The organism is Fibrobacter sp. UWB1, assembly GCF_002210325.1.
Lineage (GTDB): Bacteria > Fibrobacterota > Fibrobacteria > Fibrobacterales > Fibrobacteraceae > Fibrobacter.
In genome coordinates this window covers 1-57,671 of the sequence record NZ_MWQL01000018.1, presented here as the reverse complement: position 1 = coordinate 57,671, position 57,671 = coordinate 1, and the positions used below count along the sequence as shown (strand labels likewise).

The window sequence follows — 57,671 nt, the reverse complement described above, 5'->3', positions numbered from 1 at the left end:
TAAGGCGCCTGCGCATCAAGAGCGCTTCGGCTTCAGCCTTGTCCTTCGCTTCGAGAGTTCCCTCGAAATTGTTACCCTGGCTATTTGTCGCCTTGTAAAGGAATTCTGCCATAAATTACACGCCTTCTTTCACAAACAACTGTTCCAGCTGGTCCGGACTCGGAGAGCGGGCAAGCGCATCGAAACGGTCAACCTTGTGGTTCTTCACCAATTCGCACAAGCACATGTTCATGGTGTTCATGCCGAACTTTTGGCCAATTTCAATCATCGATTCAATCTGGTGAACCTTGTCATCGCGAATCAACGCACGAATACCCGGAGTCACGTTCATAATTTCGTACGCCATCACGCGGCCACCGCCAATGCGCGGGATAAGCGTCTGGCATATCACGCCCTGGAGCACAAACGAAAGCTGCGTACGCACGGTCTGCTGTTCGCCCTTGGGGAAAGCGTCCACCACACGGTTAATCGTCTGCACACAAGAGTTGGTATGGAGCGTTGCAAAAGCCAAGTGACCCGTTTCTGCAATCGTAAGGGCGGCACGGATTGTTTCAAGGTCACGCATTTCGCCGATAAGCACCACATCAGGATCCTGACGAAGCGCCATCTTAAGCGCCTGAGCAAAGCTGTTTGTATCGCTACCGACTTCGCGCTGGTTAATCATACAACCCTGGTGTTTATGCAAGAATTCAATCGGGTCTTCCACCGTCAGAATGTGGTCGTGACGTTCCTTGTTGATCTTGTCGATCATGGCAGCCAAGGTCGTCGACTTACCGGAACCGGTAGCACCCGTCACCAGCACAAGGCCAGACGGACGGGTCGTGAATTCGGCCAGAATTTTCGGAAGGCCGAGATCCTTAAATGTCTTAATTTCAAGCGGAATAATACGCAAGGCCAAAGCCACGCAACCGCGCTGCAAATAGGCGTTCGCACGGAAACGCGCGAGGTTTGCAATACCGAAGGAGAAGTCGCATTCCTTCTGCTGTTCGAAAGTCTTTTTCTGGCCTTCGTTCATCAAGCTATAGGTCATGCGCATGGTTTCGTCCGGTTTCAGCTTATCTTCGCCAATAGGCGTAAGTTTGCCGGAAAGACGAATGAGTGGGGGCGCACCTGCGGTAATGTGCAAGTCAGAAGCGCCACGCTGGACCATTTCAGAAAGAAGATCTTGAATATTGTATGCCATGCTTAAGAATATAACTTAAAAAAGGCCAATTTTTCCATTAAAAACCCACATTTTTCAAAAAAAACGCTATTTTATTATTCTAGAATGGAACTTGGGCGTAAAATAACCTCCTCGCGAGGCGTTTTTTCCGTGGTATGCACGCTGCTTTTGGCACTTGCATTCCTGTTTTCTGCATGCGGGCAGGAACACTTCCAGGCGGCACCCACCAAAATCGAAGACTTTAAGGGAAAACTGCTAGACGGCAGTCTTTCAACTTACCAAGCCGAAAAGGGAACCGTTACCTTAATCGCTCTTACCGCCTCGTGGTGCCCTGGCTGCCGCGCCGAACTTCCGTTACTCAAAAAACTTGACGAAGAATTTGCCGACAAGGGTTTCAAGATTTTAATGGTGAACGAAGACGACTCCCCTAGAATCGGAGCTAAGTACAACAAGGCTGCAGGAATCACCTGGACCACCTTCCACTGGAATTACGACATGATGAACGTGCTCGGAAATCCGGGCGTGATTCCCGTAACCTACCTCGTGAACGCACAAGACAGCATCGTGAAAATCAACGTCGGAGAATTCGACGAGAACAAGATGCGCAAGCTGATCGGGAAGTTAGTTGACGGTCGGAAGTAGACAGTCGGAAGTATTTTGAATATCAAGCGATTGGGCTTGGGAAGAGGATTACGTCCTTGATTTCCTTTTTTCCCATCGCAAGCATAAACAATCGGTCTAGACCTAGTGCCACGCCAGAACAGGCGGGCATTCCCGATTCAAGCGCTTCCAAAAAGTTTTCATCAATCGGCGGCAAGGGTTTGTTCATGCCACGGCGAATTTCTAGGTCAGCAGCAAAGCGCCTGCGCTGTTCGGCTGCATCGGTGAGTTCCGTGTAGCCGTTGCAAAGTTCCACCTGGTCTACAAATAGTTCGAATCGACGCGCCCAAGTGAAGCCGTCTTCGCCCACGTACGTTTGCGCAAGCGCCGCCTGCGACTGCGGGTAATCTAAAATGAACTCGGGACCGTTCTTGGCAAGTGCGGGTTCTACCGCAAAAACCATCAGGTAATCCCACCAGTCTTCGCGGGACATGGCGGTACCATCGGCCGGGAGCGGAATTTCGCGGGCGGTACAGGCCGCGGCAAATTCTTCGCCCGAAGCCGTCAACGGATTCACGCCGGCATAATTCTTGAACGCATCGATCCAGCGCGTGCGGCGAGCGTTAATGGGCTTACCGATGATTTCAGAAACGAGCGCCTCGACCTCGTCCATCAACTTTTCTTGCGGCATGCCGACGCGGTACCATTCCACCATGCTGAATTCATTGTTGTGGTGGGCGCCGAATTCATCTTTGCGGAAAGACTTTGTAATCTGGAAAATGTCACCGAATCCCGCCGAGAGCAAGCGCTTCATGTGGAACTCGGGGCTCGTCATCATAAAATGCCTGCCCTCGACCTCAAAGTAGTCTAGCTGAGGGTCGGTACCGCCCGCATTCGAAAGCGTCGGCGTTTCTACTTCCAACACCCCGCGACCCTCAAAGAAAGCACGCACCTTGTTCATCAAGGCTTGACGCTTTACCCAAGAATCACGACTGCAAGTAGGAGCGAACATAGTGTGAAGTGTGAAGTGTGAAGTGTGAAGTGTGAGGTGTGAGGTGTGAGGTGTGGAGTGTGAAGCGTGAAGTGAGAAATTATCATTTCACATTACACACTATACATTAGTCACCGTTTACCACGCAGCGAACAGAGAGCCAGAATTTCTTATCGACCGGAATGGCAGACACTTCTTTATCGGTATTGAACATGGAACGTGCGATACCGCGACCATCACCCACATCCTTGCTTGTCCAGAAGTAAGCACCTTCGCCCTGAATCACCGAGATGCCGTTCTTGTTGGCATAGCCACCGAACATGGCAGTGAAGGCGTAATCGTCAGAGCCGTTACTACGCAGGCGGACTGCAGCTGTGTTTGCGCCGCCAGCATAAATTTCAAGCATTTTCCAGTCGTCATCCGTTGCAAGATGCGAACCTTCGGGGCAAGCCGTCAAAGCCGCGTCATGCGTATACAGACGACCGTAGGTTGCGCAGTTTTCTTCTTCGCGGTCATAGCACATGGAATTTTCTTCAATCGCAAAGTTCAAGTTCTGCACAAACCAGCGCGTGCCATTGATTTCTTTAACTCTGTAAGTCTGACCATCGCGATTGTCTACGAACGATTCGAACACCGGGCAACGGGTTTCGAATTCCTTTGCCCCCAAGATCGAGTCCACCGCAGGCTGCCATGAGGTGCAGAAACGGAAGAGTTCACCACCCGGGAGCGCCGTAGAATCAGCCTTGTGCTTTTCAGCCCAGCGGTCTACGTAAGCTAGGTTAATGACAGCAGTATCCGGAATCGAAAGCGCCTTGGCAGAGGCCTGCATAATCTTCGAATACTTTTCAGCAGCGCTCTTCGGAGTCTTCCAGTAACCTTCGAGCAAGCCCTTGCGGAGCTTTTCATAAAGCGGAGAAGGAACCTTCACCTTGATAGTCGTATCGACAAAGTGTTCCGGCTTGGTAGCGCAAGCGGCTTCGCGAATGGTATCGCGCAGGCTGCCTGCCTTTTCATAACATTCTTCAATGCACTTGTCACGGGCTTCGCCCTTCTTCTTGGGGCAAGGAACCCAAATGCTCGTGTCGGCATCAACCTTGACCGGCTTGGCATAGCCCTTCGTCTTCAGAGCAACCTTCGCCACCGATTCCAAAGTTTCAAGAGCCTTCGTGTTGCCCGATTCGCCTTCCAGGAGCAAGAACGAAATCACCTCGGTACATGCATCCATGGCCTTGGCGTTGGCGCAGACCTTGGTGCCGTAACCATAAGAGAACTGCGATTGGCAATTCGAGAACGATTCGTAAGGCATGGCCTTGAAGATTTTTTCGTAGACCTTGACGGCATCGGCCGGCGTCATCTTGCCGCAATAAATTTCTTCGGCGGCCCCCTTTTTTACGATTTTCTGGGCCGCGGCAATATCGCCGTTATCAATAGCGTCACGAAGTTCCGGCTGGGCAAAAGCGTTAGAAACGCCCAAGGCAAGAACTCCCAAAAACAATACACCACCAAGAATTTTCATTTTAACCCTCACAAAAAATTCCGGTGTAAATATAGAAAAAATGGCAGTAGGCAGCTGGCAGTAAGCAGAACTTAGTTGGTTGATCCTAGTACGCTATAACAATCAATAAATCCAGGCTATAACGTTAATTACTATATTTGGGCCCATGATTGATGCCGAAAAAATCCGTAGCGAATTTCCGATGCTTGTCGCAGGCGATAAGGACGCAAAGCCGCTCGCCTTCTTGGACAGCACGGCCACCACGCAAAAGCCCGCATGCGTCATCGACGTGATGGACGACTTTTACCGCGAACATTACAGTTCCGTGAAGCGCGGCGTGTACCGCCTGAGCGCCCGCACCACCGAAGCATTCGAAGCCACCCGTAAGAACGTGGCAAAATTTATTAACGCGAAGACCGAAGACGAAATCGTGTTCACCCGCGGCACCACCGAAAGCATCAATCTGGTGGCATGGAGTTACGGTCGCAAGTTCTTCGAAGCAGGCGACGAGATTCTCATCAGCGGACTCGAACATCACGCGAACATCGTGAGCTGGCAGCTGGTTGCCGAAATGAAGGGCGCCAAGATCAAGGTGATTCCCGTTTTGGACAACGGCGATTTGGATTTGGCGACACTACCCGGATTACTCACTCCACGCACCAAGATGGTGACCGTCGCCCACGTAAGCAATTCCGTCGGCACCGTAAATCCGATTGCAGAAATCATCGCGACGGTACGTAAGCTCGCCCCGCAGGCAAAGATCCTGATTGACGCCGCCCAAAGTTCGAGTCACATCAAAATTGACGTGCAAAAGCTGGACTGCGATTTTCTCGCCTTCAGCGGACACAAGATGTACGGCCCCACAGGCGTGGGCGTACTTTACGGCAAGTACGAAGTTCTCGACAGTATGCCTCCCTGGCATGGTGGCGGCGAGATGATCAAGAACGTGACTTTTGAAAAGACGACTTACGCCGACGTTCCCGCACGTTTCGAGGCAGGCACGCCCATGATTGCCGAAGTCATCGGGCTCGGCAAAGCCATCGAATGGATTAATACAGTAGGCATCGAAAACATTCGCAAGCACGAAGAAGAAATCACGAACTACGCGTTGGAACAGCTTGCGCAAATCCCGCAGGTAAAAATCTTCGGGAACCCGAAGGAACGCGGGGCCCTTATCAGCATCACGCTGGACGGCATCGCCGTCAGCGACGCCGCCATGATTCTCGACGAAGAAAACGTGGCAGTTCGCAGCGGACACCACTGCGCCCAACCTGTGATGGACCGCTTCGGCGTCGATGCCACGCTTCGTTTGAGCTTCGGCGCGTACACCCTGAAGCGCGACATCGACCGCTTTGTCGCAGGCATCAAGCGCGTTCTCCGACTCTTCGGCTAACCGGGATTCGTATGGGAATCGAGAAAGGCATTTTCAACCGCACATCGCTCCTTCTCGGAGACGATGTCATGGAAAGCATCTACCAGAAGCGCGTCATCATCTTTGGACTCGGCGGTGTGGGCAGTTGGTGCGCCGAAAGCCTGGTGCGTTCCGGCATCAAGGAACTCGTACTCGTCGATTCTGACCGCGTGTGCGTCACCAACGTGAACCGCCAACTGATGGCCACCACGAAAACCGTGGGGCAAGTCAAGGTGGACGTGCTGAAAAATCGCCTACTCGAAATCAACCCGCACGCCAACATCGTAGCACTCCAAGACATCTACGAAGAAGCGAATACGGACAAATTCCAACTGGACACATTCGACTACATCATCGATGCCATCGACAGCCTCGAAAACAAGATGCAGTTATTGTGGCACGCCACGCGCACCAAGGCCACGGTATTTTCTTCAATGGGGGCAGCCCTCAAGATGGACCCCACGCGAATCAAGGTCGCCGAATTCTGGAAAGTCGCCGGATGCCCGCTCGCCCGCGCCCTGCGCGACAAGTTCAAGAAAAAGAAAATGGCGCTCAAGAAAAAAGTGCTGTGCGTCTACAGCGACGAACTCCTGAAAAACCGCGGCAAGAATTCCTCTTGCGGAACGGACGCCTGCATGTGCCCCAAGGTGCGCCACGAAAGGAGCGAAGCCGAACTCCAGAATGCAAACCTGGTCGATCACGAATGGTGCAGCAGCAAGGCGCAAATCAACGGCACCATGGCACACTCCACCGCCATTTTCGGATTCATGATTGCGGGCCTCGTGATGCAGGACATCTACAAGAAGGCCTTAGCAAGCGCCGAGTAAAAAGCTAAAATTCCGGCATGCTGAAATCGCCGTAAAGTTCACGGCCGTCAAACACCCAGACCACCATCTTTTTGCCATCCAAGAATTCCGAACGGTCCTTGAACAAGGTCGGGCCCAAGTTTCCGCCACCAATACGGCTGCGGGTAAACGTCTTAATCCCTGTCGCCTGCGCAATGTAGGCACCGATATTGGAAGAACTGTTCCAACCAAAATCGGCATTGCTGTCGCCAATCACCACAATGGGAGCGTCCTTGGAGCCGTGATAGCGCTTCCCTTCTGCATCCACGGTCTTTAGCACGCGCACATCGTAATCAGGGTAAGAATCGTATTTCAGGTGATAAAGATTTCCGGTACCGGGAACGACCGTATCGCGCAGGAACCATTCTCCCCTCGGGACATCCAAATCCATCTCGTTGATGGTATCGGCAATCATCTGTGCAAGAACCTGCCGACCCGCGCTGGTATAGTGGCTTTCGTACGCTTCGAACATGGGCGTTTCCTCGCTCTTTTCGAGAAACTCCTCTACCGCATCGACAACGACAACACCTTCGTCTTGCAGAGCGTCCACCCATTCCTCATATTGCGGGGCAACAATCCCTCCCGACAATTCTTCCGAATAATGTTCCGCCTCGATTTGCAATTTATCTGGAACAGGCACCACCACCAACTTGATACCGCGCGCTTCCAAGGAATCATTGAAAGCGACAAAGGGCTTCAAATTGTCTTTCCAATCCGCCACCAGATTGACAAGACTTTCCTGCAGAAAAATCCAGTCGCCTTCGCCACTTACCGCACAGCGGGCCTCTTTCAGCTGTCCGCCACACTTTTCAATATCGGCTTCAATCTGTTCCTGAACGTCCAACGGGATAAGCGGACGAGTAGAAAGGTAGACCATGGCAAGCGCAACAACCGCCACTCCAAATCCAAAAATAAGCCCCAAATGTTTCCTAAAAAACATGACAGAGCCAAATTTAGAATTTTTTAGAAGCCTTGGCAAAGGTCAGGCGGTAATCTTTCCAGACCCAATGCACCATTCCAGAGCATTTTTTATGTGAATGGTCTTGTCTTTCACGACTTCATCCCGACTTTCGTCGAAGCAAACCAAAGTCAATTCATTGCACTTGAGCGCGTCCGAAGCCTGGACCAAGGCCGAGGTTTCGCGATTAAACGCTTTGGTAGAATCAATCTCGTATGCGACTTGCACGAGTTCCTTTGCTTTATCTTGTCTGCAAATAACGAAATCAACTTCTTTAGATTGCGACGACGGCTTATAATAATACACGTCATCGAACTCCTTCGCGGCTCGACGCAACAGTTCGATGTAAACCATGTTTTCAAGTCGCCAGCCTAGATTCTCTTGCGAGAGGACGTTTTCACGATTGGCAATAAATCCCGTATCAATCACATAAGCCTTGTTGTTACGGAGCCGGACTTTGCTCTTGAACGAATGTTTGCTCATAAGCCCAATCAAGAAAGCCTGTTTAAGATAGTCCACGTATTTTATTGCGGTCGTGGTGCTGTTCAGTCCAAAATTCTCAGCCAGAGATTTGTAATTGACCTCTTGGCAAGAATTGTTGATTATGTGATTCGCGATGGTGCGGAGTACCTCGGCATGGCGGATTTTGAATCGACCCGCAATATCCTTTAGTATTATAGAGTCAAATAAACTTTGTATGTAAGCACGTTTGTTGTTAATGTTTTGCAGTTCCGGGAACCCGCCATATTGCAGATATTCCAGGAAGGCCGATTTACGAGCGGCCTCTGCCTTAGTCGTAACATCTTGCAGATTCACCTGATGAAAGGAACAATATTCTGCAAACGAAAGCGGATAGAGGCGAATTTCATTGTAACGTCCGGTCAGGTGCGTAGCAAGTTCGCTGCTCAGTAACTTTGCATTGGAGCCCGTCACAAACACATGCAGGCCCTGACGCAAAAGGCGATTTACAAACAAGTGCCATCCATCGACATTCTGAATTTCGTCGAGGAGGATATACTGTAGGTCCGTACCGTAGAGCTGATAAAGGCAAAGCAGAAGCGTGTTCAAATCTTCAACGGTAAGCGACATCAGGCGATCGTCATCTAGGTTCGCATAAGCGTAGTTGATGCCGTGATCTTGCAGCACCTTGTGGCATATCGTCGATTTTCCACTACGACGAACCCCGATGACCACCTGCGCAAGCGAACTATCCATTTCAAACAGAGCTTCTTCACTACGAGACACCCAGGAATCACGCCTGGTTGTGATTTCTTCTTTCTGTTCCGCAAGAACCTGTAGTAGCTTTTTTTCGTCCATAAGGCACCTCTTAATGGACTAAAATATATATTTTTATTCAACAAAATGGACTAAAATACAGAAAATAGTTTGTCATAATGGACTAAAATATAATTTATTGCCCAATTTTACTTAAAAAGGGCAATTTTATGTCTTCGCAGTTCTTCGCATTTATGCCGCAAGTTTTCGGCGAACCAAATCCGATTTCCGATTTTCACGGTGCGGTAGGTTTCACCGTCTCGCGGGTCTGTAAAGTATGAGTCTTTCATAAAAGCCTCCTACATAATCAAGTTCACTATGAGTTTGGTCATGGTTTCACATTCTTCGGGTTTGCTTTCAGCAATGAGCAGCGTGAGCGCGACCAGGGCGCCATCGCTTACGATTTTGGAGCCATCCACTCGATAAAGGATATCATTGCGCGACATATACCACAAGAAAATGAACGCAGCAATGCGTTTGTTGCCATCGACAAAGGAGTGGTTCTTGACAAGCAGATACAGGAGCGTTGCCGCCTTCATCTGCACGGTCGGATAAAGTTCCTTGCCATCGAAGGTCTGGTAAATTTGTCCGAGAGAACTCTTGAAAGAAGCATCCTTTTCGACACCGAAGATTCCGCTGTCACGAAATTTTTCCTTGAGTACACCAATCGCTTCCATCGCCTGCTCATAGGTGATGGGGCCACTCGTTTCGCTATAGTCTACGCCGGTCTTTGGGAATTCCAGTTGCTGATGGTCGTAGCGGTCCAAAGTTTCAAGGGCCGCGCGAAAGTCACCGATGACATTCGATATTTCAAGTTTTTCCAATCTGTTCATGATGTACTCCTTTTAGGGGATTATCACGAATATAGATTGAGCGTACGACAATTAGCTTCGTTTGCATAATTCCCATAACGAAGCACCACATCCAAGCTTTTACTGTTTTTACAAAAGTTTTACAAGAAATCGGTATTCAATAGACTGAAAAAAGCGTGTTAGGTAAGAAGGAGTGCTTCACAACTTAACATGAAAGGAAAATCCAATGAATATCAAGTCTTTTGATGACCTTGACATCACCGACCCGATTATGTTCGGGCTCGTTTTCAGCAACAAGCACATCGCGCAACCATTCATTGAGCATTTGTTGGACATAAAAATCGACCATTTGGAAACTCCTATTCCGGAAGCGGTTTTGAGCTACGATGCAGAGCACAAGGGCGTCCGCTACGATGTATTTGCGCGTGAAACCAATGAAAATGGCGAAACAATCCGTTCCTTTGATTTAGAGATGCAGATGGTTGATACCAAGGAACTCCCGCAGCGGGCTAGGTATTACCAGAGCGTGGGCGACGGCGTCGCTCTTTCAAAGGGAGGCCATTACACCGGCCTTAAGGAACAATACATCATCTTCCTTTGTCCTATGGATATCTTTGGGCGGGGCTTTCCTGCGTATCATTTCGAAAACAGGGCGTTCGAAGATTTCAACATCACATTGAACGACCTCACTTACAAGAATTATTATATATTTACAAGGTACAAGGATTTTACGGACCCGGTCGTTAAAGCTTACATGAAGTACTTTGCGACTAGGAATGTGGACTCCCGTGAAACCGAAAACATCAACAACCAGGTGTCTTATTACAAGGCCGACACTCTCATAAGGAACAAGTATATGACTTTCGAATATGACCTTCATGAAAGTAAGGAAGAGGGCCGAGCAGAAGGCCGTGTCGAAGAACGTCGCGAAATAGCTGCGGCCATGCTCGCGGACGGCGATTCTGTCGAGAAGGTCGTGCGGATTTCCAAGTTGACCGAGGCCGAGGTTTTGGCAATCAAAGCCAACCTTGCGAATTAACCGACGTTTCGTCAAAATTATGCAAAAAAGGTAGTCCTAGGACTACCTTTTTCAATATATTTTTCAACGCATAATTGGTGCGGTTTAATAAATAAACGGACATTTGGGCTTCCACCTTCGACGGAAGCCCATGCTTTTCATCTTAGTAGATGAAAAGCATCTCACGATACTTCGGCAGAGGCCACATTTCGTCGGGGACGACCTTTTCAAGACCGTCGACGACCTTGCGCAAAGCGGCCATCGCATCGAGAATGCCTTCGTGCAAGCCATTCAGGCTTTCTTCCATCGTAGCGATGGCGGCACTCAGGTTCTTGACGCCTTCACCCAGAGACTTCACGTAGGCATCGACGCCGGGGAAGCCCTGGTTCAGAGCCATTTCGTTGGTCTTCAGTGCGCTGGAGTAAGCTTCGACAACCTTCGGCAAGATGATGTTTTTGGCCATGTCGCGGCAGACTTCGCCTTCGATGTGGATTCTCTTGTGGAAATCTTCGACGTTGATTTCGTAGCGGGATTCCATTTCGCGGCGATTCATGACGCCATACTTTTCGAACAACTGAATATTTTCTTCCTTGGTGAGGGCCTTGAGGGCTTCCACGGAGGTACGAATATTCGGGAGACCACGGCGTTCGGCTTCGGCAACCCATTCATCGGTGTAGCCGTTACCATTAAAGATGACGCGCTTGTGTTCCTTCACGATCTTCTGCAAAATCTTTTGCAGGCCCGTGTGGAAGTTCTTCTCGTCGAGTTTTTCGAGCTGTTCGGCAATCATGTCGAATGCTTCGGCGACAATGGTGTTCAGCACCACGTTCGGTTCGGAGCAGCTCTGGCTGGAACCCGGAGCGCGGAATTCGAACTTGTTGCCGGTGAAGGCGAACGGAGAAGTTCTGTTGCGGTCGGTGGCGTCGCGCGGCAAAGCCGGGAGCATGTCGGCGCCGATGCGGAGTGCACCAGCTTGCTTACTGGACTTCGGTACGCCCTGTTCGATCTGTTCGATGACGTCCATGAGCTGGTCGCCGAGGAACATGGAAACGATTGCCGGAGGAGCTTCGTTTGCACCGAGGCGATGGTCGTTGCCGGCGCCAGCAGTCGTCATGCGGAGCAAGTCAGCATGGGTGTCGACAGCGTAAATGATGGCGCAGAGCGTGGTGAGGAACACGGCGTTCTGGTGCGGGTCCTTACCCGGATTGAGGAGGTTGCCCTTACCATAAGACACAGACCAGTTGTTGTGCTTACCGGAACCGTTCACGCCAGCGAAAGGCTTTTCGTGGAGCAAGCAGACGAGGCCATTCTTGTCGGCCACATTGCGGAGCACTTCCATGATTTGCATGTTGTGGTCGCAAGCGAGGTTCACTTCTTCGAACATCGGGGCCAGTTCGAACTGAGCAGGCGCCACTTCGTTGTGGCGGGTCTTCGCCGGAATGCCGAGCTTCCAAAGTTCGATTTCCACTTCGTTCATGAAGTTCAGAATGCGAGCCGGAATACTACCGAAGTAGTGGTCATCCATCTGTTGGTGCTTTGCCGGAGCGGCACCGAACAGAGTGCGGCCAGCTTGGTACAGGTCCGGGCGTTGCAGGTAAAAGCGCTTGTCGATCAAGAAGTATTCCTGTTCGGCACCGAGCGTGACCGTCGTCTTCTTGGGGCCCGCCTTGAAGCAGGTCATGAGGCGGCGGGTAGATTTAGAAAGAGCTTGCAAACTGCGCAGGAGCGGAGTCTTCTTGTCAAGCGCTTCACCGGTGTAGCTGCAGAATGCAGTCGGGATGCAGAGCGTAGCCCCGTTGCCGTGGCGTTTGAGGAATGCTGGGCTGGTCGGATCCCAGGCGGTATAGCCGCGGGCTTCGAACGTGGAACGGAGGCCGCCGCTCGGGAAAGACGATGCGTCCGGTTCGCCGACAATCAGGTTCTTGCCGCTAAAGGCCATGATGGCGCGGCAACCGTCGGGTTCAAGGAAGGAGTCATGCTTTTCGGCAGTGGAACCGGTGAGCGGCTGGAACCAGTGCGTAAAGTGCGTGGCACCGCGGTCCATGGCCCACTTCTTCATGGCGTGGGCCACATCGCCTGCGATACTCGGATCGAGGGCGGCACCTTCGTTAATGGTTGCAATCAGCTTTTCGCAGACATCCTTGGGCAAGTATTCGCGCATGGCGTCGATGTTGAACACGTCTTCGCCATAGAAATCCACATTCACCGGACCGGCCGGCTTGACGGGCGCGGTAGGGGCCTTCGCGATTTCGTTGATGGTCTTTTTGCGGTAGCTTACGCTCATTTTGAACCTCTTCTAATGTGTCTTTCCTAGATCCTTCGACTCCACTTCGTTGCGCTCAGGATGACACAGGAAAGACATTTTTCAATTTATGGAAGGAAATTAGGAATAAAAATGGGGGTTGGCACCCGAAATTTATGGGTTTTGAAACAAAATGTTTTACAATATTGTAAAATTAGTGTATATTATTACAAAAATGTAAAGCATTATGACCGAATCCGAAGAAATAGAACGGCTGAAAGCCGAAATCAAGGCTCTCCGCGACATCATCGACGAAAAGCCCGGCAAAATGGTCGGCAACAGCGGCGAAATGCGCGAGGTCTACAAGCAAATTAAAAAGTGCGCCAAGAACGACGCACAGGTGCTTATCTACGGCAACGACGGCACGGGCAAGGAACTCACGGCCCACACCATCGCAGAACTTTCTGCCCGCAAAGAAAGCCCGTTCGTCGTAATGGGTTGCACAAACTTAAGTGAAGGATTCGGAAACCCGGCAAACACTTTTGAAAGCGAACTTTTTGGCTACGAGCGCGGCGCATTCATCGGCGCAAACAGCCGCCACCTGGGCAAGGCCGAAATCGCAAACGGCGGCACGCTATTCCTGGACGACGTCTCGGCACTGAGCCCCAAGAACCAGGAAATTCTGCTGCGGTTCATGCAAGACCAGAGCTTTTACCGCCAAGGGGGCAACATCCACCTGCATAGCGACGTGCGCCTGATTGCAGCCTCTAGCCGCGACCTCGAAAGCCTGATGCAGCAAAAACTTTTTCGCGAAGACTTGTTCTACCGCCTGAACATCGTGCAGATTTCGCTGCCCGACTTGGCGCAGCGCAAGAGCGACATTCTACTTCTGGCAGAGCATTTTATTTCGCAAGTGAACCTCAAGTACGGCACGCACGTGGTGCGACTCTCGACGCCCGCAATCGACATGCTCATGAGTTACCATTGGCCAGGCAACGTGCAGGAACTCGAGAACTGCATCGAGCGCGCAGCCCTCGCCACGAGCGACGACTGCATCCATTCGCACAACTTGCCGCCCACCTTGCAGACCGATGAATCGGCCCGCAAGCCCATGCTTCCGAATAAAATCGCACCGCTTTCGACGCTCATGGACACCTACGAAAAAGAAATCCTGAGCGAGGCCTTAAAAAGAAACGGCGGCAACATGTCTGCTGCCGCACGCGATTTAAGTATTTCGCCGAGAGTCATGCACTACAAGGTGCACCGGCTGAACATCAACATTTCGGAGTAACGCACTCCTACAGATCCTTCGACTTCGCCCTTACGGGCTACACTCAGGATGACAAGCTACTTAACGTTCACCTGGACGGCGTCCTTGTTTACACGCACGGTGTAACTGCCCGACTTGGGCACTTCTACACGCTGCGAGCCGTTCGACACCACACCACGCTTTACAACGCGGCCATCCATGTCGAACACGGCGTAACGGGCTCCCATCTGTGCCTCTTCAATGCTGAAGGCTCGAGAATCAAGCACCACATTGAAGCGGACAGAGACTCGCTTAAAGATCGCCACATACACGCCATCCACAAGTTTCCAGCCGTTGAACGTATACTTCACGCCATTCTTGGCGAAGTCCTTCGGCAAAATGCTACGTAGGGCGCGTTCGATTGTCGTGTCGGCACGATCCGTGTAAATAACCACGATTTCGCCCTTCTCGCCATTGGCATTGACTTCCTTTTCACCATAGGTGTCGTAACGAAGCGTCTTTATGAAGTACGGATACAGGCTCTTGTTGCCAAAATCACCTTCGCGCATGGCCTTCACATGGTTGCCGCGGCCCTTGGTCTTTGTATACCAGCCCTTGAACACCCAAGTCGTATCAGACGTCATGACCGCATCCGGGAGCTTCGCGACCTTGCCGTAAACGTAGCCTTCGAATTCTTCAGTAAGCTCTGCGCCTTCGGGCAAGTGGAAATTGATCTTGAAGACCAATTCGTCCTTCGAGAAGATCGGAACATAGTTGCCCGTCTTCGAATCCTGTTTCCAGCCAACGAGCGAGTACGAAGTATCCTTAGGCGTCACCTTGATAGGCGGCAAATGATTCGTAAGGGCGTTACCAATCTTATTGTTAATCTGGGCATTTGTATCCTTCGGGCGAATCATCACATGAATGGTATCGGTCGGAGAATCACCGTATTGCGCGGCAATTTCAACCACAATCAATTCACCCTTGAATTCAGGTTCATACTCTCCGGTAGAATCATCCTTCACCCAAACGAGCACATAGTTCGAATCACCATCGCTCGGCTTGGTCGGCAAATCGAGACCTCTATCATTGAACGTGCTGTCGATTCTCTGTACAATTTCATTGTACGTATCCGTTACGTGAATCACGACATCGATCGTTTCTTTAGGATTCTTCTGGTAAACCACCTGAATCGTGTCGAGCTTGACCGTAGCGTCAAATACCGGTTCATACATGCCCGAGCCCAAGTTCTTTGCCCAGCCGGCAAAGGCATAGGTAGAGTCGTCATCAGCAGCCTTCGTCGGCAGCGGAATCGGCGGCACATGATTTTCGAGGGCATCGTTAATCTTCGCATTCACTTCGGAATCGGAATCCTTTTCGCCGACAACCACGTGGATCGTGTCGCCGGCATCGTTGTACTTGACCGCGATTTCAGGCGGAAGAATAACCAAGCGACCATCCGTTACATCAAAAGTAACGTCGAAGTTCGCATTTTTGTTCGTGAAGTTCTTAACTTCGAGCCCCATCGGGTAATTGCCGCTTCGTGTCTTACGAACGACAGAATCTCCGCTGAACTCGATATCGCTTACAGAATAAAGGCTATTGTCCATCTTCAAGCTGTAACCCGAAATCACCTGTTCCCAACCATTGTAGGCATAGGTATTGGTGTTACCCTTGATTGTCACATTCACAGGAGACTTGGTCACCTGAAGCTTACCGATTACCGGCGCGTCAACGATATAGTTTGCAGCCGTATCCGTATTCGCCTTAAGGACATAGGTAAAGGCATTCTCGCTGCTACCAGCATTCGTCTGCGTGCCGGTTACCGTAAAGATAAAGCCTTCGTCGGGAGCAAAGCCGTCGCCACCAACATTGATTGTGTCATTTGTCAGCGGAGTGCCATCATACACCTTGGTCGCAGAGGCAGACGTCAACGTCACATGGCGTTTTTCAATCGTCAACTTACCCAGAACAACAGTCACATCGTAGTTCGGGTTAGGCGTATAGCTCACCGCAATGGAGTCCACATTTTCGCCAGCATTCTTGACCGACGGATTCAAGCGGTAATACCTGAGTTCGCCCAAATCGCCTTCGGCTCCATCAGCCAAGCCCGACACAGTACCAATCAAAGCAGGATCCGCATCGCCGTAGAGCTTAACGGCATCTTTCATCCGAATCTCGACTTGAGCCTTTGTCACCGTGAGGGCTCCGAGGTCTTCGACAATCTGATAGTTCTTGGGATTTACAGAACCCCAAGTAATCTTATATTCATTTGTAGAAGAGCCGACCATTTTCTGGCTACCCGTCACCTCAATTGTGGGTTTTTCTCCATTCTTAAGTCCAGTAACGATTGGAACATCCTTGACAAGAGGCTTTCCGTCGTAAGACTTCGTGCCAGATTCAGTCTTAATGTTGAGTACCGCTTTCTTCACCGTCAAGAACGCATCGTACGTATTGACTACATATTTAGAAGTCACATCCGTAGAACCGTTCATCACCTTGAAAGACTTCACCCGGGCAATTACGGATCCCACATCCTTAATCGAACCGGACAGTTCAACAACCGGCTCATCACCCGGCTCAAACGCACCATTCGTCTCGTAAGTCGTTGTCAAAGGAGTTCCATCATATTCCTTGGATTTACTCTTCACTTCGACAGTAACAATAATCTTATCGGTAATTACCAGCTTCGCCGTTTTTTCTTGAGTCTTATTGTAATTCGGGTTGGTAGCAATCACTTTAACTGTATGTTCTCCAACTCCCGACGCCACAAGAGAGCTCAAGTCATCCGTCCATTCTCCGGCACCATCCAGCTGGTACTTGAATGTCGTTCCCGGGACATCGCTATAGGCACCACGCGTCATGGAATGCGGATTGCCATCATCCGTCACGTGTTCATCGGCGAAAACAACATCGAAGTCGCCATCGCTCTTCTTAACAACAAATTTCTTGGTCGGCGGAGCAATACTGCCTATGGTATAGTTATCTGTCACGTCGTTGCCGTCGGCATCCAAAATTTTCACCTTAGCAGGATCCGTCATAACCGGGTCATAGCCATCTTCACGCCATTCGAGAGCATCTACAGTGTAGCCCACATTGTGCGAATGGCCCGCGATCAAGCCACTTGTCTTGGAGCTGCCCTTAACATGGATAGAGTCTCCCGTATACGTTTCCGGCGGGATATTATCCGTGGTAAAGTTAACCAGCTTCGGATTCACACTGACAGATCCGCTTTCTTTGAACACGACATTGAACGCACTGGTTACAGTATCGCCCGTCGTCGTATTTACGATGATAAAGCCAACAATCTTTGCATCAATCGGTCCATCCTTCACATTCTTGATAGAATCCGTAATTGCATAGCCCTTGTATCCGCCCGGAACGCCCGTTATAGAGACCTTGGCACCGCAGTTCTTTCCATTGTAATCACAGGATTGTCCTACGACCGTCACCGTCACCGGTTTCACCAGCCACTTGGCATAAAGAGTCTTGTGACCATACGGAGTCTTGGCCTGGAATTTCTTAATTACTGAACCGCTAAAGTCTTCGGTTTCATACCAGCCCTTAAACTCATAACCCAATCTTGTCGGATTCTTCAAGTCAATCCCCGTCGAATCATCCAAGGTGTAGGTCGCCGGATTTTCGGCATCATTTACGCCACCGTTCAACACGTACGTAATTGTATAAGCAACCTTTTTCCAATGCGGGAACAATTGCACGGCCTTGTTGTCCGTATAAAGACCATTCAGTTCATACACCTTGTCACCGTTATCAACTGTAGACCAGCCGTCCTGTTCGTAACCGGGACGTTGATACACGGCCCCCAACAAGTTTATCGCTTCGCCATATTTCTTTACCACGGGAGGAACGTTGTTCACGCCTTCTTCACCGGCTTGATAATTGATGACGAATTCCTTGATTTTCCAGTAAGCATAAAGCGTTATATCGCCGTAAGAACCCTTCGTGACCTGATTAGCAGGATTCGTAAAGGCGCCGTCATAGAACCAACCCTTGAATTCGAGAGTGTCATTGTTGATGGTCGGCGCAGCAAAAGTGAATTCCTTTTCAACCGTATAAGTAGTCGGGTTAGCGACATTATTCAATCCGCCATTCAAATTGTAAGTAATGTCGTAAACCATGGGCGTCCACTTGGCATACAACGTGATTGTCGTATCTACCAACGTCTGGAAATTATACTTGTTCTTGCAAGACGGTTCCTTATACCAGCCTTCAAAAACATATCCGATGGCGGTAGGTTCATCAGGAGCCGTCGTGTGTTCGCCTTCGGCAACAAGTTTGTCGGCAGGCGCAGTTCCGTGACCTTGCACGTCGAAAATCACCTTGTATTGCGGAGCATCTCTCCATCGAGCATAGAACGTAATATCCTTCGTCGCCACGCCTAGGGTATCAATAACCTGACCCATCTTGGCAAGCGACCAGCCGGCAAAATAATACTTGGCATCACCGACCATATAAACAGACGGGAGTGCTCCTTCTGCAAAACCATCCGTCGTAATGGCCTTATTTTCTACCGCCATCTTCGTTAATGTCGCAGAGCTGTCGCCCGTATTGAGATCAAAGGTAATCTTGTAAAGATTCAGATTTTTCCATACGGCATACACTTTTTTTACGCCATAGACAATTCCCAAATCTCCAAATGCCGTAGCCGTCGGATCCAAAGACCAGCCCACAAAAGCCTTGGTGCTGTCGTAAGTCGGAGTCGAGATTTCATCGGCCGTCAACGGGGTATTGAACTTCAGTTCCTTAGTCGTCTTTGCGCCAGGAGCGAACGAGCCACCGTTTGCATCGAAAGTAATCAAGAACACCGTTTCCGCATTCAAGTCGCCTTCTCTTTTAGAAACACCGGTAATGGCGATATTTTCTTGATTCGTCCAAAGGCCCGTAGAATCGGAGCAAGTCTTTGTCGATTCATTCCATGTATGTTTATTCAGCAAGCACGCATTTTCTTCTGTATTGACATCAGAAAATCCCTTGGGGTCGCCAATTACATTCACATATACATCGAGGGAACCAACCCAATTATCGTTGTCTAGGGCATCTTCATCGTAATAGCAATGCGACAGAGTAATATCGATCGTTTGGGCTTTTGAAGTGTCTCTGTTATTTACGACTCGGCCAGCTATAGCCCCCTGCGCTCCGATTTCATCCGGATGAGCCTCCAGAGCATCGCCATCATAGACGCTACTTGAAATAGTCACGCCACCACGGATAACACCCGAAATACCACCGACATAGACATCTCGTCCGGACGCTTCAATCGAAACCGTACTCAAGGCATTGCTTATTTTTTTGCCGTTGGTCATTGCACCCAAAATACCGCCAGCACCAACATCTCGCCCATTCGTGACGATTTTTCCCGAAGTATAGCAGGTATCAATGGTTCCGCCGGTCATCCAACCGACAATGGGACCCACACTCACCTGGTGCGGGTTTGCCCAGTAATCATTTTTACCGGTCGCATAAATAGTCACCCCATCAAGAATCAGATTCCTTACTGTACCGCTACCGATCACGCCGAACAAGCCCACATTCTGACAATAGGAGGGGTAGCCATGCACCACGTCAAAGACCTGTAACGGGAATTCCTTACTATCGACCTTTAAGTTCTTGATGGTAATACCGTTTCCCAAGAACGTTCCTGTATATTTCGCAGTACCATTACCGGCTGCAATCGGAGTAAACGGAATATTGTTCATATCCAGGTATTCCGCCGTTATCGTGGCATTCATTTCTACATCGGTCGTAAAGTCCCACGCCGATCTCAAATACCCTGTATATGGGCCCTTATTCCAGAGAGCTTTTTTGGCGGGATCCTGATAGTAGGATTCCGGATCCTGCCGGATTGCCGTCATCAAGGCAATAGCAGAATCCTTGAACGCACGAGTCCTATATTCGGGTTTAGAGGTGTCGGCCTCAATGAGACTTATCATCCTCTGCCATTTCGCATTAAGCACATACTTGTTGACAGAATCGGAAAACCACGCCAAGTGCGCAGCCTTTTCAATCACGTAATATTCCTTGCCCCCGATAGTCTGCTTTTGGGGAGCCTCGATATTACCTTTCCAAACATCAGCCCATACAGATTGAAAACCCACCACAAAAACAAGCAGGGAGAGTAACTTTCCGAGAGAAATCTTACCTGTATTCATAAACATTCCTCTAATGCTAGCGTTTTGCCCTTCAACAAAAACAAGGAAAACCACTAGGAATCCTTCTTGAGACAAAACTAATTATTTTTTTTTACAAATTCCATTTTTTTTAATATTTTTTTGCACAATGGCTATTTTTTTCTTATTTTTTGTAATTGGAACCCTTTTATGGGAGCAAACGCACGATTATGACCATAATTCGCAAAGTTTTAACGATATGCAGCCTATCCATGGCATTCGGTTTTGCCCAGGAATACGTCATCGTGACCGATTCCGCAGCCGCAGCCCAAGCCAAACAAGATAGCATCGCAACAGTAGCCGCTAACGACTCTACCGCCGTTTCTACGGATTCTACCGCCACAACGGCTACCACAGCCGCAACGGCCGAAGCAGACAGTGCAAAGCCGGCAGAAACTGTAAAGCCTGCCAACACCGCCAAAGTCGCCGCTCCGACCAAGGCCAAGGCAGATACCGCTGCCGCCGACACTGCCGCACCAAAGAAAATGCGCAACAAGATCACTTACGCCGACTACCAGGATAAGGTCCAGCGTTCTGCCAAGAAGCGCTCCAAGACAATGCACCACGGTTTGAGCCTTATGAGCGCCACATACAACGACAAGAACTACTGGCACATGGACCACGACGCCAATTGGGGCATGGGCATGGGCATGTATTACTTCTACAGACACTACTTTGGCAACTATTTTGGAGTCCAAGGTCGACTGGGTGCACTGTACCGCTATTCCCGCTGGACCTTTGATGTAGACGAACAAGAAGGCAAGCTTTCTACAGGCGAAAAGTACACGCTCAGGCACGAACTTGACCGCAAGTACTACAATTTCTCGGCCGACATGCCGCTGACCGGCAAGTTCGGTTACCACATCAAAGGAACGACCACCTTCTTGTACACGAGCTTGACGTTTGGACTGACCAAGCCCATTTACGAATTGACCGACACCGAGAACAGACTCTACATGAGCACAAGCAACAAGAGCCTCAAGGAAGATCTCGCCTTGTTCGAAAGCGCAGGCGTAACACCGTTCCCGGCATACGAAAGCCATCAGACAAACAAGTTCTTCTACATGGACGACTGGGAAACGAACAGCTGGATCGGTCTCGGTATCGAAAGCCGACTCGTATCCTTCGAAGTCCAGATGTTTGCCTTTGGCGGCGCCACCCAGAACGCGAACCACCGATTCTACAACATCGGACAGGGAACCCCGACCTGGCGCATGTTCTTGGACTTTAGCATAAGGTAATGGTATTATTATGAATCAGAAAAGCTTTATGTTGAAACTCGTCTCGATTCCGCTGCTTGCCCTGGCAACGCTTCCGCTTGTTGCATGCGGAGACAACCCCATTGAAGTCGAAGACAAGAAACAAGTCGAATTCTCGATTGAAGTCGGAGCCCAGGACGCCCTGGAGTCCCTTGAAGCCTTGCGCGAAAATATCGACAACTACAATTGCTACGACCAGACCAAGCGCTTTACCGACAATTACAAGAAGCGCTGCGACCTCTTTATCGACAAGTTCAGGGGCAACAGCGCCGACACCGTGCTGAGCCTTGCCACAATCATCAAGATGGTCAAGAACGAAGACGAATACAACGACAAGGGCAACTACACCGGATCAGACGATGGCCCGATGGTCAACTACCTGCGCTACAACAAGATGCTGAGCATTACGCTTATCAACTACAAGCAGACCGTTGAATCCATTAGCAAGAACGAAAAGCTGGGCGATCCCGAAATCAGGTTCCTGGTCAAGTCTTACATTGACTCCGATCCTTCGGAATACGACCCGTTTTCTGCAACGATTCTGGATACTGTCGACGTCGACAGATGGGCTGGCGAAAAGAAGATTGCTATCCAGCTGCCCCGCGGTATCGACGCAATCGAGATTTGCCCGGTTCTCAGGGACAAGAACGAACATGACGACTACTACGATGACGAGGACTTGCTGAAGGATTCCGACTGCGTTCCGGTCAAGAACCTGGGATGGGTCGCAGAAAACAATCCGAAGCTGCACACGACTACGGGCGAAAAGGCAAGAATCATTTGGGAATGGTTCTTGTACTCGATCGAATAGCTTAATTGCCTTGAGCGCGGCGAGCGGCCTCGGCAGCCTCGCGCATGCGCTTGCGGGCATGCGAGCCGGGACGGTTTTTCCCGATGGTGCGGCGCCCCAACTGATCCTGCGGATTCGCTTGTTGAACGCCTTCGCTCTTTGGAGCGGGGCGTTTTTCATTTTGCGGTTTATTCTGCGGACGGTTTTGCTGCGGACGCTCCTTTTTGTTACCGGGCTTAGCCTGATTCTGTTTGCCGCGGCTGTTGTCACGACGCGGGAACCCGCGGCCACGGGCATTGCGCATTTCGCTTTCGGGAGTTTCTTTTTGCTGGGGCGGGAGCTTTTCGTAAATCGCCTTGTCGCCTTCGGGAATGCTGATTCGGGTCAGCTTTTCGATGGCGCGTAAATCTTGCTCTTCGTCAGGAGCGCAGAACGAAATCGCGATGCCATCTTTACCCGCGCGGGCGGTACGGCCGATACGGTGCACGAATGTTTCGGGAACGTCGGGCAAGTCGTAATTGAAAACGTGCGACACGTCATCCACGTCGATTCCGCGGGCGGCAATGTCGGTGGCCACCAACACACGAATCTGTTCGCACTTGAAGTTGCCTAAAGCCTGTTGCCTGCGGTTCTGGCTCTTGTTGCCGTGAATGGCGGCACACTTGATGCCCGCCTTTTCGAGCACGCGCGTAATCTTGTCGGCGCCGTGCTTGGTGCGGCTAAAGACCAGCACCTTTTTCATTTCGGGGTGAGCAAGCAGCAGTTCCTTGAGGAGAGCGCCTTTGCGGCGTTTGTCGATGCGGTAGAGTTCTTGATGAATGCGTTCAATCGGAGTGCTCTGCGGCGCCACCTCCACCCTCACTGGGTTCGGGCGCAGGATTGTCGCGGCAAGCTTCGTAATATCGTCGGGCATGGTCGCGCTGAAGAACAGATTCTGGCGGTTCTGCGGCAACAGCGCCACCACCTTGCGGATATCGTGGATGAACCCCATGTCAAGCATGCGGTCCGCTTCGTCGAGCACAAAGAACTCAAGCGCCTTCAGGGACACCGCTTTCTGGTTGATCAAATCGAGCAGACGCCCCGGGGTCGCGACCAGAACATCTACGCCACGAATCAGGTTGCGCTTTTGGCTCACGTCGCTCACACCGCCGAAAATGCAAGCCGTCGAAATCGCCGTGAACTGGGCGTACTGCTTAAAGCATTCTTCCACCTGAATGGCAAGCTCGCGCGTAGGCAAAAGAATCAGCGCGCGACAAGTCTTGGGCGCACGAAATTTCCCCGAATCGAGCAACAGCTGCAAAATCGGGAGAGCAAAGGCGGCCGTCTTCCCCGTGCCCGTCTGGGCGATTCCCAGCAGGTCCTTGCCTTCGAGAAGGCTCGGAATGGAGCGTTCCTGAATCGGAGTGGGCTGTTCATAACCGACAGCGCGAATCGCGCGCTGCAAAGGGTTTGCCAAGGGAAGTTCAGAAAAAAGCATATTAGTGCCAAATGTAGAAAAAGGGAATCCCTTTTTATCAGGATTCCCTTTTTTCGAGAGAGGTTTTGGTAAAACGGATTAAAGCTTGACCTTGAAGGACTTGCCGCCCACCTTGACAATGTACACGCCCTTGGCGCCCGTGTAAACCTTCTGCACTGCACCGAGACCGCGAGTGGTACGCACCTGGTGACCGAGGCTGTTGAACACGGTAATGCTCATGCCCTGAGCGCCGCCGACCACGATGTAGTTGTCAGAGGATCTGTAGACAGAGAGACCGAAGTCGTTCTGAAGTTCGGCAGCAATAGCCATGCCGGGACCTTCATAGCCGCATCCTGGGATAAGTGCGTCGCAACCGACATCAGTGCTGGAAGAGGACTTCGGGCCCCACGGATTGGAGGCAGAAGAAGAGCTCTTGGCTTCGCTAGAAGAAGACTTCGGCGGTTCAACGCTGCTGGAGGATTCCGGAGAGGGACCTGCACCTTCGCCAGCGATAACGATCTCGCCTGCGTTCGGCACGGCGTCGAAGTACACATAGCCGCCGTCAATCTTGGATTCAAGTTTGGCACCCGCCTGCGTCACGTTGGCAGTGGAACCGCTGTACTTGACGCGCAGGGAGAGCGGGTAGTCATAATTGGAAATGTTGTCCTTAATGTTGTGAGTCAGCTTAACCGTAGTGGAGCTGCCGCTGTTAGAAACGTCAACCTTTGCGGCCTTACGTTCCTTGATGTACATGGCAACGTGACCCATCGGAGCCACCCAAATGTCCTTGTCGTTCTGCTGGGCATACTGGAGGGAGCCTTCCATAGTGCTAGCATCGGTCGGAGAGTAAGTCGCATAGCCGTTTGTGCCCGTTGTAAAGCCGTGCGTCAGGAATGCAACCCAACCGCCTTGTTGAACGGCCTTTTGCATATTGCCCTTAAAATCGCTGGTTCCCTGATTACCGGTCATGAGCGCAGAAACGGCAGCCCAGTTGTTCGGACCATCTTTGCCCATAATATCGGAGCCGCCCTTCCAGCTTCCGTTACAAATTCTTCCGACAACGTAATTCTGAAGAACCTGGGAGTCACCCGGGGTATCGCAGTTCGGGTAAGCCAGCGTAATACAGCCGTATTTCTGCTGAACCTTGCTGTTAAGAGTCTGCTTGGACGATGCAATTTCGTTACCGGGCATCGGTTGTCCATTGGGATGACTGTCACTATGGCTTGCGATTTCGTGACCAGAAGAGGCTAGTTGTTTCACTCCATCCCAACTAATCATTCCTTGTCCGCCAACCCAACCTGTAACAATGTTAAAGGTCGCCTTATAGCCGTACTTATCGAACATGGGCAAAGCAACACCTACATCGCTTTGCGGGCCATCGTCAAACGTGAAGGAAACGGCAGCCTTGCGGAAGCCTGCCCAAGTGGCAATTTCAGCATCCTGAGCAAAAACCATGGAAGAACCCATGGCAATCAGCGCAGCAATAGAAATCTTTTTGTAATTCATACACTCACACCCTTTTTAGTGATTGATTTAATGTTCTACCCCGTTATAATATATATATGGGCTAAAACAATCGCAATAATAGGGCGACAGTATCCGTTGTTAGCAAAAACAACGAATGTAAACGTTCGGAAACGTTTCTGCTAAGCGAGTTTCTGGAAAAAATCCATCAGCAGGTAGAGAGCGGGGGCCGCGAGGTAAAAGGAATCGCAACGGTCAAGCACTCCACCGTGGCCAACAAACAGGTTACCGGAATCCTTGGTACCGCTCCAACGCTTGAGTGCAGACATCAAGAGGTCACCCACCTGGCCCGCAACAGTCACCAAGACGCCAAGGCCAATCGCCTTCGCCCAGTCGATATCCACATTAAAGCACCCGATGGCGGCGCTGCACTTGGCCCAATAAGCGACCCAGGCGATAGTCGCGACAGAACCTGCGACGGAACCTTCCCAAGTCTTTTTCGGGCTGATGCTCGGTGCAAACAGGTGACGACCAAAGGGACCCTTGCCTGCCGCAAACTTGCCAAAGAAATAGGCCACCGTATCGCAAAGCCATACACCCGTCATCACAAGAATAAACGGATAGCAATGTTCAAAACCCTGGCCGTTGCCCATCATGAGCACGTTCATGCCACCCCAGAGGCCCACATAGAGCGGGGCGCCAAGCTGCATCACGAGCCACGGGAACAGGTGATCGATTTCGACCTTGGCGTAAGCCAAGCCAATATAAATCGCAAAAATCACGAGGAAGGTCATGCCCACCACGTACGGCACGGCAGGCATTCCAAAATAGCCACCTTTGGAAAGAGCCCATGCGAGCGTCAGGGCCAAGGAAGATGCAAACGAAAGGTAGCGGGTATCGGGGCCCTTGTACATTTTGCAGGCCATACCGGCCCATTCCCAGGCACCGACACCGGCCAAAAAGCACATCAACCCTATACGGCTGTAATCGCTGAACCACAGCAAAAAGAATACAATAGGAATGGCGATGAACGCCGTAATTAAACGCTGCGCAAGATTACTCATGCAACACCTTTCCAAAACGTCTTTCTCGAGTATTGAAGAACTCGACGGCCTTCAAGAATTCTTCCTTGGTAAAGTCGGGCCACAGCGTATCGGTTACGTAGAATTCGCTGTAAGCGGCCTGCCAAAGCAGGTAATTCGAAAGCCTGAACTCTCCCCCGGTACGAATCACGAGATCCGGATCGGGAGCTCCTTTTAAATACAAATTCTTAGCGAAGAGCGTCTCGTCGATATCTTCAACCTTGATTGCCCCGGACGCCACTTGCGTGGCAATGGAACGCGTCGCTTCGACAATTTCTTGCCTGCCACCATAAGAGATAGCGAGGTTCAGCTGCATGCCCGTGTTGTTCGCCGTCTTGTCGATGGCGGACTGAAGACTTGTGCGCGGCTTTTCTGGCAAACGGTTCATGTTGCCAATCACCGTAAGCTTCACGTTCTTTTCCATGAGATCGGGAATTTCCTTGACAACCATCTCGATCAAGAGGTTCATCAAGTAATCCACTTCCTTGCTGGGCCTGCCCCAGTTTTCGGAACTGAACACATACAACGTCATGTGTTCAAGTTTCAGGTTCACGCCCACTTCGACGGCATCAATCGTCGCCTGGGTGCCCTTGCGGTGTCCGAGGAAACGTTCAAGACCGCGGCTACGGGCCCAGCGCCCATTGCCATCCATGATAATCGCTACATGTCTAAGCTGATTTGCCACGCAAACCCCGGACTACACCTTGAGGATGTCTGCTTCCTTTTCAGCGAGGAGGCTGTCGATCTGGGCAATAGCCTTGTCGGTAGCCTTCTGGATTTCGTCCTGCTGTTTCTTGACTTCGTCTTCGGGCAGTTCCTTGTTCTTCTTGAGGGCGTCGTTAGCATCGCGGCGGATATTGCGGATAGCCACGCGGCCTTCTTCGGCATGCTTGCGTGCAATCTTTGCAAGTTCCTGACGGCGTTCCGTGGTAAGAATCGGGAGGCTCACGCGAATGCAGTTGCCGTCCTTCATCGGGGTAAGGCCGATGTTTGCTGCAAGGATAGCCTTTTCAATCGGGTCAACCATGGTCTTTTCCCACGGGGACACAAGCAGCATGCGCGGTTCGGGCACAGAAACCTTAGCCACCTGGGAAATCGGAGTCGGCGTACCGTAGTAGTCGATGCGCACGTCGTTCAGGATAGCGGGGCTAGCCTGGCCTGCGCGGATCTTCGAGAATTCACGTTCGGTGGCCTCAATGGCCTTGTTCATTTTATCAGAATAATCTGCCATAATTTTTTGCGTGTTAAAAGGTTTTACTTACCAGTTACTAGTTGCGAAATATAGATAATTGAAAATGTAGGCGCAAAATAAGTAGTGTTTTTGTAAGAGAAAATTCTAAATTTGGCGTTATGCCTACTAAAAAGCCCAAAGTTTTCGTTGTCCATTTAGGATGCGCCAAGAACCAGGTCGATGCAGAAAACCTGGTCGGAGAAATGTTACACGCCGGTTTTGCAACTTGCGATACGGCCGCCAAAGCGGACTACATCCTGGTGAACACCTGCGGTTTTATCGAAGCCGCTAAAGAAGAATCCATCAACGCGATTCTCGCACAAATTAACGGCAAGAAGCCCAAGCAGAAGCTGATTGTGTCGGGCTGCCTTTCGGGCCGCTACGGCGACGAACTAGTAAAGGAACTGCCCGAAGTCGATTACTGGGTGGGCACCTACAAACCGGGTGAGCTCTTGAAGAAGATGGGCATCGTGGCTCCGCAAACTTGCGACGCAGAGAACTTGCCGCGCATGAACCTGGGCGGATTCAAGCACCACGCCTACCTGAAGATTGCCGAAGGCTGCAACCGCCGCTGCGCCTACTGCGCGATTCCCCTTATTCGCGGAAAGCAGGTTTCGCGAAGCATCGAAGACATTGTGGCAGAAGCCAAGGAACTCGAAGCGCAGGGCGTCCAGGAAATCACGCTCATCGCACAAGACACGACTTACTTTGGCCGCGAAAAGGGCAAGAAGGGCGGCACGCTCGCCCAGCTTTTACGAGCCATTCTCGACAACACAAACATTCCGTGGATCCGCACGCTTTACTGGTACCCGATGTTCGTGGACGATGAACTTTTGGACCTGATGGCAAGCGAACCGCGCCTGGTGAAGTATGTGGACATGCCCATACAGCATGCAAGCGACAACGTACTCAAGAACATGAAGAGGAACTACCGCAAAAAGGAACTCGTCGATATTCTGCACAAGATTCGCGAGCGTATTCCGGGCGTTACGCTGCGCACCACGGTGCTTGTCGGATTCCCCGGCGAAACCCACGAAGACTTTGAAGAACTGATGGAACTGTTGGAAGACATTCAGTTCGATCACTTGGGCGGATTCGTATTCAGTCCCGAAGAAGGCACCCCCGTGATGGAGATGGACTTGCCTGCAGTCGACGAAAGCGAAGCCCGCGCAAGGCTCGACGCCGTAAACGATTTGCAAGAAGAACTTGATGCCGAACATGCCGAGGCGATGATCGGAAAGAAAGTCCGCATCATCATCGACCAGGTTGCCGAAGAAAGCGAATACCACTTTTACGGACGCACCGAAGGCAACTCCATGGAAAACGACGATATCGTGAAGGTGCTCGAAGGTGATGCCGACGTAGGTGAATTCCGCGACGCGCTCGTGGTAGACGCCGAACCGCATGAACTGATTGTGAAGCTGGTGTAATTTACTATCTTTGCACCACACGCCCTTGTAGCTCAGTTGGATAGAGTGTCAGCCTCCGAAGTTGAAGGTCATGCGTTCGAATCGCATCAAGGGTATAAAAAAGGCTCCTCATCGAGGAGCCTTTTTCAATGTCATTCAGGACTTAGCGACCGGCGACGCCAGAGCGGGCTCTAGCCTTTTCACGTTCGCGGCGGCGCTTTTCGGTGTCATCCGGGAAGAGTTCCGGCAGAGCGTAACCGATAGCGATACCGAAGACGATGCCTGTCTTGCTCATACCTTTCGGGTCCACCACGCGGGAACCCCATTCACCCGTTTCGCCATCAGCCAGCCAAATGTTCTGGTAATTGCCTTCCAAGTCCATCATCGGAGTTTCTAGCTTGCGGAAGCTCGGGTTATCCGTTTCCTGGTCGCCCTGACCGGTGCTTGCATAATAGGTCTTCGGAGTCTTGGCAAGCTTCGGTGCATAGTACATACCGATAGAGAACTGCAAGTAATACCATTCGTTGGTCAAGTAGGTGATAAGGGCGTCAAACTGGAAGCCATCCACCTTAATCAAAGCACGGGTCTTGCTTTCGTCGGGAACGATGTCATGGTCAAAGTACACAGTACCGTAAGACACAGACACGCCCAAATGGAGCGGATTCTTGGGGAACAGATAGTAGTTCAAGCCAACCTTGTAACCCGTACCGCCTTCAAGATCCCATTCGTCGAAATCGTTGTCAGTTCCCTTCGGCACGAAACCGAAAGAACCGTAAAGAGCCAAATGGAACGGCAAAATGTATTCAATGCCGGCACCAAGACCCATACCCATACCGGTTTCGCCCATAATCGGGTAACGGGAACCCATACCGATCTGGAAAATCAAGCGGTTGCGCAACCAGTCACGGCGACGTTCTGAGTTCGCGTATTCATCGAGACGCTGTTCTTCTTCAAACTTCTTGCGTTCGGCCATTTCACGACGCTGGGCAGAGTTAATACCAACGTCATAGACTTCTTCCTCTTCTTCGTCATCGCCAGTGGCCATGGAAGCATGCGGAGCAGCGTCACCTTCTTCTTGAGCAGAGGCGGGGGCAGAAATAAAGCCTTCATCGTCCTCGTCAAAGTCGTCTTGCGCCCAAGACAAGAAGGCGGTCAAACATAAAGACAAAAGTACTTTCTTAAACATGAAAAAGCCTCAGATTATATAATCGCATTTGCGAATATAACTTTTAAGCGAGCAAATCGCACGAAACTTAATGTAAAAAAAGCAAAAAACACGCTTTTCGAAGGTTTTTTGGGCATTATTTGGCCTCTAGCAATTTAGCCTTGATAGAACCAAGCGCAATTTCGCACTCCATAAGTACCGGAATGCGGCGTTCGTCATCGGTGAGCCATATAAAAATGCGCCCTTTGGAGACAAAAATGCCGTCGCCATCGAGAACGGGTTCCACTTTAATGCAGGGGACTTCGCCAAAAATGCTCTCGATCTTTTCGCGACCGTGTACAATCACTTTAAGTTCATAGCGTTTTTTGCCACTCACCGCCGAAAAACGGGAAGTCTCCCCCACCTTGAGCGGGAGGGTTCGCACCAAGTAGAACGCCGACATAATGCTATGTTCTTCGCCCTGGATAGTGACTGCCGTATCGGCAGAGCGCTTGGTCTTGCGGGTTTTCATATCGGTGAACACCGTATCCGAAAGCCACGCCTTTTCGCCCTTGCGGTCAAAGCGGATAACAGACGTGTTGTGGAACGTGCCCTCGTGGAGTCGCTTGCGGAACACTTCGGTCATGAGGCCCTTGTTGCGTACGCGGGTGTACACCGTATCGTTTACCGGGTAGATTCGGTTGATGGTCTTGTTGCCAGTCGCGAAGGTCAGGAACTCCGTCTTGCCGCCAGCAATCGGTTTGACCTCGAGAGTCGCAGTACCTGCCGTAATGAACCCCCAACCAAGGCTGAAGGTCAAGCGTTCTCCCTTCATCCACGGGGCGTTGACCTCAGGAAGGTCGGGTTCACCGGCGAAAGACGCCGCCACGAGGAACGCCGTGAGAAAGACGATAGACGACAACTGCGTAAAGCGAGAGTCGCGACCAACGAAGTTGGGCATGACCGAGCTGAACAGTTGGTACATGAGCGAAGCGAATGTACAAAGACGAGAGAGCATAAAAGAATGTGAGGTGTGTAATGTGTGATGTGTGATGCGAAATATCTAATTCCACATTTCACATTACACATTCCACATTGTGTTACCCTTCAATATCTCCGAGGCCTTTGCGGTAGGCGACGAGCTTCTCGCGGACTGCCGGATCTGCGATGGCGACGATGTGGGCGGCGAGGTAACCGGCATTCTTGCCGTTGCCGATGCCGACCGTGGCCACCGGGATTCCCGGGGGCATCTGCACGATAGAGTGCAGAGCATCGACGCCGTTGAGCGGGCCGCCGGCGCAGGGCAAGCCGATAACGGGAAGAATGGTGTGCCCTGCGAGCACGCCCGGGAGGGCTGCAGCGAGGCCAGCAACACCGATGAGGACCTGGAGGCCTCGCCCGGCAGCTTCGCGAGCATACTTCGCGGTGGCGTTCGGGGTGCGGTGTGCAGAGAGGATGTTGTATTCCCACGTGATGCCGAACTGGTCGAGCACCGCGGTGATCTTGTCTACAGTTTCCTGGTCGGACTTGCTACCCGCAACGATACCGACCTTTGCATTCGGAACTTCATTAATCTGCATTTTTAAGTTTCCTTATTTTGCGAGTCTTGCAAGGCCCTTCTTGCCGATGTCCTTGCGGTAGAACTTGCCTTCGAACTGAACCTTCTCGGCAGCTTCGTAAGCGATGTCGAGAGCAGCCTGGAGCGTTTCGCCATGGCCCACCACACCGAACACGCGACCACCATTGGTCACCAACTTGCCGTCGACCATCCTGGTACCGGCATGGAGCACCTGGGCGCCGTTCTTTTCGGCTTCTTCGATACCCGTGACAACCTTGCCCTTTTCGTAGGAGCCCGGATAGCCCGCGCTTGCAAGCACCACGATTGCGGAGCTGCCCTTCGGAGCCTTCGGGGCACCGAGCTTAGCGAGTTCACCCTTTTCAGCAGCGTCGAACAAAGCGAGCACGTCGCCGTCATAGAGCGGGAGCACAATCTGGCATTCGGGGTCGCCGAGGCGGCAGTTGTATTCCACGACCTTCGGGCCCTTCGCAGTCACCATGATGCCCACGTAGAGCACGCCCGTGTAGGGCTTGCCTTCGGCAGCCATGCCCTTGAGGGTCGGTTCGATAATCGTCTTCTTCACTTCGTCGAGGAGAGCGTCCGTCACCACCGGAGCCGGGCTGTAGGCGCCCATGCCACCCGTGTTCGGGCCCTTGTCGTCGTCAAAGACGCGCTTGTGGTCCTGGGCAGAAGAGAGAATCACGTAATCCTTGCCATCGCAAACCACGAAGATGGAGGCTTCTTCGCCGTCCATGAATTCTTCAATCACGACCGTCTTGCCGGATTCACCGAAGACCGCCTTGTCGCCGAGCATTTCTTCGACAGCGTCGTTCGCTTCCTTGTCGGTCATGCAGACGATAGCGCCCTTGCCCGCAGCGAGGCCCGACGCCTTCACCACGATCGGAGCCGGGTGTTCGGCGAGGAACTTCTTGGCGGAGGCGAGATCGGTGAAGGTCTCGAAGGCTGCCGTCGGCACGTTGTACTTCTTCATGATATCCTTGCTGAAGGCCTTGGAGCCTTCGAGCGCGGCAGCAGCCGCAGTCGGGCCGAAAGCGCGCAGCCCGCGACGGCGGAATTCATCCACCACGCCAGCGACCAGCGGAATTTCGGGGCCGATGACCGCGAGGTCAATCTTTTCGGCAACCGCGAGGTCGGCAATGGCCTTCGGGTCGGTCACATCCACCGGCACGCACTTGCCGAGGTTTGCCATGCCCGGGTTGCCCGGAGCGCACACGAGAGTGTCGCACAGCGGCGACTTCTTGACTGCAAGAGCGATGGCATGTTCGCGACCACCGCTACCAACGACGAGAATATTCATAAGCGAGTCCTTATACTTGTACGGGGGATAATTTAGAAAAATAGCATGCGGAAGGGGCCTTGGCCCAATACTACTTGCATGCTTTTTCATACGAATCATACCATTCAGGGAAAACTGATTTCAGCTCCACCAACATTCTTTTATCCATTCGACCATTTGAATTCGAAGTCTGACAGCGGTCATTTACAGTAATTGACCCAAGATACAGCGAATCACGATTAAAGCAATCTGCAAGCAGATTATACGTTGCATAAAATTTTTTATCGCACTCGAATCTTCTTCCAATGGAAAAGACAAACTGAAGGCATGTTTATATACGCTTGAATCAGCGACTTCAAATATTCCTTTCTTTGCACTTTTATTATTGCGCAACATAATCTTTGATGTTCCTAATTCTCGATTCCATATTTTCCCAAGGGGCTTTACAGGAAATCCATAAACAGCACAATATGCTGCACTAAAAGTCTCTCTTTTCTCCAGGTATTCCTTTTCAATAGAATTCAATTCCTGTTCATCCTTTTCTGTAGAACAAGATACTAGCAGAAAGAATATGGCACACAAGAAGATCTTCATCATTCCATTTTTGCACATATTATTTTCTCCATCAAAATCCACAAGACTCCAGTTGTCGATTTTACGTTGAATCATCAGTTTTTCCGTTTATCCAACCTTAAAACAACTAATTTCGTCCGTTTTTCCAACTATTTTTACGATATTTTTGCCCATTTTTCCAGCTTGTCTCTCATGGCGGGGCGATTCTTGAACCGCGACAGCCAAGATATTTTCAGCCGGTTGACTTCCGGGAGGCCGCCTTCGTACTTGAGCAGTTCGCCCGCATCGCGGTAAGCGATAAAGCCACCGTCGCGATACCTGCGGACGATGCTATCGAACTGGGCGGTAATATCTTCAAGTTTTAGGGGTTGCATAGTTATTCCCGGCATCAAGTCTTCAAAGAATATGTTCTGTTTTTATTTGCTCCGTTGGGGACTGTTTTATCTAACTCTCACCAATCGCCACATATTTCTGGATCCGGCTATTCGGCTTATCCGGAACAGTATAACGTATTCTTTTGTTAAGCAATGGCTTGAGGTACAATTTGTCAAAACTCTTTCGGTCAGACAACTTCAAGAATGCCATCATCTCCTTTTTAGACCGAGGAATTCTACAGAACAAGACCAGTTCATTGCATTTAGTTTGTATATCAACTTGGGGGGCGACTTGGGGGGTGACTTGGGGGGTGACTTGGGGGGTGATCACGTCAAAATCCGAATTCAGCACATAATACACCGAGTCAACCGTTTTGCCCTTTTGCTTCAAAACGCCCATTTTTTTAAGAAAATCAAGGTTTGAATCAGCCAATTTCCGTTTTTCACCGACAATCTGCATATAAGTCAACGTATCAACTGCACCAACTTCACGGGCAAAAATCAAGGCCGAACGCTGCCCCTGCGACAGTGTTCCACCAAAACTGTTGAGCCAAGCAACATCACCTTCGTCAAAGAACTTGTGCAAAAGCAACCGAATCGTGAAAGTATCCTTTGTTCTGTCAGACTCAAACGTGGGCATCGAAAGTCCCGCCCCGGTCATCAGGCGACGCATGGTACGAATCCCCGTTCCCTTGAATTCCGCAAGGTTTGTCTCATGGAGAATCGAGGCAATCAACTGATTTCGTGTATCGCTCCCAGCGGTTCCAATTTCTTCTTGCGCCTTCAGAGAATACCCCGAATTAATTATTTCGATGCGATTGTTGTAGCGGATAATTTGAGTCGGACGGTTATGCCGATACGAACGATGCATAACGGCATTTACGATAGCCTCCCTTATCACACGTTCCGGCAAGTCGGGTTTTGTCGTCGCGTGTATCTGCCCTTCTTTCAACGAAAAATTTTGAGGCAAATCCGACAAGACCGCATCAATCATCCTGTCAATCTGGAGCATGAGCGGCCCCATGAACTCAATCGCAGAAAAACGTTCATTGACATTTTCTACCCACTCATTTCCACGTACACGAATATAGTCCGTCCGCATCAACGGGTAAAACCGCCGAATAACACGCTTCGTTCCAAAAAGCATTACACCAGCAAATGTAAGGTTACCATCTTGCGTCAGGCATTCCAACGATTCCAAAAGTTCCCTGTCACTATAGTTGAGTTCTTCCGCCTTGGGATTAACCTCTTTGCGACATCTGCGGTAATACTTGACGGCATCCAAATCAACATCATCAAAACCTGTATTCTTGACAACAGAAGAATCGAAACTCGTATTATCTTGATAAAAGGCATACAAGTCTTCTTCTGTGCATCGTTGGTCGCTTGACCCGATTCGTCGCCATGCACCTTGCGGTAAACCAACGCTCTTGAAATACAGAGGTTTTTGTTGACTTGGGAGTTCCGGCACGAAAATTTTCAGCACATTCTTGCCATCAAGCTTTTCCACATCGATTCGCGGACGCACCGACAAATTGAACATGCTCGCGCACCGCGTAGAAATATCCAACTGAGCCTTATCTGGATTTTCAACTCCCTCAATCCAAAAACGATTGTCGAGCGCCTTGGTATCTTCACCAATTCCTAAAAGAATATACCCACCGCCAAGCCCAGGTTCGTTGCTAAACGAACAGACAGACTCCATCAACGACTGAGCCGAATCACTTTCGCCCTTGGCCTCAATCCACACGCATTCATCGGATTCGGACAACTGTTTATAGAGTTCTTGTGCAGTGTAGAGTTTCATTGTTTTCCTCTAGTCCATGGGATTCCTATTCTACCTAAATATAACTCCATCCACTTGACACAAAGTGACAAAATGAGATTTTTCTCAACAGCGTAACAGCCACTTACGCAAGCGTATAATAATCAAGAATCAGGTCAACCGCACTTGCGTCCTTGAGGATTCGGTTTTCTATCTCGGGCATTGGCTCGGGTTCGTTTCTTTTTTCAAAGTCCTTGAGGTCCAAATATGTTGATATCCTTAGACGGTTCTGAGAAGACAAGCCCATGGCCGTTGCATAGACTTTTGCGTATTTTCTTTTATTAACTGTACTTGAATAGTCGAAATCTTTCAACTTCTGCATCAGCATTGCACCCGTAGGGAATCCATACGGAACACTACAACCGGCACCTATGACAAAAACATCAGACATCATTTTTTATCGCCACTTTTATCGCCATTCTCAGTATTTATCGCCACTTTTATCGCCGTTTTTAGCGTTTATCACCGATTTATCGCCAATTTTTAAATTTATCGCCGTTCAGGATTTCTATTCTACCTAAATATAACTCCATCGACTTGACACAAAGTGACAAAATGAGTTATTCATGCTTTTTTACCGCAATCATTTATACTTGACCTGATTGGTTTTCGAGAGTTCCAGGAAGCCTGCGTTTTGGAGGGCGTCTATCAGGCTTTGAATATTTGCGTCGGTCAGCTTTTCTGCAGCGAACCAGTTCTTTAGCGTCTTCTGCAATTTTGATTTGGTGGTGGGCGGATTCTTTGAAATGCCTTTCAGATTCGCCATAGCCTTTTCGAGAGCCTTTTGCAAGTCAAACGCCTTTTGTGGCACAGCCTTCTTCGCGGGCTTCGCCGGTTGCGGAGCGGGCTTCTTGGGCGCAGCAACCTTTTTCGCTTCTTGAGGCTTGGCGATTAGCCCCAGGCGTTTCGCCAGTTCCTCGTACGATTCCACGCGTTCGCAGCGGTCTTCGCCGAACTGCTTTTGCACATGCAGAACGAGCGGATCGTAGTCGTGATCTTTTGAAAGAATCACGCAATGACTGTTGAACGGTTCGCGGGGCATCACTTGGCCCATGTAAAATGCGATGTAGAAGTCGAGCGCGTTTTCGGCCTGTTTCTTGGTCATCTTCTCGGGAATCGCAAGTTCCACAAGTTCGATGCGGCCCTCGCTCAGGGCGTAACCGAAATCCTTCAGCTGCGTAAGCGAAAGGTTTATCTTGTTCGTGGAATTGTGGAACAGCACGAACTTCAGCGGAGAGCCGTCCGTATTAACGACAAGGTCGGTCAGGCCGTTCAGCCCGACATTTTCGCAGTCCACAAGGACATGGGATATGGGGAATTTAGGAGTGGGCATTAGGAAATCTCGGTAAAAATATTTACATCTTTAGATTACGCTAATTCGCATTGTTTATGCCTTATTAAGCAAATGCTTCTTTTATTTCAAAAGCTTCTGTTGGAGACAACAAGCCTTTGTTTAATTTCTCAATTTCTTTATCAAGTTCGCTCATAGATCGAATTTTTGACACTTTAAATTTTATATCATAGCCCATACTATTTAAGTTTTTCTCAATTGTTGAAAGAACGTAATCTCGCAAGATGGCCTTTGTCCGTTCTACTTTCAAATGTGCATAAGCCAAATAAAAGCCCGAAACATCTGAAGCATCCGTCAAATAAAAGCCCCAACAACGAAAAGCTTTTGATGCAGCGATTAAATGTTCTTTATATATTCTTTTTAAAATAGAACTATTCTGCATGTATAATTTCGCCTTTTCTTGCAAAAAATCATTCAACAAAAGGACCTTTTTTGCAAAGAATTTTTCTCCGCCTAATTCTTCAGGAATTGCAAACTTCCAATCACGCTTTTTCTTATCAAAACGGTAAATACATGAGCCAGAAATTAACATGTCGGCAACAATTTCTCTCACGCAATGTCCCATTTGTTCTGCAATCCGAGTTTCGCTATATGGTGAAATTTGTGAAAGGACGTCCATTATATTGAAATTTTCTTGCCCTACAATGCTTATTTCAAATTTTTGAAAAAAAGTGTATTGATTAACAAATCGAGAATGGAACGCAGAACTAGGACCGCTTCCGCATACAACAGAGCAAGACCATTCAGAATCATTTTTCTTCATCATCGCCTCCCTCTAATGCCCGTTTCAGATATTCATTTTCCCAACCAAATTCGCAGTCTTGTAAATAGGGGTTCTTCATAAAATAATGCACAAAGAACGGGTGCTTTATATCAATTTTGCGCATATAACTCGGATGCTCTCTATAATTCTTCACAAGATGCCTAATAAGGGCACTTTTATGATTCACAACAGCATATTGCTCAGGAATCATAGACTTGCGAGAATCTTTCATCTCATAGGGAACTTTTTCGATTAACGTTATTATTTTCCTTTCAAACTTCGGAACTATTTGAGAATTCATTCCCATTTTTGTATCATCAATATTTGAAAAAATATCTTTCTTGTATTTTACAAACAAAGGCTTCAGCAACTCATCTTTAAAACAAACTTCCATCTGCTTATCCCAAGCAGAATCAATCTGTGATACAAGATGCTCATTTTCATAATATTCAGAACATATTAACAAAACATTAGATACAAGAATCGCATAATCAATATATTCCTTCATTTCGCCAAAATTTTTTGCATACACCATCCGGATAAAAATAGTTGTCAATCCATTCTGAAAACATTTTTCTGCTATACAACAATCGCCCTTTATGGCAAAATCTATGCAGTCTCTAAACATTTTCAAAAATAACATGCCGGCATAATCAGGAACTTCTTCATTACGCTCTTTTACTGAAATAGCAGGAATAATAATTGAAGACTCTACCGTCAAATATTTTAAATGGTTTTCATATTCCTTCTTATATTCGTTCTTTACTAGGTGCGTAAAAGCGATAAGCGGATCTTTTACATCAGTTGATAAAGAGTCGTAAATAAACATTAAATGATCTTCTGATTTGAAAACATTAGTCCAGAACTCTTCAATACATTTCAGAGTTGCGGCCTTACAAACAGGAGACAGCTGAGCATCTTTGAGTCGATTTTCAAATCGTTCAATATTTTGCTTCGTCAACAATTTGTAGTTGTCGTTAAAACGAATCGCCTCTCGTTGGCAAAGAAAATCCACAATATACCAAGGCGGGGTCTTGACAGAACCTTCAATTTTCAGTTCTGTCTGTATTTTCTCATTTAATCCTTCTAAGTCCCTCAATTGAGATGGATTAAATCCTGTTTTGTAGAGGCTTTCTTTTTTCTCTATTTTAATTTTTTGAAGAACTGCAGAAAGAGCTCTCTTGTCCAAGGTTTCTGACAAATAAACAATTAAATTTATTTCGAAAATAAAGATATTCTCAACAAAAGAAACTCCCCAATGTTCCTGAGAAAATGAGGCTGGCTTTAACCCCCATAATTTATCAATAATTAAAAGTGCTCTACCATACTCATTATTATACGCAAGCGATTGAATGTATTTGCCAAATTTCGGTATAATCGCCGTAAACTCAGCTTCACAAGCATAATGCTTTATATCAGTAAAAAGTAATTTCTCCAAGCAATTTTCAAACCAATAATCATCGGTTCCTTCAATTGGCATTTGGTTTTGGAAACCCAACATATAGTTTGTTCGAACATAGTCTTGTTCCGTTATGTTCTTATAACGATATTTTTTCCCGTACCAGAGGCTGTTTGTTGGAAACGAACGCTTACATACCTGATATCTCTGCAAAATTCCTATAATATCACAATCAAAGCGGAAAAGGTCTCGTTTGGAATACTCAGCATTCTTATTCAAAATTTGACTTAAACATTCCAAACAACGAGCAATGCCCATTCCGTTTTTTTGACAAAAAGTAGCATTGTCTTCAAGAGCATAGTGGTGATTAAGCTTACCTAAAATTTTCCACTGCAAATTCAACTGATTTGATAAAAAAGGAACCCAATTTCTTGGGTTAAATAAATTGAAAAGTCTTTTTCCTAAAAAAAGAAAAGAAGGAATAATAAGAATCACACTTATTATTGATAAGGCATACGCAATTTTTGAATATACATCAAAAAGCAAACAAATCCCAAGCATTATATACACATAAACGCTCGAAATTGAAGCCATACGCATAAATAGATTACTAACGCGATCCTTAATCAATAATTCACGAATTTCATATGGTACCTTTGCATAGGCGGCACTTGCAACAGACGTCATTCCTGCATAATAAAGGCCAATAAATAGAGTTTCAATCGCAGCAACGGCAATTAAAACGGCAACATAATATGCTGTAAATGATTTTGCATCCTCTGCACACTGCACAAAGCAAGGTTCAATAAACCAGGTTATCCATGCTGTTATTACTGCAGCGAAAATACTCGTTATAGAATTTCTAATAAAGCTAAATAAATGCCCAGTATTATCTTTTATATCGGACTTCTTGTCCCACCACCTAGAACACACAAACCTAATAATAGACTTCTTTAACGAGTCTAAGGCACAATAGATTTTAACAAATCTTGGACTTTTATCAAAGAGATTCATACCAGCATCTTCTACTGCAAATAATCCAAGTTATCAAGCATTCTTATAATCAAATTCCTAAAGTCTGCCCTGAAGGATTCATCTTGCAAATAGCTTTTATATAGCGAATTGTCGCTTTTGCGCTGTTGGCGGACAACGGAATCCAGAATTTCGTTCATCTTGTCACTAGATGTCTGCGGGTCGGGATTGCCGACGACAAATTCACGATACTGTTCATTATTCTTGACTGCCCTTGCAATACTTACAAGCTTTGTCTTTTGATCATCTGGAGTCGCTTGCCATCCATGGAACCAACGCTCATTGAATTCCTTCAAAATTTCATCAAGTGCCGCCTTAGGGTCGTTCTTGTCATCGCCCGCATTGACCATAACAGGCTTGTTCGGATCAATAATGGCTTCGCCAGCATCCAATACAATCTTTTCGTTCAAGGCGGTTCTGCGCAATCCGTAGGTATTCAAATCAACGGAATCCAACAAGTCCTTTACGCCTTCATCATCCTTAGACGTTACATGCAAGCCGGGAATTAGATAGCGAAGGAACCAGAACAGCTTTTCCCATTCGGCGACTTCAAACGCCATAATTGCCGCAACTTTGGAATAGATACGGACAAACTGCTTGCACTTCATCTTGAAGTCCGCTTTCCCGTTTTCGGACCATTCGATTTCATTGTTAAAGCGGTTCGCGGCAGCATCCAAAATGGGCGCCCACTGGTCGGCCTCACTTCCATGGATATACAAATCAATGAAGCTGTCGATATCTTCCTGTTCAAACACTCCAAAACCAAGAAGCGTCATTCTCAATTCATGTAGAATGTTTACGTCTGTCGCTTCAGAAAGTGTCGTTGCCGTATAGAAGGGGTCAAAAGCCTCCTTAATGCTATCCTTGCTGTTGTAAAAATCAAGCACGAACAAGTCTTCGCTCAATTTACCAAGTTCAGGGGCAGCGCGGTTCAAGCGGGACAACGCCTGCACCGCAAGGACTCCGTCCAAAGGCTTATCGACATACATGGCACAAAGCTTCGGTTGGTCGAAACCGGTCAAATACTTATTCGCCACGACCAATATGCGGTAATCATCGTTCTCAAATTTTTCGGAAGTCTGGGAATCTGGGAAACCGTTCATTTCGGCTTCCGTAAAATCCTTTCCATCTATAGTTTTCGTTCCCGAAAAGGCTATCAGAATTTTAAACGGAAGATTCAAGTCTTCAATTAAGGCTTTAAGAGCATTGTAGTATTGAATAGCACATTCAATATCCTTTGTGACAACCATCGCCTTCGCCTGGCCTTTTAATTTACGGCTACGGAATATCTTGGCATCAAAATGAGTCAACATCACATCGGCTTTCGCATCAATTGTTTTGCGGTCGCGTTCAACGGCCTGCCGTAATTTCTTCTGCGCCTTGTCCTTGTTATATTCGGGATTCTTGTCCGTAGCCTTGATCAGTTCATAATAGCTCTTATACGTTGTATAATTCGTCAGGACATCGAGAATAAAGCCTTCCTCAATAGCCTGCTTCATGCTATACAAATGGAACGGATGGAATTTACCTTCAGAATCTTTAGTCCCAAATCTTTCTAGGGTTTCTTTCTTGGGAGTCGCCGTAAATGCAAAGTAAGAGCAGTTGGTACTCATCTTACGATCACTCATCAACTTTTCCAACAAGGCATCTGTGTCACCGCCATCCATATCTGCATCTTTCTGCACGGTGGCGTTCATCTTATCCGCGGCAATGCCGGACTGCGAACTATGAGCCTCATCTATGATAATGGCGAAATTTCGGTCGCTCACATCGCTTATCGCATTGCAAATAAACGGGAATTTTTGAATGGTCGTAATGATTATGCGTTTGCCAGCTTCAATGGCATCCTTCAAATCTGACGAAGAATCCGCATGAGCAAAAATACTGGCACTTTGGCCAAAAGCCTTGATATTGTCCGTAATCTGCTTGTCTAGTAAACGGCGATCAGTCACCACAATCACAGAACTATAAAGCGATTCCGTCACGCTCTTTGCCCGAACCGCATCCATTGTCGCAGGGCACGTCTTAATCAGCTTATATGCAAGCCAAGTCAAAGAATTGGACTTGCCCGAGCCCGCAGAATGTTCTATCAGATAAGTTTTGCCAACGCCGATTCGCGAGACATCTTCAACTAGTTTCTGAACAACATCTAATTGATGGTATCGAGGGAAGATTAGCTTTTTCGCATACCGCATAGTATGCGGAACTTTCTTCTGGGTTTTTGCTTCACCATAATCAAACAAGACATAGTTCATGATGATGTCGGCAACGACATCCTTCTGCAAAATCTTTTCCCATAGATACGAGGTCTTGTAGCCACCTTCCGTGTTGACCGGATTTCCGGCGCCTAGACCACCAGGCAAGCCTTTATTGAAAGGCATAAAGAAGGTTCTGTTTGAGTCCAAATGGGTGGTAAAGAAAACCTCATCCTTGTCTAACGTAAAATGAGCCAGGCAACGCCCAAAATTGAGCAATGTTTCCTTTGGGTCACGATCTTCCTTATATTGTTTTTGACCATCGTATCTCGCAGTCTGATGCGTCCACGGGTCTTTAAGTTCAAACGTGAACAACGGAACACCGTTCACATACAAAACCATGTCAATTTCTAGCCCCGGCTTGGAAACAGAAAATGTCTGTTGCCTTGTAACCGAGAACTGGTTCTGCGCATATTTTTCCCACGAAAGAGCGCTATCCGACGGAGACGGTTTGGGATAGAATAACGTGACATGGATGTTATCCACATCGACACCTTTTCTCAAGGCATCAATCACGCCAAAGTTCTTGATAAACTTGGAAACCCGCTTCGGGATTTCTGTTCTAGGGTCGCCACCTTTATACTCTGCAATAACATCACCCTGAGTTGCTTCAAGAAAAGACCAAAGACGTCGCATGTCAAAGGCAAGGACCTTATCGAAATCAGAAGGCCTTCCCCAATAATACTGTTCAGCAGCAGGAGTCTGCGCATCTATATCGGTAAGGTTTGCAGCTTCGCGTTCTTCGCGGGTGCTACCCACGAGGGCTCTTTCGATAAGGGCTTCAAACGCCTGTTCGTCGGTCTTGCTCGTTTCCATAATTCTAATCTCGTTTAGCGTTTCGTCAACTCTTGATAGACCGCAATCCCTTTCGCCGTCAATAGGTATTTTTGGCGTGGATGCTTGGGCGAATTGGGGTAAAGCATCCTTACAAATCCATCCTTAATCGCTGGAGAAAGGTAGAGATTTTGAAAATTTACTCGGTCTTTTAATTCCAAAGCAACCATCATTTCCTTAACCGAAAGCGTCTGTTCGCCGACGGCCTCGACAAGTCTTGCGATATTTGGATCATCTGTGTGCAGCTTGTCGGGGACTTGTCGGGTACTTGCTGGATGCTTGATGGGTACTTGATGGGTACTTGATGGGTTCGCTAAATTCGGTTGAACCCGCCATTCCTTTGATGGCTGGATATGCAGATAACGGTTTCGCAAATCCCACTGGTCGCCAAGCAGCAAGTTTCGGAAGAATCGTTCAAGATAAACGGGGCTGTAATCAACACCTTCTACGGCATTTCGGTAATTAGCACGAACTAATGCATTACGGAAATACCAGGAATGTTCGGCAAACATATCGTTATTGACTTTAAAGCCGAGAGAACGCAAGTACAAAATGGTAAAGACAGCTGTTGTTCGGGTATTGCCCTCGCAGAATGCGTGGATCTGCCATATTCCCGACACAAACTTTGTCACATGAGCAATGAGTTTTTCTGGCGAAATGCCCTTATAACTAAATTCCTTTTCTTGCTCAATGTCGAAATCCAAAGCTCGGTTCAAGTCTTCCCAATTCAGATAGCGAACCGTATCGCCCTTTAGCACCCACTCTTTTTTTGTGATGTTATAGGTGCGAATTTTTCCTGCATGCTTAAAGACCTTTTCAAAAATTCTCCGGTGCAACGAAATCAAGCCCTGCGCGCTGAAATCCAAAGTATCGGCAGAAAGGATTTTGGCGATGTTCGCAGAGACCTTGTCCGCCTCCTGCTTTTCGTCGTCATCCGGTTCACGCCACGACTTTGACTGATAATACGACTGAATAAGCTTGCGGGCTTCGTCAATATCGATTTTACCTTCAATATGCTTGCAGGCAGTCTCTTTCAAATAATCAGACGTCTTGAGACCGTCAACAGCCTGCAGGCCGATGGCGGTTCGCCAGATGGAAGCCTTCTCTTTTTTGTCCGGCTCACCTTGCTTGATGTATTCGTCAAAGTCCGTGTAAATGTCTTTTTTCATCCTATTACCAATATAGATTAAATATAAAAGGACAACAAAACATTATGCATTCTTTATTAACTCATATATTCTATCGTAAGCCTTTTTATAGGCATTATCACCCCAATCAAACTCAATATCGACGACATTTACATCCAAAGCCTTCAAAAGTTCCTTTTTCCCTGGATCAAAGGAGTCGTCTTGAATGGCATAATAGTATATCTCATTTTGACATTCTGTAGAATTATGCCTTCTTTTTCTCTTCCTTGTTGTTAGGACATTCCACAAATCAATTTCTTCATTAGCCATAGCCAAACCAAGAATATGAACTTCTGTATTAAACAACAAATCAATCCAACTTTTTTGACTATCGGCCGTTTGTTTATTTAAATAATCATCTATTCGCACAACATTCTGACAATAATCCGACAAGCCTAAAATTACATTGTCTGGATTTCCAACATCTCCATGAATATTCCAAAAGGTTTTGCAACCATCCTCTTTTTCTATACTTATACGCCTATAGCGTAGATCACCTTCAGAGGATTCTTTTAGTTTCACTGAAAATTTTTGTGGCAAAAACAATTCATAATTGGTAGTAACATAATTATCGGCATTTAGTTCAACCAATTTATCATAAAAATATGAGGGCTCTTGTCCTTTTAACTTTTCACACAATGAAGCCTTTAAATTCAATTCCGTATTTTCAACAAAACCTATAGCATTACCTTCATCATCCACCAAAATGGAGTTTTCTTCGTCCACTAAAACTCCTTCAGTATTTTCTTCTTGCGGAAGAATAATGTACTCATATTTCAGAGTATTGCTTTGAATAGGCGGTAATAAAGATTTCTTGGATATATCTTGCAATAATTTATTCCATGACGGACCGCCACCAAGAAGGTTTACTCCATTGCCATATAAAATTGTCTTTTCCATTATATTATCCACCCTCTCCCATTAGCCAATCTTCCGTTTCAAATCCTTCTGCTATTTTGCTTATCGGCGAGTTATTGCAACAAAGATTAATTTCCTCAGTTGAGAGTCCAAGCATATCCAAAATACAGCAAGTCAAGAGAATTTTACTTTTTTCGGTCAACCAATATAGGTCTTCGCCAGCTACAGCCTGACTTGGTTCGTCATCTGGGAAAAGGTGCGAATATTTATGACGAGAATCTTTTAAAACGACAGGATCAATACGGCATTTTTTAATAACATCAATATTTTTAAATTGATCCAAAAGTTTCTCAATTTGTTTTTCGTATCGTTTGATACGTTCATTAATATTCTTACCAACAAATCTTTTGAAATAGCCATCTAACGCTTGTGCAACAATTAAAAAATCAGGCGCTCCGAAATATCTATTCTTTTTCAATGAAGTAATGAGATAACCACTGATAGGGGATAAGCTCTCAAAATTTTTATGCCATGTTTGAAGCATCGATGGAATTTTATCATATAGCTCATCAAATCCTATTAATTTTGTTTTTTTCGGATTCACAGACGCATCTTGTTCAAACAAAAACGCTAGTATTCTCTTTGTTTTCTTTTCAACGAAATAAACTGCTGAAGGTTCTTGTTCGCAATACAAAGCAACAGACAAAAATTGAGAGAACTCTCTTATATATTTCAAGCTTTCATCTATTGAAAGGCCTTTTAAAGATTCTATCACCAATTCTGTTTTTCTTGAAATGGTTAAGTCATATTGCGACTCTTGTTTTTCAACTCTATTTCGTAGCAACCACTTAACGCTATCATCCATTGGAACATCTACAAGGATATGATTATGTGGAGCATTGCAATAAAAAGCCCAATCCCTCAAATAAGGATATTGCACATAGCAAGAATCAAAACATATTTCCGTTAGATTCGAAACATGGCCGCCTATTAAAATAAAATCTACGGAAAATAGCGTGTTGGTAAAATCCCACTGATTCTGCTCTTTTATTTTTACGCAAAATAAGGTGTAAATTGTACCATTTGCATCTTGGCCCCACATAACTTCATTTTCATGATAAATAGTTGATGGTAAATCGCTCGGAATATGGTATAGTTCTAGAATTGATTCGCTATTCCCATTATAGGTCAATGTTCCCGTAAATTTTTTCCCTGGTCCCATATAAGTCGTATAAGATTCATTCTTTTGAACGACTTTTGCTGGCACCCACCATTCTCCATGAAATACCCGAGGAGCACTCATCATACCACCTTCACCTTTCCGGTGACGACATCATTGATGATGATTTGTTTTCGTTCTTGAAGAAGGGCGATTTGCTTGTTTGCACTTTCAATGGCCAAATTAATTGGGCTTATATTATTTTTCACATACTTAACAATCTCAAGTTGTTCCGTTCTTGATGGAACAGGTATAGTTACTGATCCAACTTTTTCTTTGGTAAAATGAGGGATTGTAGCCTTGTTGCAAACATATTCAACATATCCTTTTTCATTTATTGACTGCAAAAAGAAACATACATATTCATTGATAATTTTTTCATTGCAACGAACAATCATTATAGAATTTTGGATACATATTCCTGTTTTTTCATAATTATATATAGCGCAGCCACCAGCCCCTGCACCACCTTCAACAATAAGCATATCTCCTTTTTTAACTTCATACATTTCTTTCTCAGATTTAGAAAAATTCATCTTTTTTAAATCTGAAATATCAATGTTTCCGTAATGAACATCTTTCGCACAAATATATTCTGTTTCATTATTCTGTAGATTCGACAACATTTTCCCTAGAATTATTTTTGCATATTTTTTTAATTGAATAGTTTCCCAATGTTCGGGAATTTGGCCGATCCAATCGATGCCGCTGTTTTTCATTTTGGCTTTGGGGTCAAGGCCTTTGGTGACGGCATCGTTAATGATGATTTGTTTGCGTTCGTTCAGCAAGTCAATCATTTTCTGCTGCTGGGCAATCGCTTCATCAATCTTTGATGTAACGGAATCTAGATAAGAAACTATTGCATCTTGTTCTTTACGAGGAGGAAGAAGTGAAAGGACCTGACCAAAATCATCAGTGTACATTCTCCAACGAGACGGAATTACTCCCGAAGAACGCCTTGCAAATTCAGCCAAATAAAGGGGCGTTTTGTACAAAAAGTGCAAAAATCTCGGATTTGAAGAATCACATAATTTGTATATGCAATATGCGGGACTTACAATACCTTCATATTTTGATACACCTAAGCCCCCCATCCACGCAAGCATAATGTTTATAACAAGATCATTTTTATTAACAATCTTATATCCTTTTAAAGATTCACTTCGTGAATCTGATTTAGTAGGAGTAACGCCATCATATTGTGACACCGAAAGTAATTTTTCACGTCCACTATCAGAAACGGCAAAAGATTCTTTCCATAAATATTTTGATTTAACAACTTCCCAATGACTTGGAATCTCCCCAAGCCATTTGACGCCACTATCCTTATACTTACTGTATTTCTGCATAGCCACTACACCTACTTAAAAAGAGACCTGATGAATCCTTGACTCTGCTTGTCCAATTCAAGGATGTCCTTTTCGTTCTCTTTGAGGGAACGCAATGGCGTCGGTTTATAGAAATACTTGTTGAAAGAGATTTCGCAGCCAATCTTTGTCGGGGGCAGGTTAATCCATGCATCATCCACATAGGGGCGAACTTCTCGCATAAAATAACCGTATATGTCGTCCTTCACAGGAATTTTCTCGGTATCGCGCAATTCGCTGTCCGTTTCGTATTCCACAAAGCCCTTTTTGCCGACCGGCATATAGCCATAATCGGCAAGTTTTGAATCTTCGACTCCATACAAGTCCTTAAGGGCTTCGATATCTTTACTATTCGCCTTGTGTTCCTTCTTGATGACCGGGGCCGCCTTCGGGTCGCTTTCGGACATCGTGCGGGCAATCGCGTTAAGCACGTTAGCCTTCACGTCAAGTTTCAATTCCTTGGCTGCATCAGCAACCGCATCAAAGAACTTGTTGAAATCCGTATAGACGTCCGTGCCTATTTCCTTCATCAACTTTTTGGCGGCATCCATCATCGCCTTGCGTTCTTCCCACTTTTTCGAAGACACAAGGTTTGCGATTTTCTTGTCCGTCATCTTGATTTCGTTTTCGGCAAGGTATTCCTTGATGGCCGGGATTTCCGATTCCAAACCTTCAAAAACCCGTTTGCCGTAGGTCTGGTACAGCCATTTCGACATTTCCAATTCGCCTTTATCGTAAAGCATTTCGTCTATCTTGATTTGGCTGAATTGGCTACGAAGTCTCAGGGGGCGTTCTATTGTCACGTTGTAATAACGGAAATCGTCGCCATCGAAAATCTTTGAGACAACCTTGGAATCGTCGGAATCCGTTTCTTCAAAGTTCTTATACACTTTCAGAATAAGGTCACGATATTTGGGTGTAATCGTGCAATTTCGTGAACCGAGATTCTTGCGGAGTTTTTCAAATGCTTGCGATGCATCGATAAGCTGAATTTTTCCCTTGCGCTTATTCGACTTTTTATTCGTCAAAATCCACACATAGGTAGAAATACCCGTATTATAGAAAATGTTGTTCGGCAACTGAATTATGCAATCAACCAAATCGTTCTCTATGAGGTAGCGTCGAATGTTACTTTCGCCACTGCCCGCATCGCCCGTAAAGAGCGCAGAGCCGTTATGAATTGAGGCAATGCGACTTCCCTGCGGCTGGAATTCGAGAGGCTTCATCTTGTCAATTTCTTCCAAGATAAAGAGCAACTGACCATCCGATGTTCTGGGGGTGCAATCCAACTTCTCTTGCACCCCGGTAAAGTTCGAAAGCGACAGTTCAAATCTATGGTCAAGCAATTCCTTTTCGTGATAAATCTTCTTCTTGTCTTCTTTCCAGGATTTTCCGTAGGGCGGATTGGCAAGCATGTAGCCAAAGGATTTGCCCGCAAAGTTGTCTTCGGTAATCGTGTTGCCGTGGCAAATGCCGCTCGGGTCCACGCCTTTGATAATCAAGTCCGACTTGCAAATCGCATAGGTTTCCGCACTGGTCTCGGTTCCTGCAAACTGGATTGCAGCGTCCTTTACGCCGATGCTATGGAGATATTCTCGGCATTCCGTCAGCATGCCGCCCGAACCGCAAGCAGGGTCAAAAAGGCTGATGATTTTGGGCAGGTTGGATTTTACCGGTTCAAAAACAAGGTGTGCCAGGAGCGAAATTGCATCACGGGGAGTAAAGTGTTCCCCCGCTTCTTCGTTATTCTCTTCGTTGAACTTGCGGAGAAGTTCTTCGAAAACTGTACCCATGCCGACATTGGTCAATGCAGGCAAAGTAAGGCCGTCGGGATCCGTTGTTTCCTTGTCAGTCAAGTTGATTCGGGCATCGGTTATGCGCTCAATGATGGAGAGCAATCTGTCGTTGTCGGCCAGTTTCCGCGCCTTGCTGTAATATTCAAAATTCTTGAGCACATCGCGAACGTTGTCGCTGTAGCCGTTCAAGTATTCGACAAAGTTATCGTAAAGGATATCGTTGTTATCGCTAGCCTGGGACTTAAGGCGATTTAGCGTCCACTTGCTAGTGTTAAAGTAAGAAAGACCGGTAATGTCTTTCAGCACGCCTTCATCCAGGTTTTCAAGGCCAGTGTCCTTGATTTCTTGCTCGACTTCGTCCTTGGTCGGTTCCAGAAGAGCATCCAAACGACGGAGAATGACCATCGGTAAAATCACATCACGATACTGTCCACGCAAAAAGATATCACGAAGCACGTCATCGGCAATATTCCAGATTAAAGACACCATCTGGCTATGAGAATTGTCCATAAAAAATCCTTTGTTTTTCTATTGAAATATAGACTTACTTTCCATACATATCAAAAATTTTTGTTCCTTTGTATTCCCAGTGTATGGAACCCTGATAGGAACCCGACGGAGTAAGCTCTCCTCTACGTTCTTTTATTTCACGAGTCAGCGGAGAAAGCCTCCAAAGTTTGCCTTCGAAAGAGACTTCTTTGTCATTCACAACCTTTGCGACAATAGATTTATCATCTATATAATTAATTGTTTCGCCAATAATACCCAAGGTTTCGAAAGACTGCGTATGAGATTTCACTCGTCTTGTTTGGACATTCAGAGAATTGAACATATTGTTTGGAATCGGCAAAACTTCTTTTATCAAGAAATCAACAATCCAAGCCGTCCTGCGTTCAATAGTTTCCTTGTTCCATACGTCCTTATCCGTAATTTCTCTTTGCGAAATCTGCAAAGCCGAATTGTTGATATAAATTTCCTTCTTCTTTGAGAATTCTTCGTTGCCAAGTTCCTGATTGTAGTATATAAGAGTCAAGTTGCCGATAGAATGCAGATATTCGTTATGTACAGACTCGTAATCATCGCCCAGCATCTTTTTCCATTCTTCATTCAATGTCTGAGGCATAATGTGTTCAACTTGTAGATTCTTGTCGGACAAATCAGGAAACACCTTGGTAATTTTTTCTTCCATCAAGGCGAACAGGAATTTGAGTTGCTTGAATCCGTAAAAGTCACGATTAATATTTTTCTTCAGCTCGGCATCATTAGGCATTCTCATTGCAACATCTAAGCCAGCAATAAATCTGTAAAAGGCTGTTTTTTTATCTGCGCTACTGATAATTTGTGGAATCTGACTATTCCATAAAGGCATAGCCTTGTTTTCCGCAGAGCCTAATTTTATCAAGCGGTGCCGCAGAACATATATTTCAAGGGCATCTAAAATGTCTATTGTATCGGCATTATTGAGTTCACCAGTACTCCATTTTTTTAGAATTCCAAGGATGAAGGAATACGATGTAGAGGCCCCGATTGTTCGGATATCCTTTAGTTTTCGATCTATTTTAGGGTCAGACGTTGTTTGTCCAAGAGTTATGCAAGCGTAAAGAGACGAATACTCCATAAGGCTTTTCAACAACTCTTCTGAGTTTCTGCCCACAAATAGTTCCTTGAACTTAGCATAAAGTTCCTTATAATTGGCTTCTACAGCCTTGGGATAGGGTTTCGCAAACTCGCATTGCATATAATCCCGAATAAAAGCCGACACCAAATCAGGCAAGGCCTTTTCAATATGCAACCAATAATTATGGTACAATTTGTCCTGCTTATTTGCACTCAGTCCCAAAAGCAGATAATTACGAATCAAGTCCGCTAAAGAAAGCGGTTTTCCCAGGGAATTCATTGATTCAAAAATTTCCTGCGGATTTTCCCATTTGTTCTTGTCTGGTTCTAGTTGAATCGTAACGATGCTGAATTTAGCGAGACCTTTTTCTATCAGGTCTTTTAATTCTAAATCCTTTCTATCAATAATTTTGCGTAGTTCATCGCAGAAAAATTTGTAGTTGTGGTAAACAGCCGCAGTTTTATCTTCATTGGTAAGAGGCGTTCCAAGAACAATCTTTTTGTAGGATTCCCAGTCCGTCTCGACTTGTTTCAGTTTGATTTTATATTCACCTTCTCCTACAGCATTGTTGTTCTTTAAATACTTCTGATCAACAAAAGCCTTGAGAGATTCGTCAGCAATGATATCGCGTAATGCAATGAGAAAGAGCATCGTTGTAGTAATACGCTGCTGACCATCAATCAAAATCAGTTTGTCAGGTTGACCAAAAACATGCTCAGATTGAAAATACGTAACCGTTCCAAAGAAATGTTCTGTTATTTGGCCACCCAAATTTGACTTGGCTGTTTTTATGATATCTTCCAAAAAAACAAAGCACTGCTCATTATCCCATTCGTAGTTCCGTTGGTAAGGAGGAATGTAGAACGTGACATCGTTATTGGAAAGCATTCCAAGAAGGTCTTGTTTAGTTGGAGTCATAAAATAGGTTCCTTTTTCAAGCGAAATATACCCTTTTTTGAAGATAAAAGACGGCAATCTCAAGGTTTTCGAGGCAAATCTCGTTTATTTTTGCAGTCGGGGCGTTGCGGGGTGTCCCCGCTAGAAGGGGTAGCGGCCCTTCGGCAAGCTCAGGGACCTTGGGACCCGTGGTTGGCGGAGGAAAGCGAGGGGGAAACCTCCCCCTTCAAAAAAATCGCGCGGGCCTATTGACAAACTGGATTTTTGAATTTATATTTAGTGCACAAGTGTATAGTCTTTGGCATTTTTTACGCTTGTATGCCAGAGGAGTTGACGATGAAGAAAGATGTTGCGGCCAGTGCGGCCGGGGCCGAGATTTATTTAGCAATCCCCCACATTGCCCTATTGACAATTTGTAGTCGATTGGCTACATTATAGGAGGGCGAATGCTTCAAATTAAGAAAACGGAATATTTTTCCATGTGGCACGCCAATCTCAAGGATGCGCGCGCCCGTGCGAAAATAAACCTCAGAATTGAACAGGTTAAACTAGGTAACTTTGGAGATTTCAAATTTGTTGTCGACGGAATATACGAGATGCGCATTCACTATGGGCCTGGATACCGCATCTACTACACGAAAAAAGACGACATTGTTGTGCTGCTGCTAGCGGGCGGCGACAAATCGACGCAACAAAAGGATATCGACAAGGCAAAGGAGTTGAACAATGAAAAAAAGTGATGCAGAAGTTTCTGATCTGGATGTTGCCGATCTTCTTAAAACAGAAGAAGACGTAAAACTCTTTTTGGAAGAAGCACTTGCCGAAAACGACCCCGTCCTCTGGCAACATGCTATTGGAGATGCAGCCCGGTCAGTCGGAATGAAAAAAATCGCCGAGTCTGCGGGCCTGAATCGCGAAAGCTTGTACAAGGCGCTAAGGGAAGACGCGCATCCGAGATTCGACACCATCATGCGTGTGCTGAACGCCATGGGTTTAAAACTCTGCATAACCCCCTGTGCAGTCGCCGAGAAAAAGGCCGTGTACAAAGTTTAACTCCCAGCACCAGAAAAGGTGGTATTATGGATCGCGGATATACACCATCCGCGGGGTAAAGGTCATGCTCGATGCCGATTTGGTGGAAATCTACGTTTACGCATCCGGTTGTTGGCCGTCGTGCGCTTTCCATGCGCATTCCGTCACCTGCATATCCGTAAATCGAGCCGTGAAGCTGGAATTTTCCGGGCTGCATGCATATATGCCAAACCGAATTTTTCCGGCTCCTTCGAGCATGTGGCAAATCCGCATTTGAGAAAACTGCACCCCGTCTCGAGAACATTCTATGCAGTAGTCATCTTCGCGCCTGCTGAGCCTATACCACATGGATTTTACGTCTGCAGGAATCGCAGTCGTCGCCCAGTCTGAATACCCGCGGTTTGTCACGACAGAACCCAGGTGCTGAAATTTTTCATTCTCATATTCGACCGACGCCTTGAGCCAATTTTCCGAATCCAGATACAGCGCCACCCCGCACTGGTCGAAGCGACGATGACTTTCGGAAAAATCGGTTTTGACGACAAAGGAAAAGAACTTTTCTTCTGTTTCCATCTGCAGAACCGGAGCGTTATCGTTTCTGAAATGATAGTAGGTCCTTTGCCAAAGGTCCGTATGCGGGGCGGTCACAATTTCGACGCATTCCTGATTGATGCTGTAGTTCCGGGGTTCCCTGACCCATTTCATTTTAGAAATATCAAACATTTCTGTAGCCTTTGAATTGACGCGCTTTGTTGCTATAATCTATAAAAACAGCTAGAGATTGCCAAGCCATCTCGCCCAGCGCCAAGACATTCTATATTTATCAAAAAATGGATCCCCTCCCTGACGGTCGAGGATGACTACAAACAAACCTGCAACGAGTTTATTATGGAAGAGACTTTCAAGACCAGAGGCGTTTGCGCGACAACAATCCAGTTCACGCGCGACGGAGACAAAATCAGAAATATCCGCTTTACGGGCGGATGCAACGGCAATCTGAAGGCAATCGCGAAGCTCTGCGAAGGCATGAGCGCCGAAGACATCGCAGCAAAACTCCTGGGCAACACTTGCGGCGGGAAGCCGACTTCGTGCGCCGACCAGCTCGCCCGCGCCGTCCTCGGGAAAGATGCGTAATATCTTAATTATACGGGCAGTCCGTTTACTTTATTTGACAACAATCTGTCTTGTTTCGGCAAAACCCTGGCCATAAATTCTAAGGAGGAGTGTTCCGCGCGGCAGGTGGCCGAGGTTGATTGTAGTCAAAGCGCCTACATCGAGGGTTTCGAGCAGGTGGCCCATCATGTCGAATATCTGCAACTTCGCACTGGGCACACGTGCAAGAGTGACGCTCAATTCGTTGTTCGCGAAGATTACGTCACATATGTTTCGAACAACAGAAATTGCGGTCGTGTGTTCGCTTGAAGAACTTTCGGCAGCTTCACTACTACTAGACTCCGCGGCGCTGCTGCTTGATGCTACAGAAGACGAACTTGGGGAAACTTCGCTGCTGCTAGAGACAGAGCTAGAAGAATAGTCGGGATTTGCCGAAATGTTGACGGAGGCTTTAGCTTCGGCGTTATTGTCGTTGCCTTGTGCGGTTACGGTTATGGTCAGCACATGGTCACCAACATCTTGAGGAACGGTTCCCGTGATAATGACGAGATCCTTTTCTTTATCCTGATTGACTTCGAAGCCTTCGAGAATCCCATCAACGGTCGCGTTCTGCATGTGGGCATACCTGAACACGATCGGTTTAATCGCGTTGCCTGCAACGACATCTTGCGTTTCGTTTTCGATAGCGACTAATGTCGTTGTGAACTTTTTGTGTTTGACAGAAATTGTGCCGTTAAAGACGATGGAATCTTTTTCCGTAATGTAGGCTGCTAGTCTATAATTAAAATCGCCATCGGGATGGTCCTGGCCCGTGGCACCCGAAATTGTAATTATAGCAGATTCGTCGTCTATTTTTGCCGAAATTCCCTCAGGCACGCCAGAAAGACTTGCTTTAAACAATTCTGTATAACCGAATACAATGGGCTCAATCTCATCGCTTGCGGTAACTGTTTGGTCAAGGCTTCCGCTGACATGCTCCACTTGTTCATTTAACGGAGTGACGTTTATACCGGTTGTGATTTGCAGGTATTCATGGGCATAATTCCCAGCTGCGGTAAATGACATTTCGTATTCGTCCCCGGGGGTGTTAGCCGGAATGCGACCGGATATGGTGCACTCGGCTTTACTGCTTGGCAGTGTGCCGCAATCCAGTTTCAGTCCCAGCGTCTTGACCGTTGTATTTACCGGGTAATTGATATAAAAATCATAAGCTCGATTGAGTTCCGTAATTTCGTAAACGACAGGTTCGATGAAGTCTCCCGCTTTTACTGTTTGCACCGACTTTCCGCTGATGAGCCTATGGCTTATGTGAGTATTGAATTGGGCTATGGCGGTTTGCGTCATAGCCAATAGGGCAATTATGGAAACAATAATCTTATGCATAATCAGGCTTACTTCTCCCCTTTTTGCACACAATATAGTTATTTTGCACGGAACAGAAACTTAATTACCCGACCAAATAATACCCACCATTCTTCCGGGCTCCCCTAAATTCAATCTTACCCGATTCGGTCAAAGCTTGTAAATGGCGCTGCGTTGTTCGCAGGGACAGGTTGAGCATCGAGGCCAGTGCAGGCGTGTTAATCCCTGGGTTCGCGCGGATTTCGGATAGGATTCGTTCGGAGAGGTTTTCACCTGTTTCGCGGTGGCGTACGGCACCTTTTTTCGGTTTCAGATTATTCCGCAGCAGTCGCAACAGGTCCGTCTGCGTCGCAACTACGCAATCGGCGATAAAGCCCACAAAAACCTTGTCATCGATGTGCGCCGCCTCCAGGGCCGACACGTATTCCATGCGCCTAATGGCAGGAATCAGCGCAATGGTGTACTCGCCGCGAAGCAGCGCAAGGTTCATCAGCAATCGCGCCACGCGTCCGTTACCATCGACAAAGGGATGAATGAACACGAATTTTTTGTGAACTTGCGCGGCGAACTCCACGGGATTCATCCTGGATTCGTTCTTGTTGAACCACGCGACGAACTTCTTCATCTCGGCTCGAATTTTCAAGTGCGGCGTAACGGGGTAACGGCTCCCGCTAATTACGACGGGCACCTTGCGATAAATACCGGCCTTGTCTGCATCTATCTGCTGGTAAAACAGCCGATGCAACATCAGTATGTCCGATTCTTCGAGAGTCTTGTTTTTGGCGAGTTTGTGAATATGATCGTACGCCTTGGCATGTCCAACGGCTTCGTACACGTCACGCAGAGGTTTCCCGTTGATGGTGAGCCCATCCTCGATGACGACCTTGGTCTCGGTTTCGGTGAGGCTGTTGCCTTCGAGGGCGTTACTCGTGTAAGTGAGTCCCACGCGGTAGAATTCCCGCAGGGACTTGAGCGTATCCTTGGGAATCGGGCGGAACGACAGAAGTTCCTTATTGTTATCGGCAGCAATTTTCAAATACGGTGAAATCATCGAAAAATCTCGATTTATACACCTAATATATAATTTTATACCGCCATAATCAACAGTTTAAACCGCCATACAGCAATTTATACCGCCATTTTTAGCAAAATTTGCAGATTTACACCGCCAAAATGAATTTTTAGAGACTCTTCCGTTTCTTGAATACGACGATTTCGGCATCGGCGCCATTCTTGCCGTATTCGCTCACGAGAATGTAGCGTTCGTCGCAGGCGATTCCAAAGCAGCGGCCTTCGGCGTTTTGCTTTTCGACCTGGTTGCCCCAGTAGCTTGCGTTATCGTCCAATAGCTTGACGCTGTTGCCGTTAATCTTGTATTCCAGATTGATGAACGAGCCCTGCAGCACAAAGAGGTTGTCGATTTTCGGCATGTCCTTGATACCGAGAGCATTGACTTCTTCAATGAACTTTTGCTTCATGGGCGATGTGGCATGCGGCAGTTGATCTGCCGGGAGGCGCCAGCGCTTGAGTGTCGGGAAGTACTTGCGCAGTTCTACCTTGTACTCTTCGCGGGTAAGGCTCTTGCCTGTATTCTTGTTGAATTCATCGACGAACTGCGAGCAGAATTCGACCATCTGTTCCATGTTGAAGTCGCCGGTGAAAGCGCCGTCTTTGTAGCAGTAGATGCAGTATTCTTCGTTCTTGCTGCCGTCGGCGTTGGTGCCGAGGATTTCTGGCGTTAGCGGCATTCCGCAGCTTTGACAGAATTTCATTTCCATAAGTTCTCCTTTATTCGCTTACTTGCACAAATGTATACTATTTGAGAGGCAATGTAGCACTTTATTGTTGTGGATAAGTCGCCCGATAAGGAATGGCGAACT

48 protein-coding genes and 1 tRNA gene (1 of these 49 running past the window's edge) are annotated in these 57,671 nt (G+C 47.5%); 12 read left to right on the top strand and 37 right to left on the bottom strand.

What is annotated here, in order from left to right:
* Positions 1 to 112, bottom strand: partial view of a type II secretion system F family protein gene (locus B7988_RS12450; RefSeq protein WP_073323626.1) — the start only. It extends 1,091 nt beyond the left edge of the window; only the first 112 of its 1,203 coding nucleotides appear in the window; it begins with the start codon at positions 110 to 112; its stop codon lies beyond the left edge, outside the window.
* Positions 113 to 115: 3 nt separating this feature from the next.
* Positions 116 to 1,183, bottom strand: coding sequence for a type IV pilus twitching motility protein PilT (locus B7988_RS12445; RefSeq protein WP_088658173.1), 1,068 nt, complete (start codon positions 1,181 to 1,183; stop codon positions 116 to 118).
* Between the two features lie 129 nt (positions 1,184 to 1,312).
* Between B7988_RS12445 and B7988_RS12440 the strand changes: the two genes are divergently transcribed.
* Positions 1,313 to 1,804: a TlpA disulfide reductase family protein gene (locus B7988_RS12440; RefSeq protein WP_212668320.1), complete on the top strand. Its 492-nt coding sequence runs from the start codon at positions 1,313 to 1,315 to the stop codon at positions 1,802 to 1,804.
* Positions 1,805 to 1,826: 22 nt separating this feature from the next.
* Here the strand turns inward: B7988_RS12440 and epmA are convergent, their stop codons facing one another.
* Positions 1,827 to 2,774: an EF-P lysine aminoacylase EpmA gene (gene epmA, locus B7988_RS12435; RefSeq protein WP_088658172.1), complete on the bottom strand. Its 948-nt coding sequence runs from the start codon at positions 2,772 to 2,774 to the stop codon at positions 1,827 to 1,829.
* A gap of 106 nt (positions 2,775 to 2,880) precedes the next feature.
* Positions 2,881 to 4,269: an FISUMP domain-containing protein gene (locus B7988_RS12430; protein ID WP_088658171.1), complete on the bottom strand. Its 1,389-nt coding sequence runs from the start codon at positions 4,267 to 4,269 to the stop codon at positions 2,881 to 2,883.
* Positions 4,270 to 4,414: 145 nt separating this feature from the next.
* On the opposite strand from B7988_RS12430, the gene B7988_RS12425 reads away from it, so the two are divergent.
* Both B7988_RS12425 and B7988_RS12420 read left to right on the top strand, forming a co-directional pair.
* On the top strand, positions 4,415 to 5,641 hold the full coding sequence (locus B7988_RS12425) for a cysteine desulfurase (protein ID WP_170930655.1): 1,227 nt from the start codon (positions 4,415 to 4,417) through the stop codon (positions 5,639 to 5,641).
* An 11-nt stretch (positions 5,642 to 5,652) separates the two neighbouring features.
* Positions 5,653 to 6,486, top strand: a complete 834-nt coding sequence (locus B7988_RS12420) for a tRNA threonylcarbamoyladenosine dehydratase (protein ID WP_088658170.1) — start codon at positions 5,653 to 5,655, stop codon at positions 6,484 to 6,486.
* A gap of 4 nt (positions 6,487 to 6,490) precedes the next feature.
* Here B7988_RS12420 and B7988_RS12415 read toward each other — a convergent pair whose 3' ends face one another.
* From B7988_RS12415 to B7988_RS12405, 4 genes are all read right to left on the bottom strand, one after another.
* The gene (locus tag B7988_RS12415; RefSeq protein WP_088658169.1) at positions 6,491 to 7,444 is read right to left on the bottom strand and encodes a hypothetical protein; all 954 of its coding nucleotides are present in this window, start codon (positions 7,442 to 7,444) and stop codon (positions 6,491 to 6,493) included.
* Between the two features lie 42 nt (positions 7,445 to 7,486).
* Positions 7,487 to 8,779 carry an ATP-binding protein gene (locus B7988_RS12410; protein WP_088658168.1) on the bottom strand — a complete coding sequence of 431 codons (1,293 nt, stop codon included), beginning with the start codon at positions 8,777 to 8,779 and terminating at the stop codon, positions 7,487 to 7,489.
* A 107-nt stretch (positions 8,780 to 8,886) separates the two neighbouring features.
* The gene (locus B7988_RS14940) at positions 8,887 to 9,027 is read right to left on the bottom strand and encodes an FISUMP domain-containing protein (protein ID WP_141225670.1); all 141 of its coding nucleotides are present in this window, start codon (positions 9,025 to 9,027) and stop codon (positions 8,887 to 8,889) included.
* 9 nt (positions 9,028 to 9,036) lie between these two features.
* Positions 9,037 to 9,570, bottom strand: a complete 534-nt coding sequence (locus B7988_RS12405) for a Fic family protein (RefSeq protein WP_088658167.1) — start codon at positions 9,568 to 9,570, stop codon at positions 9,037 to 9,039.
* Between the two features lie 205 nt (positions 9,571 to 9,775).
* Here B7988_RS12405 and B7988_RS12400 point away from each other — a divergent pair, with 205 nt between their 5' ends.
* Positions 9,776 to 10,588, top strand: coding sequence for an Rpn family recombination-promoting nuclease/putative transposase (locus tag B7988_RS12400; protein ID WP_088658166.1), 813 nt, complete (start codon positions 9,776 to 9,778; stop codon positions 10,586 to 10,588).
* Between the two features lie 142 nt (positions 10,589 to 10,730).
* On the opposite strand, the gene B7988_RS12395 is transcribed toward B7988_RS12400, so the two are convergent.
* The gene (locus B7988_RS12395; protein ID WP_088658165.1) at positions 10,731 to 12,851 is read right to left on the bottom strand and encodes a glutamine synthetase III; all 2,121 of its coding nucleotides are present in this window, start codon (positions 12,849 to 12,851) and stop codon (positions 10,731 to 10,733) included.
* 205 nt (positions 12,852 to 13,056) lie between these two features.
* Between B7988_RS12395 and B7988_RS12390 the strand changes: the two genes are divergently transcribed.
* Entirely contained in the window at positions 13,057 to 14,100 is a 1,044-nt protein-coding gene (locus B7988_RS12390) for a sigma-54 dependent transcriptional regulator (RefSeq protein WP_088658164.1), read from the top strand.
* A gap of 56 nt (positions 14,101 to 14,156) precedes the next feature.
* Here the strand turns inward: B7988_RS12390 and B7988_RS12385 are convergent, their stop codons facing one another.
* Positions 14,157 to 20,228 (bottom strand): InlB B-repeat-containing protein, encoded by a 6,072-nt coding sequence (locus B7988_RS12385; RefSeq protein ID WP_170930654.1) that lies wholly within the window; start codon positions 20,226 to 20,228, stop codon positions 14,157 to 14,159.
* Between the two features lie 230 nt (positions 20,229 to 20,458).
* Between B7988_RS12385 and B7988_RS12380 the strand changes: the two genes are divergently transcribed.
* A complete protein-coding gene (locus B7988_RS12380) occupies positions 20,459 to 21,487 on the top strand; it encodes a hypothetical protein (protein WP_088658162.1) in 1,029 nt (342 codons plus the stop codon).
* 10 nt (positions 21,488 to 21,497) lie between these two features.
* Entirely contained in the window at positions 21,498 to 22,316 is an 819-nt protein-coding gene (locus tag B7988_RS12375; RefSeq protein WP_141225669.1) for a hypothetical protein, read from the top strand.
* Position 22,317: 1 nt separating this feature from the next.
* Here the strand turns inward: B7988_RS12375 and B7988_RS12370 are convergent, their stop codons facing one another.
* The 5 genes from B7988_RS12370 to frr all read right to left on the bottom strand — a co-directional run bounded on the left by B7988_RS12370 (position 22,318) and on the right by frr (position 27,528).
* Positions 22,318 to 23,772: a DEAD/DEAH box helicase gene (locus B7988_RS12370; protein ID WP_088658160.1), complete on the bottom strand. Its 1,455-nt coding sequence runs from the start codon at positions 23,770 to 23,772 to the stop codon at positions 22,318 to 22,320.
* Between the two features lie 78 nt (positions 23,773 to 23,850).
* Positions 23,851 to 25,257, bottom strand: a complete 1,407-nt coding sequence (locus B7988_RS12365; RefSeq protein WP_088658159.1) for a polysaccharide deacetylase family protein — start codon at positions 25,255 to 25,257, stop codon at positions 23,851 to 23,853.
* A 140-nt stretch (positions 25,258 to 25,397) separates the two neighbouring features.
* Positions 25,398 to 26,279 (bottom strand): phosphatidate cytidylyltransferase, encoded by an 882-nt coding sequence (locus tag B7988_RS12360; protein ID WP_088658158.1) that lies wholly within the window; start codon positions 26,277 to 26,279, stop codon positions 25,398 to 25,400.
* Complete coding sequence (locus B7988_RS12355; RefSeq protein WP_088658157.1) at positions 26,272 to 26,982, bottom strand: isoprenyl transferase; 711 nt, start codon at positions 26,980 to 26,982, stop codon at positions 26,272 to 26,274. Before B7988_RS12355 ends, B7988_RS12360 begins: the two co-directional genes overlap by 8 nt.
* A gap of 12 nt (positions 26,983 to 26,994) precedes the next feature.
* Positions 26,995 to 27,528: a ribosome recycling factor gene (gene frr / locus B7988_RS12350; protein WP_072799877.1), complete on the bottom strand. Its 534-nt coding sequence runs from the start codon at positions 27,526 to 27,528 to the stop codon at positions 26,995 to 26,997.
* Positions 27,529 to 27,647: 119 nt separating this feature from the next.
* Here frr and rimO point away from each other — a divergent pair, with 119 nt between their 5' ends.
* Both rimO and B7988_RS12340 read left to right on the top strand, forming a co-directional pair.
* Positions 27,648 to 28,958, top strand: a complete 1,311-nt coding sequence (rimO, locus tag B7988_RS12345) for a 30S ribosomal protein S12 methylthiotransferase RimO (RefSeq protein ID WP_088658156.1) — start codon at positions 27,648 to 27,650, stop codon at positions 28,956 to 28,958.
* A 21-nt stretch (positions 28,959 to 28,979) separates the two neighbouring features.
* Positions 28,980 to 29,053 (top strand) — tRNA-Arg (locus B7988_RS12340).
* Between the two features lie 47 nt (positions 29,054 to 29,100).
* Here the strand turns inward: B7988_RS12340 and B7988_RS12335 are convergent.
* The 18 genes from B7988_RS12335 to B7988_RS12250 form a co-directional block, all read right to left on the bottom strand.
* Complete coding sequence (locus B7988_RS12335; protein WP_073323566.1) at positions 29,101 to 30,123, bottom strand: hypothetical protein; 1,023 nt, start codon at positions 30,121 to 30,123, stop codon at positions 29,101 to 29,103.
* Positions 30,124 to 30,238: 115 nt separating this feature from the next.
* A complete protein-coding gene (locus tag B7988_RS12330) occupies positions 30,239 to 31,099 on the bottom strand; it encodes a DUF3108 domain-containing protein (RefSeq protein ID WP_088658155.1) in 861 nt (286 codons plus the stop codon).
* Between the two features lie 82 nt (positions 31,100 to 31,181).
* Positions 31,182 to 31,661 carry a 5-(carboxyamino)imidazole ribonucleotide mutase gene (purE, locus tag B7988_RS12325; RefSeq protein WP_088658154.1) on the bottom strand — a complete coding sequence of 160 codons (480 nt, stop codon included), beginning with the start codon at positions 31,659 to 31,661 and terminating at the stop codon, positions 31,182 to 31,184.
* 12 nt (positions 31,662 to 31,673) lie between these two features.
* The gene (gene purD / locus B7988_RS12320) at positions 31,674 to 32,957 is read right to left on the bottom strand and encodes a phosphoribosylamine--glycine ligase (protein ID WP_088658153.1); all 1,284 of its coding nucleotides are present in this window, start codon (positions 32,955 to 32,957) and stop codon (positions 31,674 to 31,676) included.
* Between the two features lie 183 nt (positions 32,958 to 33,140).
* The gene (locus tag B7988_RS12315) at positions 33,141 to 33,605 is read right to left on the bottom strand and encodes a hypothetical protein (RefSeq protein WP_088658152.1); all 465 of its coding nucleotides are present in this window, start codon (positions 33,603 to 33,605) and stop codon (positions 33,141 to 33,143) included.
* 59 nt (positions 33,606 to 33,664) lie between these two features.
* Positions 33,665 to 33,883: a hypothetical protein gene (locus tag B7988_RS12310; protein ID WP_141225668.1), complete on the bottom strand. Its 219-nt coding sequence runs from the start codon at positions 33,881 to 33,883 to the stop codon at positions 33,665 to 33,667.
* 70 nt (positions 33,884 to 33,953) lie between these two features.
* Positions 33,954 to 35,690: an RNA-binding domain-containing protein gene (locus B7988_RS12305; RefSeq protein WP_088658150.1), complete on the bottom strand. Its 1,737-nt coding sequence runs from the start codon at positions 35,688 to 35,690 to the stop codon at positions 33,954 to 33,956.
* A gap of 103 nt (positions 35,691 to 35,793) precedes the next feature.
* Positions 35,794 to 36,102, bottom strand: a complete 309-nt coding sequence (locus B7988_RS12300; protein ID WP_088658149.1) for a hypothetical protein — start codon at positions 36,100 to 36,102, stop codon at positions 35,794 to 35,796.
* 189 nt (positions 36,103 to 36,291) lie between these two features.
* The gene (locus tag B7988_RS12295) at positions 36,292 to 37,041 is read right to left on the bottom strand and encodes a PIN domain-containing protein (protein WP_141225667.1); all 750 of its coding nucleotides are present in this window, start codon (positions 37,039 to 37,041) and stop codon (positions 36,292 to 36,294) included.
* Between the two features lie 64 nt (positions 37,042 to 37,105).
* Positions 37,106 to 37,825, bottom strand: coding sequence for a hypothetical protein (locus tag B7988_RS12290; RefSeq protein ID WP_088658147.1), 720 nt, complete (start codon positions 37,823 to 37,825; stop codon positions 37,106 to 37,108).
* Entirely contained in the window at positions 37,809 to 40,235 is a 2,427-nt protein-coding gene (locus tag B7988_RS12285; protein WP_088658146.1) for a hypothetical protein, read from the bottom strand. The genes B7988_RS12290 and B7988_RS12285 overlap by 17 nt, the downstream gene beginning before the upstream one ends.
* A gap of 11 nt (positions 40,236 to 40,246) precedes the next feature.
* Positions 40,247 to 43,324 (bottom strand): DEAD/DEAH box helicase family protein, encoded by a 3,078-nt coding sequence (locus B7988_RS12280; RefSeq protein ID WP_088658145.1) that lies wholly within the window; start codon positions 43,322 to 43,324, stop codon positions 40,247 to 40,249.
* A 14-nt stretch (positions 43,325 to 43,338) separates the two neighbouring features.
* Entirely contained in the window at positions 43,339 to 44,511 is a 1,173-nt protein-coding gene (locus B7988_RS12275) for a Fic family protein (protein WP_088658144.1), read from the bottom strand.
* Between the two features lie 42 nt (positions 44,512 to 44,553).
* On the bottom strand, positions 44,554 to 45,429 hold the full coding sequence (locus tag B7988_RS12270) for an SIR2 family protein (RefSeq protein WP_141225666.1): 876 nt from the start codon (positions 45,427 to 45,429) through the stop codon (positions 44,554 to 44,556).
* Between the two features lie 4 nt (positions 45,430 to 45,433).
* Positions 45,434 to 46,693 (bottom strand): HEPN domain-containing protein, encoded by a 1,260-nt coding sequence (locus B7988_RS12265; protein ID WP_088658142.1) that lies wholly within the window; start codon positions 46,691 to 46,693, stop codon positions 45,434 to 45,436.
* Positions 46,690 to 47,955 carry a restriction endonuclease subunit S gene (locus B7988_RS12260; protein ID WP_088658141.1) on the bottom strand — a complete coding sequence of 422 codons (1,266 nt, stop codon included), beginning with the start codon at positions 47,953 to 47,955 and terminating at the stop codon, positions 46,690 to 46,692. The genes B7988_RS12265 and B7988_RS12260 overlap by 4 nt, the downstream gene beginning before the upstream one ends.
* Before the next feature lie 11 nt (positions 47,956 to 47,966).
* Positions 47,967 to 50,279 carry a class I SAM-dependent DNA methyltransferase gene (locus tag B7988_RS12255; protein ID WP_088658140.1) on the bottom strand — a complete coding sequence of 771 codons (2,313 nt, stop codon included), beginning with the start codon at positions 50,277 to 50,279 and terminating at the stop codon, positions 47,967 to 47,969.
* A 34-nt stretch (positions 50,280 to 50,313) separates the two neighbouring features.
* Complete coding sequence (locus B7988_RS12250) at positions 50,314 to 52,362, bottom strand: DUF262 domain-containing protein (protein ID WP_088658139.1); 2,049 nt, start codon at positions 52,360 to 52,362, stop codon at positions 50,314 to 50,316.
* 368 nt (positions 52,363 to 52,730) lie between these two features.
* On the opposite strand from B7988_RS12250, the gene B7988_RS12245 reads away from it, so the two are divergent.
* Positions 52,731 to 53,024, top strand: coding sequence for a type II toxin-antitoxin system RelE/ParE family toxin (locus tag B7988_RS12245; RefSeq protein ID WP_088658138.1), 294 nt, complete (start codon positions 52,731 to 52,733; stop codon positions 53,022 to 53,024).
* Positions 53,011 to 53,337 carry an addiction module antidote protein gene (locus B7988_RS12240; RefSeq protein ID WP_088658137.1) on the top strand — a complete coding sequence of 109 codons (327 nt, stop codon included), beginning with the start codon at positions 53,011 to 53,013 and terminating at the stop codon, positions 53,335 to 53,337. The genes B7988_RS12245 and B7988_RS12240 overlap by 14 nt, the downstream gene beginning before the upstream one ends.
* A gap of 96 nt (positions 53,338 to 53,433) precedes the next feature.
* On the opposite strand, the gene B7988_RS12235 is transcribed toward B7988_RS12240, so the two are convergent.
* A complete protein-coding gene (locus tag B7988_RS12235; protein WP_249268992.1) occupies positions 53,434 to 54,021 on the bottom strand; it encodes a DUF1349 domain-containing protein in 588 nt (195 codons plus the stop codon).
* Positions 54,022 to 54,204: 183 nt separating this feature from the next.
* Here B7988_RS12235 and B7988_RS12230 point away from each other — a divergent pair, with 183 nt between their 5' ends.
* Positions 54,205 to 54,450: a TIGR03905 family TSCPD domain-containing protein gene (locus B7988_RS12230; RefSeq protein WP_088658135.1), complete on the top strand. Its 246-nt coding sequence runs from the start codon at positions 54,205 to 54,207 to the stop codon at positions 54,448 to 54,450.
* Positions 54,451 to 54,480: 30 nt separating this feature from the next.
* Here B7988_RS12230 and B7988_RS12225 read toward each other — a convergent pair whose 3' ends face one another.
* From B7988_RS12225 to B7988_RS12215, 3 genes are all read right to left on the bottom strand, one after another.
* Positions 54,481 to 55,812, bottom strand: a complete 1,332-nt coding sequence (locus B7988_RS12225) for a T9SS type A sorting domain-containing protein (protein ID WP_088658134.1) — start codon at positions 55,810 to 55,812, stop codon at positions 54,481 to 54,483.
* Positions 55,813 to 55,876: 64 nt separating this feature from the next.
* On the bottom strand, positions 55,877 to 56,842 hold the full coding sequence (locus tag B7988_RS12220) for a Fic family protein (protein WP_170930653.1): 966 nt from the start codon (positions 56,840 to 56,842) through the stop codon (positions 55,877 to 55,879).
* Positions 56,843 to 56,972: 130 nt separating this feature from the next.
* Positions 56,973 to 57,569 carry a zinc ribbon domain-containing protein gene (locus B7988_RS12215; protein ID WP_088658133.1) on the bottom strand — a complete coding sequence of 199 codons (597 nt, stop codon included), beginning with the start codon at positions 57,567 to 57,569 and terminating at the stop codon, positions 56,973 to 56,975.
* Between the last annotated feature and the right edge of the window lie 102 nt (positions 57,570 to 57,671).

Coding starts and splice junctions, on each gene's coding strand:
- B7988_RS12445 (WP_088658173.1), bottom strand. CDS start 1,183: ATGGCATACAATATTCAAGATCTTCTTTCTGAAATGGTCCAGCGTGGC.
- epmA (WP_088658172.1), bottom strand. CDS start 2,774: ATGTTCGCTCCTACTTGCAGTCGTGATTCTTGGGTAAAGCGTCAAGCC.
- B7988_RS12430 (WP_088658171.1), bottom strand. CDS start 4,269: ATGAAAATTCTTGGTGGTGTATTGTTTTTGGGAGTTCTTGCCTTGGGC.
- B7988_RS12425 (WP_170930655.1), top strand. CDS start 4,415: ATGATTGATGCCGAAAAAATCCGTAGCGAATTTCCGATGCTTGTCGCA.
- B7988_RS12420 (WP_088658170.1), top strand. CDS start 5,653: ATGGGAATCGAGAAAGGCATTTTCAACCGCACATCGCTCCTTCTCGGA.
- B7988_RS12415 (WP_088658169.1), bottom strand. CDS start 7,444: ATGTTTTTTAGGAAACATTTGGGGCTTATTTTTGGATTTGGAGTGGCG.
- B7988_RS12410 (WP_088658168.1), bottom strand. CDS start 8,779: ATGGACGAAAAAAAGCTACTACAGGTTCTTGCGGAACAGAAAGAAGAA.
- B7988_RS14940 (WP_141225670.1), bottom strand. CDS start 9,027: ATGAAAGACTCATACTTTACAGACCCGCGAGACGGTGAAACCTACCGC.
- B7988_RS12405 (WP_088658167.1), bottom strand. CDS start 9,570: ATGAACAGATTGGAAAAACTTGAAATATCGAATGTCATCGGTGACTTT.
- B7988_RS12400 (WP_088658166.1), top strand. CDS start 9,776: ATGAATATCAAGTCTTTTGATGACCTTGACATCACCGACCCGATTATG.
- B7988_RS12395 (WP_088658165.1), bottom strand. CDS start 12,851: ATGAGCGTAAGCTACCGCAAAAAGACCATCAACGAAATCGCGAAGGCC.
- B7988_RS12390 (WP_088658164.1), top strand. CDS start 13,057: ATGACCGAATCCGAAGAAATAGAACGGCTGAAAGCCGAAATCAAGGCT.
- B7988_RS12385 (WP_170930654.1), bottom strand. CDS start 20,228: ATGAATACAGGTAAGATTTCTCTCGGAAAGTTACTCTCCCTGCTTGTT.
- B7988_RS12380 (WP_088658162.1), top strand. CDS start 20,459: ATGGCATTCGGTTTTGCCCAGGAATACGTCATCGTGACCGATTCCGCA.
- B7988_RS12375 (WP_141225669.1), top strand. CDS start 21,498: ATGAATCAGAAAAGCTTTATGTTGAAACTCGTCTCGATTCCGCTGCTT.
- B7988_RS12370 (WP_088658160.1), bottom strand. CDS start 23,772: ATGCTTTTTTCTGAACTTCCCTTGGCAAACCCTTTGCAGCGCGCGATT.
- B7988_RS12365 (WP_088658159.1), bottom strand. CDS start 25,257: ATGAATTACAAAAAGATTTCTATTGCTGCGCTGATTGCCATGGGTTCT.
- B7988_RS12360 (WP_088658158.1), bottom strand. CDS start 26,279: ATGAGTAATCTTGCGCAGCGTTTAATTACGGCGTTCATCGCCATTCCT.
- frr (WP_072799877.1), bottom strand. CDS start 27,528: ATGGCAGATTATTCTGATAAAATGAACAAGGCCATTGAGGCCACCGAA.
- rimO (WP_088658156.1), top strand. CDS start 27,648: ATGCCTACTAAAAAGCCCAAAGTTTTCGTTGTCCATTTAGGATGCGCC.
- B7988_RS12335 (WP_073323566.1), bottom strand. CDS start 30,123: ATGTTTAAGAAAGTACTTTTGTCTTTATGTTTGACCGCCTTCTTGTCT.
- B7988_RS12330 (WP_088658155.1), bottom strand. CDS start 31,099: ATGCTCTCTCGTCTTTGTACATTCGCTTCGCTCATGTACCAACTGTTC.
- purE (WP_088658154.1), bottom strand. CDS start 31,661: ATGCAGATTAATGAAGTTCCGAATGCAAAGGTCGGTATCGTTGCGGGT.
- purD (WP_088658153.1), bottom strand. CDS start 32,957: ATGAATATTCTCGTCGTTGGTAGCGGTGGTCGCGAACATGCCATCGCT.
- B7988_RS12315 (WP_088658152.1), bottom strand. CDS start 33,605: ATGATTCAACGTAAAATCGACAACTGGAGTCTTGTGGATTTTGATGGA.
- B7988_RS12310 (WP_141225668.1), bottom strand. CDS start 33,883: ATGCAACCCCTAAAACTTGAAGATATTACCGCCCAGTTCGATAGCATC.
- B7988_RS12305 (WP_088658150.1), bottom strand. CDS start 35,690: ATGAAACTCTACACTGCACAAGAACTCTATAAACAGTTGTCCGAATCC.
- B7988_RS12300 (WP_088658149.1), bottom strand. CDS start 36,102: ATGATGTCTGATGTTTTTGTCATAGGTGCCGGTTGTAGTGTTCCGTAT.
- B7988_RS12295 (WP_141225667.1), bottom strand. CDS start 37,041: ATGCCCACTCCTAAATTCCCCATATCCCATGTCCTTGTGGACTGCGAA.
- B7988_RS12290 (WP_088658147.1), bottom strand. CDS start 37,825: ATGATGAAGAAAAATGATTCTGAATGGTCTTGCTCTGTTGTATGCGGA.
- B7988_RS12285 (WP_088658146.1), bottom strand. CDS start 40,235: ATGAATCTCTTTGATAAAAGTCCAAGATTTGTTAAAATCTATTGTGCC.
- B7988_RS12280 (WP_088658145.1), bottom strand. CDS start 43,324: ATGGAAACGAGCAAGACCGACGAACAGGCGTTTGAAGCCCTTATCGAA.
- B7988_RS12275 (WP_088658144.1), bottom strand. CDS start 44,511: ATGAAAAAAGACATTTACACGGACTTTGACGAATACATCAAGCAAGGT.
- B7988_RS12270 (WP_141225666.1), bottom strand. CDS start 45,429: ATGGAAAAGACAATTTTATATGGCAATGGAGTAAACCTTCTTGGTGGC.
- B7988_RS12265 (WP_088658142.1), bottom strand. CDS start 46,693: ATGATGAGTGCTCCTCGGGTATTTCATGGAGAATGGTGGGTGCCAGCA.
- B7988_RS12260 (WP_088658141.1), bottom strand. CDS start 47,955: ATGCAGAAATACAGTAAGTATAAGGATAGTGGCGTCAAATGGCTTGGG.
- B7988_RS12255 (WP_088658140.1), bottom strand. CDS start 50,279: ATGGACAATTCTCATAGCCAGATGGTGTCTTTAATCTGGAATATTGCC.
- B7988_RS12245 (WP_088658138.1), top strand. CDS start 52,731: ATGCTTCAAATTAAGAAAACGGAATATTTTTCCATGTGGCACGCCAAT.
- B7988_RS12240 (WP_088658137.1), top strand. CDS start 53,011: ATGAAAAAAAGTGATGCAGAAGTTTCTGATCTGGATGTTGCCGATCTT.
- B7988_RS12235 (WP_249268992.1), bottom strand. CDS start 54,021: ATGAAATGGGTCAGGGAACCCCGGAACTACAGCATCAATCAGGAATGC.
- B7988_RS12230 (WP_088658135.1), top strand. CDS start 54,205: ATGGAAGAGACTTTCAAGACCAGAGGCGTTTGCGCGACAACAATCCAG.
- B7988_RS12225 (WP_088658134.1), bottom strand. CDS start 55,812: ATGCATAAGATTATTGTTTCCATAATTGCCCTATTGGCTATGACGCAA.
- B7988_RS12220 (WP_170930653.1), bottom strand. CDS start 56,842: ATGATTTCACCGTATTTGAAAATTGCTGCCGATAACAATAAGGAACTT.
- B7988_RS12215 (WP_088658133.1), bottom strand. CDS start 57,569: ATGGAAATGAAATTCTGTCAAAGCTGCGGAATGCCGCTAACGCCAGAA.